Origin of the sequence: Paenarthrobacter sp. AMU7, from assembly GCF_041200195.1 — a bacterium.
Taxonomy (GTDB): domain Bacteria; phylum Actinomycetota; class Actinomycetes; order Actinomycetales; family Micrococcaceae; genus Arthrobacter.
In genome coordinates this window covers 1-57,671 of record NZ_CP165735.1, presented here as the reverse complement: position 1 = coordinate 57,671, position 57,671 = coordinate 1, and the positions used below count along the sequence as shown (strand labels likewise).

At 61.2% G+C, this 57,671-nt stretch carries 44 protein-coding genes, 3 tRNA genes and 1 pseudogene; 24 read left to right on the top strand and 24 right to left on the bottom strand.

All coding sequences use genetic code 11. The annotated features are described in order from the left end of the window. Nucleotides 1-275 precede the first annotated feature (275 nt). The 6 genes and pseudogenes from ABQM86_RS00240 to ABQM86_RS00215 all read right to left on the bottom strand — a co-directional run bounded on the left by ABQM86_RS00240 (nt 276) and on the right by ABQM86_RS00215 (nt 7,134). Nucleotides 276-854, bottom strand: a complete 579-nt coding sequence (locus tag ABQM86_RS00240; RefSeq protein ID WP_369745617.1) for a recombinase family protein — start codon at nt 852-854, stop codon at nt 276-278. A 356-nt stretch (nt 855-1,210) separates the two neighbouring features. Then, nucleotides 1,211-2,410, bottom strand: a complete 1,200-nt coding sequence (locus ABQM86_RS00235) for a hypothetical protein (protein ID WP_369745616.1) — start codon at nt 2,408-2,410, stop codon at nt 1,211-1,213. A gap of 73 nt (nt 2,411-2,483) precedes the next feature. After that, nucleotides 2,484-3,707: a hypothetical protein gene (locus tag ABQM86_RS00230; protein ID WP_369745615.1), complete on the bottom strand. Its 1,224-nt coding sequence runs from the start codon at nt 3,705-3,707 to the stop codon at nt 2,484-2,486. 43 nt (nt 3,708-3,750) lie between these two features. Beyond that, nucleotides 3,751-4,836 (bottom strand): annotated as a pseudogene (locus ABQM86_RS00225) (DDE-type integrase/transposase/recombinase); the annotation flags it as partial. Nucleotides 4,837-5,477: 641 nt separating this feature from the next. After that, the gene (locus tag ABQM86_RS00220) at nt 5,478-6,254 is read right to left on the bottom strand and encodes a DUF1883 domain-containing protein (protein ID WP_369745614.1); all 777 of its coding nucleotides are present in this window, start codon (nt 6,252-6,254) and stop codon (nt 5,478-5,480) included. A gap of 199 nt (nt 6,255-6,453) precedes the next feature. Beyond that, nucleotides 6,454-7,134, bottom strand: a complete 681-nt coding sequence (locus tag ABQM86_RS00215) for a hypothetical protein (RefSeq protein WP_369745613.1) — start codon at nt 7,132-7,134, stop codon at nt 6,454-6,456. A gap of 657 nt (nt 7,135-7,791) precedes the next feature. Between ABQM86_RS00215 and ABQM86_RS00210 the strand changes: the two genes are divergently transcribed. From ABQM86_RS00210 to ABQM86_RS00190, 5 genes are all read left to right on the top strand, one after another. Further along, nucleotides 7,792-10,617 (top strand): LamG-like jellyroll fold domain-containing protein, encoded by a 2,826-nt coding sequence (locus ABQM86_RS00210; RefSeq protein WP_369745612.1) that lies wholly within the window; start codon nt 7,792-7,794, stop codon nt 10,615-10,617. Then, nucleotides 10,614-16,790 (top strand): hypothetical protein, encoded by a 6,177-nt coding sequence (locus tag ABQM86_RS00205; RefSeq protein ID WP_369745611.1) that lies wholly within the window; start codon nt 10,614-10,616, stop codon nt 16,788-16,790. Before ABQM86_RS00210 ends, ABQM86_RS00205 begins: the two co-directional genes overlap by 4 nt. Next, entirely contained in the window at nt 16,787-17,143 is a 357-nt protein-coding gene (locus ABQM86_RS00200) for a hypothetical protein (protein ID WP_369745610.1), read from the top strand. The genes ABQM86_RS00205 and ABQM86_RS00200 overlap by 4 nt, the downstream gene beginning before the upstream one ends. A 221-nt stretch (nt 17,144-17,364) precedes the next feature. Then, a complete protein-coding gene (locus tag ABQM86_RS00195; protein WP_369745609.1) occupies nt 17,365-17,775 on the top strand; it encodes a colicin immunity domain-containing protein in 411 nt (136 codons plus the stop codon). A 2-nt stretch (nt 17,776-17,777) separates the two neighbouring features. Then, nucleotides 17,778-18,305 carry a hypothetical protein gene (locus tag ABQM86_RS00190; protein ID WP_369745608.1) on the top strand — a complete coding sequence of 176 codons (528 nt, stop codon included), beginning with the start codon at nt 17,778-17,780 and terminating at the stop codon, nt 18,303-18,305. 104 nt (nt 18,306-18,409) lie between these two features. On the opposite strand, the gene ABQM86_RS00185 is transcribed toward ABQM86_RS00190, so the two are convergent. Further along, entirely contained in the window at nt 18,410-18,997 is a 588-nt protein-coding gene (locus tag ABQM86_RS00185; protein WP_369745607.1) for a recombinase family protein, read from the bottom strand. 795 nt (nt 18,998-19,792) lie between these two features. Between ABQM86_RS00185 and ABQM86_RS00180 the strand changes: the two genes are divergently transcribed. Then, on the top strand, nt 19,793-20,920 hold the full coding sequence (locus ABQM86_RS00180) for a mandelate racemase/muconate lactonizing enzyme family protein (protein WP_369745606.1): 1,128 nt from the start codon (nt 19,793-19,795) through the stop codon (nt 20,918-20,920). A gap of 10 nt (nt 20,921-20,930) precedes the next feature. Next, nucleotides 20,931-21,629, top strand: a complete 699-nt coding sequence (locus ABQM86_RS00175; RefSeq protein WP_369745605.1) for a FadR/GntR family transcriptional regulator — start codon at nt 20,931-20,933, stop codon at nt 21,627-21,629. A 138-nt stretch (nt 21,630-21,767) separates the two neighbouring features. On the opposite strand, the gene ABQM86_RS00170 is transcribed toward ABQM86_RS00175, so the two are convergent. After that, nucleotides 21,768-21,850: transfer RNA gene (locus tag ABQM86_RS00170), tRNA-Leu, on the bottom strand. Nucleotides 21,851-22,220: 370 nt separating this feature from the next. On the opposite strand from ABQM86_RS00170, the gene ABQM86_RS00165 reads away from it, so the two are divergent. The 7 genes from ABQM86_RS00165 to pknB are packed head-to-tail and all read left to right on the top strand — an operon-like array spanning nt 22,221 to nt 31,801. Then, nucleotides 22,221-22,970: an FhaA domain-containing protein gene (locus tag ABQM86_RS00165; RefSeq protein ID WP_369745604.1), complete on the top strand. Its 750-nt coding sequence runs from the start codon at nt 22,221-22,223 to the stop codon at nt 22,968-22,970. Nucleotides 22,971-22,975: 5 nt separating this feature from the next. Further along, nucleotides 22,976-23,455 (top strand): FHA domain-containing protein, encoded by a 480-nt coding sequence (locus tag ABQM86_RS00160; protein WP_172322000.1) that lies wholly within the window; start codon nt 22,976-22,978, stop codon nt 23,453-23,455. 3 nt (nt 23,456-23,458) lie between these two features. Then, entirely contained in the window at nt 23,459-25,153 is a 1,695-nt protein-coding gene (locus ABQM86_RS00155; protein ID WP_369745603.1) for a protein phosphatase 2C domain-containing protein, read from the top strand. Continuing rightward, nucleotides 25,150-26,577 carry an FtsW/RodA/SpoVE family cell cycle protein gene (locus ABQM86_RS00150; RefSeq protein ID WP_089593071.1) on the top strand — a complete coding sequence of 476 codons (1,428 nt, stop codon included), beginning with the start codon at nt 25,150-25,152 and terminating at the stop codon, nt 26,575-26,577. Before ABQM86_RS00155 ends, ABQM86_RS00150 begins: the two co-directional genes overlap by 4 nt. Continuing rightward, entirely contained in the window at nt 26,574-28,031 is a 1,458-nt protein-coding gene (locus tag ABQM86_RS00145; protein ID WP_207595602.1) for a penicillin-binding protein 2, read from the top strand. Before ABQM86_RS00150 ends, ABQM86_RS00145 begins: the two co-directional genes overlap by 4 nt. Further along, nucleotides 28,028-29,872: a protein kinase gene (locus ABQM86_RS00140; RefSeq protein ID WP_280625280.1), complete on the top strand. Its 1,845-nt coding sequence runs from the start codon at nt 28,028-28,030 to the stop codon at nt 29,870-29,872. The genes ABQM86_RS00145 and ABQM86_RS00140 overlap by 4 nt, the downstream gene beginning before the upstream one ends. A gap of 9 nt (nt 29,873-29,881) precedes the next feature. Continuing rightward, complete coding sequence (gene pknB / locus ABQM86_RS00135; RefSeq protein WP_369745602.1) at nt 29,882-31,801, top strand: Stk1 family PASTA domain-containing Ser/Thr kinase; 1,920 nt, start codon at nt 29,882-29,884, stop codon at nt 31,799-31,801. Between the two features lie 105 nt (nt 31,802-31,906). On the opposite strand, the gene ABQM86_RS00130 is transcribed toward pknB, so the two are convergent. Both ABQM86_RS00130 and ABQM86_RS00125 read right to left on the bottom strand, forming a co-directional pair. Next, complete coding sequence (locus ABQM86_RS00130) at nt 31,907-32,548, bottom strand: aminodeoxychorismate/anthranilate synthase component II (protein WP_280625274.1); 642 nt, start codon at nt 32,546-32,548, stop codon at nt 31,907-31,909. A 170-nt stretch (nt 32,549-32,718) separates the two neighbouring features. Continuing rightward, nucleotides 32,719-33,531 (bottom strand): class E sortase, encoded by an 813-nt coding sequence (locus tag ABQM86_RS00125; protein ID WP_369745601.1) that lies wholly within the window; start codon nt 33,529-33,531, stop codon nt 32,719-32,721. Nucleotides 33,532-33,703: 172 nt separating this feature from the next. Between ABQM86_RS00125 and ABQM86_RS00120 the strand changes: the two genes are divergently transcribed. The 7 genes from ABQM86_RS00120 to ABQM86_RS00090 all read left to right on the top strand — a co-directional run bounded on the left by ABQM86_RS00120 (nt 33,704) and on the right by ABQM86_RS00090 (nt 38,515). Then, nucleotides 33,704-33,958 carry a cell division protein CrgA gene (locus ABQM86_RS00120; protein ID WP_089593065.1) on the top strand — a complete coding sequence of 85 codons (255 nt, stop codon included), beginning with the start codon at nt 33,704-33,706 and terminating at the stop codon, nt 33,956-33,958. 45 nt (nt 33,959-34,003) lie between these two features. After that, nucleotides 34,004-34,513, top strand: coding sequence for a methylated-DNA--[protein]-cysteine S-methyltransferase (locus ABQM86_RS00115; RefSeq protein ID WP_280625269.1), 510 nt, complete (start codon nt 34,004-34,006; stop codon nt 34,511-34,513). Then, nucleotides 34,513-35,043, top strand: coding sequence for an RNA polymerase sigma factor (locus ABQM86_RS00110; RefSeq protein ID WP_369745600.1), 531 nt, complete (start codon nt 34,513-34,515; stop codon nt 35,041-35,043). Before ABQM86_RS00115 ends, ABQM86_RS00110 begins: the two co-directional genes overlap by 1 nt. Then, complete coding sequence (locus ABQM86_RS00105; protein WP_207595596.1) at nt 35,040-35,669, top strand: methylated-DNA--[protein]-cysteine S-methyltransferase; 630 nt, start codon at nt 35,040-35,042, stop codon at nt 35,667-35,669. Before ABQM86_RS00110 ends, ABQM86_RS00105 begins: the two co-directional genes overlap by 4 nt. Further along, on the top strand, nt 35,666-36,382 hold the full coding sequence (locus tag ABQM86_RS00100) for an alpha-ketoglutarate-dependent dioxygenase AlkB (RefSeq protein ID WP_280625264.1): 717 nt from the start codon (nt 35,666-35,668) through the stop codon (nt 36,380-36,382). The genes ABQM86_RS00105 and ABQM86_RS00100 overlap by 4 nt, the downstream gene beginning before the upstream one ends. A gap of 93 nt (nt 36,383-36,475) precedes the next feature. Further along, on the top strand, nt 36,476-37,075 hold the full coding sequence (locus ABQM86_RS00095; protein ID WP_369745599.1) for a DNA-3-methyladenine glycosylase I: 600 nt from the start codon (nt 36,476-36,478) through the stop codon (nt 37,073-37,075). Nucleotides 37,076-37,894: 819 nt separating this feature from the next. Beyond that, nucleotides 37,895-38,515, top strand: a complete 621-nt coding sequence (locus ABQM86_RS00090) for a GyrI-like domain-containing protein (protein WP_369745598.1) — start codon at nt 37,895-37,897, stop codon at nt 38,513-38,515. A gap of 45 nt (nt 38,516-38,560) precedes the next feature. On the opposite strand, the gene ABQM86_RS00085 is transcribed toward ABQM86_RS00090, so the two are convergent. Beyond that, nucleotides 38,561-39,415: a rhomboid family intramembrane serine protease gene (locus ABQM86_RS00085; RefSeq protein WP_280625258.1), complete on the bottom strand. Its 855-nt coding sequence runs from the start codon at nt 39,413-39,415 to the stop codon at nt 38,561-38,563. A gap of 21 nt (nt 39,416-39,436) precedes the next feature. Then, nucleotides 39,437-39,979 (bottom strand): peptidylprolyl isomerase, encoded by a 543-nt coding sequence (locus tag ABQM86_RS00080; protein WP_090822161.1) that lies wholly within the window; start codon nt 39,977-39,979, stop codon nt 39,437-39,439. Nucleotides 39,980-40,132: 153 nt separating this feature from the next. On the opposite strand from ABQM86_RS00080, the gene ABQM86_RS00075 reads away from it, so the two are divergent. Together ABQM86_RS00075 and ABQM86_RS00070 are read left to right on the top strand one after the other, a co-directional pair. Next, nucleotides 40,133-41,101, top strand: a complete 969-nt coding sequence (locus ABQM86_RS00075; protein WP_280625253.1) for a hypothetical protein — start codon at nt 40,133-40,135, stop codon at nt 41,099-41,101. A gap of 143 nt (nt 41,102-41,244) precedes the next feature. Next, nucleotides 41,245-42,120 carry a glycosyltransferase family 2 protein gene (locus ABQM86_RS00070; protein ID WP_207595590.1) on the top strand — a complete coding sequence of 292 codons (876 nt, stop codon included), beginning with the start codon at nt 41,245-41,247 and terminating at the stop codon, nt 42,118-42,120. 38 nt (nt 42,121-42,158) lie between these two features. Here the strand turns inward: ABQM86_RS00070 and ABQM86_RS00065 are convergent, their stop codons facing one another. After that, a complete protein-coding gene (locus ABQM86_RS00065; protein WP_337340123.1) occupies nt 42,159-43,067 on the bottom strand; it encodes a DMT family transporter in 909 nt (302 codons plus the stop codon). A gap of 118 nt (nt 43,068-43,185) precedes the next feature. On the opposite strand from ABQM86_RS00065, the gene ABQM86_RS00060 reads away from it, so the two are divergent. Next, nucleotides 43,186-45,177: a beta-N-acetylglucosaminidase domain-containing protein gene (locus ABQM86_RS00060; protein WP_369745597.1), complete on the top strand. Its 1,992-nt coding sequence runs from the start codon at nt 43,186-43,188 to the stop codon at nt 45,175-45,177. Between the two features lie 187 nt (nt 45,178-45,364). Here ABQM86_RS00060 and ABQM86_RS00055 read toward each other — a convergent pair. From ABQM86_RS00055 to dnaA, 11 genes are all read right to left on the bottom strand, one after another. After that, nucleotides 45,365-45,440, bottom strand: a tRNA-Ala gene (locus ABQM86_RS00055). 70 nt (nt 45,441-45,510) lie between these two features. Then, a complete protein-coding gene (locus tag ABQM86_RS00050; RefSeq protein ID WP_232481486.1) occupies nt 45,511-45,630 on the bottom strand; it encodes a DLW-39 family protein in 120 nt (39 codons plus the stop codon). Nucleotides 45,631-45,677: 47 nt separating this feature from the next. Continuing rightward, nucleotides 45,678-45,751: transfer RNA gene (locus tag ABQM86_RS00045), tRNA-Ile, on the bottom strand. Between the two features lie 113 nt (nt 45,752-45,864). Further along, nucleotides 45,865-46,566: a DUF3566 domain-containing protein gene (locus ABQM86_RS00040; protein WP_207595587.1), complete on the bottom strand. Its 702-nt coding sequence runs from the start codon at nt 46,564-46,566 to the stop codon at nt 45,865-45,867. Next, a complete protein-coding gene (gyrA, locus tag ABQM86_RS00035; RefSeq protein ID WP_207595586.1) occupies nt 46,563-49,232 on the bottom strand; it encodes a DNA gyrase subunit A in 2,670 nt (889 codons plus the stop codon). The genes ABQM86_RS00040 and gyrA overlap by 4 nt, the downstream gene beginning before the upstream one ends. Nucleotides 49,233-49,295: 63 nt before the next feature. Then, complete coding sequence (gene gyrB, locus ABQM86_RS00030; protein ID WP_089593052.1) at nt 49,296-51,374, bottom strand: DNA topoisomerase (ATP-hydrolyzing) subunit B; 2,079 nt, start codon at nt 51,372-51,374, stop codon at nt 49,296-49,298. Between the two features lie 337 nt (nt 51,375-51,711). Then, nucleotides 51,712-52,266, bottom strand: a complete 555-nt coding sequence (locus ABQM86_RS00025; protein ID WP_207595585.1) for a DUF721 domain-containing protein — start codon at nt 52,264-52,266, stop codon at nt 51,712-51,714. Continuing rightward, the gene (gene recF, locus ABQM86_RS00020; protein ID WP_369745596.1) at nt 52,253-53,446 is read right to left on the bottom strand and encodes a DNA replication/repair protein RecF; all 1,194 of its coding nucleotides are present in this window, start codon (nt 53,444-53,446) and stop codon (nt 52,253-52,255) included. The genes ABQM86_RS00025 and recF overlap by 14 nt, the downstream gene beginning before the upstream one ends. Before the next feature lie 23 nt (nt 53,447-53,469). Next, nucleotides 53,470-54,354 (bottom strand): phosphogluconate dehydrogenase (NAD(+)-dependent, decarboxylating), encoded by an 885-nt coding sequence (gnd, locus tag ABQM86_RS00015; protein ID WP_369745595.1) that lies wholly within the window; start codon nt 54,352-54,354, stop codon nt 53,470-53,472. Between the two features lie 41 nt (nt 54,355-54,395). Further along, on the bottom strand, nt 54,396-55,520 hold the full coding sequence (gene dnaN / locus ABQM86_RS00010) for a DNA polymerase III subunit beta (protein WP_089593048.1): 1,125 nt from the start codon (nt 55,518-55,520) through the stop codon (nt 54,396-54,398). Nucleotides 55,521-56,095: 575 nt separating this feature from the next. Next, nucleotides 56,096-57,514, bottom strand: coding sequence for a chromosomal replication initiator protein DnaA (dnaA, locus tag ABQM86_RS00005; protein ID WP_026541014.1), 1,419 nt, complete (start codon nt 57,512-57,514; stop codon nt 56,096-56,098). Nucleotides 57,515-57,671: the final 157 nt, after the last annotated feature.

Genomic DNA, 57,671 nt, shown 5'->3' with positions numbered 1-57,671 from the left:
CCCGATAAGTACCCAATCAGGGATCCAAGGCTCGGGTACGGGAGATTTGTTCCTAGACGGCTAACCATTTAGCGAAGGCGCGTTCCTCCCTCCGAAGGGAGGAACACCGATGGTGATCCTTGGAACCGGAAGATCCGCCGGAACGACCGTGTGGCGACGATTTCTGTGTGCCATCAACTGGCCTCCGCGTAACATTTCCGTCCCGGATGTTGGCCCGGTTCTCCTGCCGTGGACAGCGTCACAGAGACGACTGCCGGGACAGCTACCTCCGTGGCTCAGGAGTCCATGGCCAGATAGCGGTAGACGGTGGCTCGGCTGGCTCCTATGAGCTTTCCGATGTCCGCCGGTTTGAGCCCGCGAGCCTTCAGTTCATGCGCCCTCTTGACCTTCTCGTGGTCTGCAGTGATCTCCCGGCGTCCAGCGCTCCTTCCGTTGGCAGCTGCGGCGGCCATGCCGGCCTTGGTGCGTTCGGAGAGTTGGTCTCGTTCGAGCTGGGCGAACGCGGAAATGATGGTGACCATGGCCTGGGCCATCGCTCCCCCGATTTCGCTGGCCGGGTCAGTGGCGATGCCATCCCTCAGGGAACGGAACTTGATGCCTCGCGCCTTGAATTCATCCAAGAGCTCGAGTAGGTGGCGGGTGTTGCGTCCCAGCCGGTCCAGCTTCCACACCACGACTTCATCCCCTAGACCGAGACGGTCCAGCATCCGGTCCAACTCTGGACGGCTCACCCTAGTCCCGCTGATCCCTTGGTCTTTATAGATTCGCTCGCACCCAGCTGCTTCCAGTTCGCGGATCTGCAAATCAGTGTTTTGGTCAGCCAGACTGACTCGGGCATATCCAAGGCGTGCCATCGCTTCTCCGGGTCTCATCAAAGGACAAATACGGGTGATATTGAGAATACCTTAGTGAGACACATTGTTGGGACAGGCGGCAGGCCGGAAGCCCGCGAACCAAAATCGTCGACGAAAACACAGCACGCAGTTCTTATCAAAGGATCCATTGATGAGATGAACTCAGGGAGCGACAGGTTGCTGTTATCCCCCCGTCATCGTGCATTTCTCCGTGCGGGTCTTGCTGTGGAGTTTAGCGATAAATGGCGGTGTTTTGGCAGCGCTGTCTGGCGCATACGCTGTCCGCAAGGGTTTAGCCGAGCGTGTGATTTCTGAGTTTCTGCAGCCGGTTAGCCTGCCCTATAGGGCCTCGTAGTTCAGGGTTTCCTCGGTGGGTTGTAGATGCCGGGTGGTAGGTCCAGTGGTTCGCGGTTGCGGAGGATCTCAGGGATCACGGACGCGACACCGAGTGGTGCCATCTGTTGGTCGGAGTAGGTTGCGGAGTATTCGGCAGGGATCCACGGTAGGTTCTGAACCCCGAGCTCTTCGGCAAGTTCACGGCGGTCGAGGGGTTGGTCGCTGAAAGCGCGGAAAAGGCCACCGGAGTGTTCGGAAGCCTCGGGCCCGAGGAATTGCCCTATCTCGGGCGCAAGCCGGGGGCCGGCCCAAATCCACCAGAGTGGGTAGGGCGGGAATCCTACCCACTGATCAGGTGGAAGCCGAAAGAACGGACGGCGCTGCATGTCTTGCCCGCGTACCATTTCGGCAGATGCATAGACCGCGCCGAGCTCGGTGGCCACCGCAAGGAAGAACCGGCGGAGTGCGCTCCTGAGCGCATCTTCGGCGAGAGCATGTCCGTCCACGACCAAAGTGATTCGGGTGAACGGGATACCCCAGCCAAGTTCCTGGGCCTCTATGCTGCCGTACCTGACCGGTGGTGGGTTCTTGTAGTAGATGTCCCAGCCATTGGATTCGTCGTTGTAAAACTCATCGATGAAGCCTTTTTCACCGCTCGAATCGAACCGAAACTGAAGGGGTTCGTACTTGCCGAAACGCACCGGGACGGCTTCGGGAAGAAGCTCCCGGGCTATCCGGAGATAGCCCTCCAGGTAGTCTGACGGGAGGTCGTCTTGGAGGAGCAACCAGCTCATCCAGACGTCCTTATATTCCTTTTGTGGTTCCGTCCGTGGTGGTTGTTCCTTTTTCTTCTTGGGTTGCGGCCATATCTCCGAGGTCTGTTCATCCATGACTACCCCGTGGCAGGCTTTGGCTAGCTTCCGTGCGAAGCGGACACAATGCGGGATCTCGGCTTCCTGGGTGCCTTCAACGAGGATCTGGAACATCGTGGCGGCCTCAGGCAGGACCGTGGTGATCTCGTCCGGGACGTCCTCGGCTTCGACCGGGAACGGCCCGTCCACGGTGAAGCTGTAGCCCCGCTTGACCCCGCGAAGGACCAGCACGCCACTGTCATCGGAATTCTCTGGATCGGCATGCAGTCCACGGGTATTTCCCACGAGCAACCACACCTGATCAACGGTGGGGGAACCAGGACAGTAGAGCGTCAGGTCATAAGACAAATGAGGTCCTCTGATCGGTAGGGTGGGCGGGCCGAAAGCGACCGATGCTGCTGGCAGCTACTTCTATATGTTCCTATGTCCGGTCGGGCTTTAGCGGGGGCGGGACAAGCATCTGGGTGAGCCGTTCGGGCATGACATCCGCGAACCGGCTCTCAGGCTGTCCGACCTCGCCCGTGAGCTCGGTAGGTACCCACTCGGCCGCCGTAGGCCAGCGCTCAATGATCTCTTCCCGGCCAAGCGGCTCATCCCCAAACCGATGCACGAAACCCTCCGGATACTCCTGAACCGCGCCTTGAAGGTGCGGGCGGACAAGGCCGGAGTACAAGGACGAGAACCAGGCCATCCAGACCGGGTGGGGGCTGAGTCCCAACCACCGTCCCCAAGCTTCCTTCTGGTAGTAGAGGCTTGGCTTGGAGGCGTAGCACCACAATGAGCGACCGTTCCATCCCCATCCCGAGTCGACTTCAGCGGCGGCATAGAAGCTGCGAAGCTCAATGGCCATGGCAACGAAGAAGCGCTCCAGAGCTTCCTGCCACCGAGGATCCTCCAACGCAACCCGGTGAATCTTGAGCGAGACGGCTTGGACATCGCCCTCCCTGATCGGTCGGTCTTGGTTCATGTGACCGCCGAAGATGCCGGTGAAGTAGATACCGGCGGTGGGGAAGGTCCCGACAGCGAAGACGTCCTTGTCCTCAGCGAAGAACTTCACGAACGCCTCGTCGCCGTCCCGTGCCAGGTTGCCTTGCAGCGGCTCGTAGCTGCCGAACCGCTTCGGCAGAGCCTCCGGTAGATACTGGCGGGCCAGGTCCAGATACCGCTGCGGGAGGTCGTCCCGGACCTCGTCCATGAGGTGGTACCAGCGGACTTCCACGATGTCGATCATGGTGTCGCGTTCAGGCCTGGCTGCCGCGCGGTTGCTGGTCTTGGGCCAGATCTCTTCGGTCTGCAGGTCCTGCGCTGCTCCGTTGGCTTCCTTGGCCAGGCGCTTGGCGAACCGGACAGCGTGCGGGATGGACGCTGCATTACTGCCTTCAACCATGATGCTGTACATGACGCGGGCACCCAGGACGGCGGCCGTGACCTCATGCGGCACGTCTTCGGGCTCGACCAGGTACGAGCCTTCCAGGGTAAAGCAATACGCAGCTTTCTTGCCCCGCAAGATGTGCCAATTCTGGGGGCCAGCAGCGCTTCCGCCGGCGCTTTCCTCCAGCTGCAAACCTGGCGAAGCATCCACGAGAGCGGTCAGGGTTTCGACGTCCAAGGCCTTGGGCAGGTACACGGCAAGGTCATATGACATGACCACAGGCTAGATGTGTTCGCTCCTCCATCAAAACGTGACCCAAGGTGCCGTGCACGCTGCCGTGATACGCGGCGACCGCAAGCACCAACCACTTTTCCAACTCCGGCAGCGTCAGCGCAGCCATCTTCTCAGAGTCATAGCGGCCGCGCTCCGCTGGGTTCGAGAAAGTAGTTCCGGGAAGTTCGTGAATCCGGCGCATCGCCGTGCCGATCACGCGCTCAACAATGCCGCCATAGTGAGGTCGCCCCGGTGGCCGATAGGACAAACGGATCCCGTGCTGCTCACACCCGCGCCGCAACGCCTCGCTTTTGAACTCCGCGGCGTTATCCAGGTACAGCGACCTCGGCTTGCCGCTCATCGGCCAATCCGCCTCCACACCGAGCCGTTCGAGCCACGGTCGTTTGTCACCGGCAGCATGGGCAAGGCACAACCCCGCGGACACCGCCGACGGCGGTTCCAACGTCACGACCATGCCCAAAATCGTTCGGCTGTGAACATCGATCGCAACCGTCAAATACGGGCGGCCAATCGATAGACGCTCGCGCTCATCCACCACGATCACATCAATAACCGTGTGATCAATCTGCACCTGCTCCAAGATCGAGCCGATCACCGGCACGTCACCACCGGCAGACTGCAGCGGCCTCACAGCCTCCGCGCCTTCCCTGCGCCGGCCGACGACAACCGGGTTGAGCATCGAGATGCGCCTGGCCACTGTGTTTCTGGTCGGGGCCTTCAATCCCCGCGCTGCACAGGCGCGGGTAATCTCTCGGTGGAGCGCAGCCACGCTTCGTCTCTGTCTTGTCAAAAACCGTCTGCGGATCAGATCACGAATGATTTCCTCAACCGGCTCAGGCAGCCCGTTCCCGCCCTTTCCGCCGGTTGAACGGCGAACCGCAAGGTCGGTGACAAGACCAGAACCGTGGCGGTACCTGTTCAGGAGCGCGTAAACCTGCCTGCGGGAAATACCAAGCTCCACCGCGGCCCTGTCTGCGGCGGCAATCCCGATTGCGCCCCGCGCCGCCAATGACCCAATCACTGCAGTCCGACTCTTAGCCTGTTCCCACGCCGCATCCGACATGGTCAGCTGCCCTCGGGCAGCAATGCGAAGTGGATCTGCGTCCATGTCTGCCTCCTTTGGGAACAGGAGTATCGAACAAAAGCGACCTTAGTGCAGAGGAGTACCGGTCAGCCAGTGCTCACAAGTCAACTGCACAACTCCCTGACCACAGGAGTGTTTGCGCAGTCAGCTTCTGAACATGACACTAATGTCTTTTGCTCGGAAACCGCCGTTTTCATACCCAGCCAGGCCCAAGCAGAGTCTGGTTAGAAAATTGGAACTTCCTCGGAGAATTCATGGCCGGCGGGACAGCGGTATAGCCCGATGCGGCTGGCGTGGGAGGGCTGATCTGCCGGCAGCTCGCCATGATCACCGCCAGCACCAAATGACCTCATTCGAGGACGATAGCCGTGCGGTGGTGTTTCGACTGCGCAAATGGGGCAGAGGCGAAGATCACTCACAGGCTTTCCCGTCTGTTGAACTGTTCTTAGCAACTCTAGATTTCAGCAGCACTTTGACGAAGGAACCTTCCCACCTACGGACATGTAAGAAGTCTGATGAGTACTACAGCAGCCACGATGTAAAGCCTTGCCGTCTAACGGGCCATGGTCCGACTGCTTGTTACCATGCTCGAGCCTATTCAGGGAGAAGTCTCATGACGTCAGGGGTTTTGCTCTATTGAGCCAGCGCACAAATGTAGAAGAGAGTCATCCCTCTTTTACGACCTCAGCTATCTCACCTGAAATTTCGGCGATCGTATGGATGGCTGTGTTCCTAGCGATTTTGTCAACCAGTGATGGGGAGACCTTGGCTATGTCGTCCCGGGAAATTTCATGCCAGATCGGAAGCATCCGCTGATCACCGTTCACGTTCATCCCAATGATTCCATCCAGTTCATACTGAGGCCATCCCTTGGCAAAGAATGATTTTGATAGCACTACCACGCCAAAAGAGCTATGAGCCAGTCCATAGTCAATTTTCCGGCGAAGACTGTCCCCTATCCGAAGTTCCGTTTTATCCAGCCATACCCGGAGCCCGTGCTCGCGAAGAGCGTTCGCGAGAGGCTCCGCCACAGCCTCCTTATCCTCAGAAGCATGGGAAACAAAGACATCCCATGTCTCGCCTACATCGTCGGGAACAACAGGAGGACGCTCATGACGGATGTTGGAGAGCGACTGGGGCGCAGAAGTCCTGGCTACCGGCAGCGCAGGGGGCTCCACACTAACTGAAGAACGCAGAGTGCCGCCCTTTAATCCCATTTGGTCAATAGTGAGGTACCAGCTTCCTGACCGGGGAACCAAGATACGGAACGGTGACCTATTTACCAGACCGCCAACATATCGATGGTTTCGCCCGGCTTTGTAGGCATTGAAGTTAGAGCTATCCATGAGTCGAACATTGGCGCCCCTGCTTAGGGTGACAACAACCGTTGCTCCCTTGTCCAGCCGCGTGAAATGGTACTTAGTGAAAGGTAGACCAGCCATGCCTGTTCCTTAGATTGAAGGCCGTGCCCAGCTGGCAGACCGTCCGATGAGCAAATCACATCCCTCCGACATTTCTCGTCCACGCACTCACCCTCCTAAATGTGGTTACGGAGTCTGGGATGGGCTCGGTCCCGTGAATCATAGGTGCGACGCTGGAGCTCGGGACAAGCAAACCCACAGGACCGCGGCTCGGGGCCATCTATTCGGCAAGAACGGTGAAGCTGCTGCTACCTACCGCCCCACTGTCTTTGTCCTCAACCTTCACTTCGTACGTCCCCGGGGTCGTGATTCTAAGTAGGTTCTCGCTGGCTCTAGCCCAGCGGGTTTCAAGGTTGGTGCACTGGCCGTATAGCTCTGTCGGAATCGATTGTGGGCCTGATATGGTCACGGCAATCTGACAATCGTTGCTCCTAATTTCTGTGCCGTCCGCGCGTCGGCCTGACCACCCATACGCAACCTGGATCTGGCCGAATCCGCCGACCATCTGATATAGGTTTTCCTTTTGTCCTATGACCTTCCAATAGGTAGTTAGGCCCAGCTCAGACTTCACGACTATTGACGACAGGATGTCCGCTGGAATGGCGGCCGGTGGCGTCGATGGAGGTGAAGTTGGTCGGGAGGGCGTCGTGCTGGGCGTACCCGTCCCAGCCGGAGAAGGGGACGTGCCATCAGACGCCTGTTGGGACGGGCCTTGACTCGCAGAAGCTACAGTCGGCGGATTCTTCGGCAAGAGATCATCAAGGGTGAAGTCTGTGAATGCCTGAAGGAGGGTAATCGTCGCGATAACCACAGCTAAGAAACTCAGGCCCCCCAGAGCCTTCCAGTGCCTCTTCCACCCCGTGAGCTTCTTGCCGTCAGTTGAATCAGGTGCAATCGTCATGGGAGCCCCTCACACACTTTCGACGCAACGATTCAGAGCCCCAGCCGTGATTGTTGATCGTCTGTTTTTCTTGCTCACTTTACGATGCGCCGGGTCAGAAGTCTCGAATCCAGCTGCAACGTTCCAGGGAATCGGTTTCCAGAGGACGCCCACTGAGCCGAGGCGTCCGAGCAGTGCTTCCGGTTTTACAAAGCTCCTAATCTCATGCCAGGTTCCTGGATGCCCGCCCCTGGGTTGTCGCGTCTTGCGATGATGGGCTTCTGTCCGGTGAGCCTCGGCTCAGCCCTAATAGCGTGGCCTGGCGGACAGGATCTGCAGATTGCACGGTCGAAGGGCTGGCAGGGTAGGCAAGCGAGCCGGCCTGTTCCCCGGCGGGATTTGGCGAGGTCAATGGGGCACCCGCAGGAGAGCCGTTCGGCTTGGCGACCCCTGTGCGATCACCTAAGCGAGCCGCCTTTGTCGCACGATCACAGACCAGGGACTTTCTATCCATGAATGGCCTTCGTCACAAATCACACTTTTCTGTGTGTTGACTGGACATTTCTTGGATTTTCCCTCAACTCCAGGATAGTCTGCTCTCGCTAGTCGAAATTGGGGGTTCGAGACTGCGTCTACTGCATCCCTTTGTCGAGTGTTCTTACTCCAAGGAGTCATGCAGTGCGATTCTCTTCTGCCCTTTTCCGCCGTGCCTGCGTACCGGTGCTGAGCCTGGGCCTGTTGTCCATTGGCCTTGCCGTGCCGGCCGCTAATGCGGACACCGAACCTTCCACACCCGCTGTTGATGCTCCTAAGTCGGAGGCATCGGCTGTTGCAGAAGCAACTGCGACAGCCCAGGACGTAGTAGTTGATGCGGCGACGAGCCCAACGTCAAAGACCACGGCGCACCCGGACGGCACGTTGTCCACGACGATCAGCAACGAGCCGGTGCGGATGAAGACCGGCGAGGGCTGGACTGATATCTCGACGGATTTGGTGCATGCAACCGTTGACGGCGTCTCGGTCCTGAAGCCCGAAAACGTCCCGGTCGACATCACTGTCGGCAAGGGCGGTACAAGTGAGATCGCGAGCCTGGATGACAAGAAGGGCCACTCGATCACGCAGTCATGGCCTTTCGGCACTCTTCCCGTACCGGTGGTGGAGGGTAACTCAGCGACGTACCGTCAGGTGCTGCCGGGTGTGGATTTGATCCAGCTCGTACACAAGGCCGGTATCTCCCAGGTTCTGAAGATTGAAACGGCTGAAGCGGCCAGGGATCCCCGTGTGGCTGAGATGCGGATCTTCCTGGATTCGGAGAACCTTGTCGTGGCCCAAGGGGCTGATGGGGAACTGACCGGCAAGGGCACCGATTCCGGTGATGTGGAGCTGCACAACACCGGTGGGCTGTGGTGGGATTCCTCCGCGCAGGGCGCCACGGCCACTGATCCTGGCGGACAAGGCGTCTCCCGTCCTTTTGAACTGAGTCTCCGTTCAGAGGCCGGCAAGCAGGCCCAAGTCTTCGGCATGGACGAGATCCTGGACACCGCCGGGCTGACGTTCCCTGTGTATGTCGACCCTGACTGGACTTTCAAGCAGCCTTCCTACGTATTCGTTGATACTGCCTACCCGGGCACGTCCTATTGGAACGGGAACCTCACCGACGGCCGGATGCATGTGGGGTATCTGCCGACCTATTGGGCCCCTGATGGCCGGACTCACTTGGCCCGATCCTATTTCCAGTTCGACACTTCCTACATTGTGGGCAAAGACATCCTGGCTGCCCGGTTGAACACCGTGGAAACCTGGTCATCATCGTGCACCCCGGCGAACGTCGCCTCCTGGGTGACCGGAGACATCGGGCCTGGCACAACGTGGAACGTCCAGCCTGGCCTGATCATGCAGACCGACATGGGCGCCGTTGCCAAGGGTTACAGCACCGCGTGCCCTGCCGGTTCGGTCGGCTTCGACCTGATGGCTGCCAAGTCCATTTTGCTGAACAAAACGAAGTGGAACGTCATGCTCGCCGCCGGGAACGAATCCGACCCGCTGGGATGGAAGAAATTCCAAAACACCGCAGACATCACCGTCACCCACAACGTGGCACCGAACATCCCGGTGTTCCAATCCATCTCCGACGGCCGCTGGTTCGGCACTCCTTGGACCGATGGGTCAAGAATCTACACCCGGGACAAAACCCCGAGCTTCACGGTCCAGGCCAGTGACCCCGACAGCTATGACGGCGGGACCCTCACCGTTCAGATGTCGGTGTGGAAGAACGGTGTATGGCAGGGAGCCGACGGAAACTTTTCCGGCGTCAGCCCAGGTGGTGCCAACGTGACGTGGCAGGACTCCCCTGCGCTAGCCGATGGCTCCTACACACTACGGGCGATTGCAAAGGATAAGTGGGGGTTAACGTCGCCACTCATGGCTGTCGATTTCACGGTCGACACCACGGCCCCTTCGACGCCCAAAATTACGCCGATTACCGCGCCTCAAGCTACCGTTCCCAGCTACCCGAATGGTGTGATCGGCGAGACACTGTTCAGTTTCAAGCTCTCCAGCACCGACGCGGCCAACAAAGCGGACGGGTACATCTTCGCGATCCAGGAAGGGACAGCCGCGGCCATCTATCCGGCCGATCTGCTGAACTGCTCCCACACCCGAGTACGCGAGTTTGTCGTAGTGTGCCCTGGCTATGGGCAAGACACCACGATCACCATTACAGCCCTGGATGAGTACACCTCGTTGACAGTGTGGGCCTTCGATGATGCCGGCAACATCGCCATGCCTATCAAGGGCGCCCCGGCGCATGTGAAATTCTCCGTCCCGGCCCTGCAGACATTGCCGAACACTCAGACTGATTTCCTGGAACTGGAACTCAGCGGGGCGGAATGGATCCCCGCAAAGGACATCACCACCAGTCAGTGCGCTGACGGTAAGCCGATCAACGCGGGAACGACCGCTGATGTCCTAAACTTCCCCACCACCGGCACCTACGCGGACACCAAGGCCAAAGCGGGATCCACCGTGCGGCGGGCAATCGACCCCGGCGATGGCTTCAGTGTTGCAGCATGGGTCTGCCCAAAAACCACCACCGGACTTCAACCGCTGATCAGCCAGTTGGCCAACTCATCCACGATCGCAGCTGCACTGCGGTTCGACGGGGGAACCTATCACCTGGGATCACGGCTAAGCACCGGGATCGAAGAAAGGGTGAGCACCGCACAGCTTGCCGCCGGTCAATGGACGTACGTCACGGCCGTTTATGACAACATCAACGCCCAGCTGCGGATCACCACAGCCAACGCGAACCAGGTCGGCGACTGGACCATCGCCGCGTCCCCGAATGCGACCCATGTCGGCACGGACGCCACCCAGCCCGTCCGGTTGGGCCAAGGGTTCGCCGGGCAAATCTATCGGCCTGTCATGACCCAACGCGTGCTTAGCGAAGCCTCCTTCGGGACGATCCAGACCCAGTACGGGACCACGAGAGGACTGCTCAAATGAGCCGCCACAAAAAGATGACCCGGAAGTCCCAAGCCGGGCTGACCGGACTGCTCGCTGCAGCTGTCATCGCCTCCGGTGCCGGGTTCATTTATATCGTCGCGCCTTGGAACTCGTCCGACAGCGCCCAGGAAATCAAGCCCGTGCCCGCCGCTGACTTTCAGCCCACGACCGAGTCTGGCACCAGCGAGCCTGCGTCCGTCGTGGTCGGAGAGTCCGCCGACGGGGTCAAGACCATGCGTTTCGGTAGCGGAACCCCGGCCTCGGTTCCCACGGAACCAAGCACTACCAACACCACCAGCAGCACCCCCGAAGGAACATTCAGCGATACGGGATCCTCCCCTGTGCGTCTGGGGCCTGCACCGATGGCACCCGCTCCGGCGAACGACAAAGGCGCCGGAGACTTCGCGAAAATCCCCGGCACGGCCTCAGGTTCCTGGGGCGTAAAGGGCCAGACCGGCGGGTTCACCTACAGCTACCCGTTCTCGCTGCGGCAGGCACCGGCCGGACCGACACCGGAACTGGGAATCTCCTACGACTCCTCCCGGGTCGATGGCCTCACCAGCGCCACCAACAACCAGGCCTCGGTAGTAGGCGACGGCTGGGCACTCTCCGGGACCGGGACCATTCGGCAAAAATTTGGTTCCTGCAACGACCAAGGCGTCACGACTTCCTACGACCTCTGCGGAAACAAAGAGGGACAGTCCTTCTCGATTTCCTTCGGCGGCCGGTCCGGGGAAATCATCATGGACCCCACCCAGCCCGCGGAGAAACGCTTCAAGCTCCAAAACGATGACAACACCAAACTTGAGTACCTCACCGGAGCGGCCAATGGCACCTTCGATGGCGGCTACTGGAAAATCACCGACACCAGCGGCACCCAGTACTGGTTCGGCGTGAACCGCATTCCGGGCTGGTCGCCCGGCAAGGAAAACAACTCCGCCGACATTGTCCCGGTCTATGGGCGCCCGGGCCAGCCTTGCTACAACAGTGCCGGGTTTGGCAGTTCGTCCTGTATGCAGGCCTATGCCTGGAATCTTGACTACGTCGTGGACCCGAACGGCAACTCCCAGGGCTACTTCTATAAGCAGGACACGAACTTCTACAAGTCTCAGGGCGGGTCTGGCACGCTGAAGGCCTACCATCGTGCCAGCCGTCTGGAACGGGTGGATTACGGCATGCGTGCCGGCACCGAACTCTCCACCCAAGCCCCCTTGCACGTGACCTTCGGCTATACCGGCCGCTGCACCAGCGTGGACTGCACTTACGGCACCGACGTCCCTGACCTGAGCAAGTACGCATGTACCTCGACGTCAACGGCCTGCGCCATGCAGTCACCGACGTTCTTCACCGACCAGCGCCTGGTCACGGTCATCAGCCAGGCCCTGTCAGTGAACCCTGCAGGATACGGCGATCTGGACTACTGGACCTTCTTCCAGTCCATGCCCGACCCCGGGGACGGCACCAAACCGGCCCTGTGGCTCCAGCAAGTCATCCACCAGGGAACGAACAGGACCAGCACAGCCCCCGGCACCTCGTGGATCACGGATCCACCCATCATGTTTGTCGGCGACACCCTGCAAAACCGGGTCTGGACCGTCGACGGACTTGCCCCGTTGAACCGTGGCCGCCTTATGTTCATCAAAGCCTCCACCGGTGCCACCACGACGGTGACCTACGAGGACCAGCAGTGCACCATTGAAGAAGCCGACAAGGATGGCGTCGGCGACATCGTCCCGGAAAACAACACCAAGCGCTGCTTCCCGCAGTGGTGGACACCCACCACCCCGATCGTCCAAGATCCCCGACAGGACTTCTTCCATATCTACCCCGTGAAGACAGTCGTCACCAACGCCGGCCCCGGGACCAATGGCACCTCCGACACCGTCACCAACTACATCTACGAAGGCAACCCGGCATGGAAGTACGCCGGCCCCAAATACGTCGCCGGCACCGGAGCATCCCAGCTGACCTGGTCCGTGCTGGCGGGTTGGTCCAAGGTGAAGGTCAGTGTCGGCAACGCCGCGCCCAAACCCACCACCGTCACCACCTACCTACGCGGGTTGAACGGAACACCGTCCAACACCACCGGCGGGGTCCACGCGGTCTCCGTGACAGCCTCGGACGGAACCGTCTACACGGACTCACATTGGTTTGCCGGACAGGAAATCGAGAAGGAGACCTTCGTCGGTGACGGCGGCACGCGGCTGGGTACAACCATCACTGCGCCGTGGGCTTCCGATCCAACCGCGACCTCTACCGCAGCCCTGGGCAGTATCCAAGCCAGGCACATCGGCACCGCATGGGTGAAAACCCTTCAGGCCACCAGCACGTCGGCGACGCCGCGCAAGAACCTGGTCACCACCACGAACGACGCTCTGGGACGGCCGATTTCGGTCAGCGACCAAGGCGAGGACCTGGTCGCAGGTGATGAAACCTGCGTCACGACCACCTATGCGGATAACACTGCAGCGAACCTGCTCTCCCTGACCGCGACGGTGAAAACCTTCGCCGGCAGCTGCTCCACCACCGGGAACCTGCTGACCGCCACCCGTGCCCTCTATGACGGTTCCACCTCAGCGGACCCCGGAACCACCGGGTACGTAGCCCCGACCAAGGGCAACATCGCCCGCAATGACGCTGCTACGACCACCAGCGGCACGGCTGTCAGCGTGTGGAAACTGGGACCGACCATCGGATACGACGCCCACGGCCGACCCACCACGTCCACCGACAACTCCACCGGGACACCCCGGACCACGACAACCGCCTACACACCGGCGGCCGGCCTGCCGACCACGGTGACCATCACCAACACCACCAGGAACTGGGTCAAGACAACCACCCTGGATTCGATGCGCGGCCAGGTTCTGGTTGAGAGCGACATAAACCAGAACCTGACCAGCTACCGCTACGACGCCTCGGGACGAGTCACCGGGGAATGGAGTCCGCTGCGCCCCCAGGCCAGCAACCCCACCCCCGGCATTGAAACCAGCTACTCGATCTCCCAAAACGCGCCGTCGTGGGTGAAAGTCACCAAACTCTCCAGCGACGAAGCACCCACCTCCACCTACACCCTCTACGACGGGCTCGGACGCGTCCGCCAAACACAAAAAATGTCCCCCGGCGGCGGTACCATCGCCACCGACACCTGGTACAACTCCCGCGGAGACAAATCCAAGACGAACAATGATTACTACCTCTCCCCGAACCCCGACGGTGTTCTGAAAATCCCGTCCCTGGCCGTGCCCTCCAGCACCACGTACTTCTACGACGGGGCCAAGCGTCCTACAGCAGTCAAGGCCATGGCCAACGACAATGTGCTGCTGTGGTCCACGCAGATGAGCTACGCCGGCGCCGACACGACCACCATCACCGGACCCGGCAGCGAAGCTGCCACCACCACCGTGAACAACATGAGCGGCAAGGTGCTCACCCGGAAGCTGTTCCACGGTCCCACCGCGACGGGAACAGCAGACACTTCCACCTACAGCTACGACGCGCTCGACCGGCTGACCGGCATGACGGACACGGTCGGCAATGACTGGTCCTGGACCTTCGACGCCGCCGGACGAGAAATCTCTGCTGTCGATCCGGACTCCGGAGCCCGCAGCACGACGTACGACGCGGCAGGCCGTCAATCCAGCACAACGGACGCTGCCAACACGGTCTTCGGCTATGTCTACGATGATCTGGACCGGGTTCTGAAGAAGACCCTCGGAACCGGAACCGCTGCCCAGACGCTTGAGGCCTATACGTATGACGGGAACAAGAAGGGCCAGCTCAGCACCAGCAAGCGCTACAACGGTGCAGCCCTGAACCAGATCGTCACCACGACAGTGACCGGCTACAACGCCGCCTATCAGCCCGGCACGGTTTCGGTGCAACTGCCCGCCGCGTTGGATGCCACAGCACCGACGTACACCACCACCCGCAGCTACACCTCAACGGGTCAGATCGAACAGGAAAGCCGACCTGCCATCGGGCAGATGCCGGCCGAAAACCTGACCTACGTCTACAACACCTTTGATATTCAGACCTCGGTGTTCAACGACAACTGGGACACCTTCGTCGGGGACACCCAGTTCAACCACCTGGGCCAAATGTCCCAGTACGCCCAATACGACAACAACAACACCGTCGGCGGCACAGCCAACACCACAGGCCGGAACCAGGTCAATTTCACATGGGATGCCACCACCGGACGGCTCACTGACCAGTGGTCCACGAACAACACCCGCAACGTCGCTTCCGACTTGGGGAAAGTGGAGTACACCTACACCCCGTCCGGGAAGATAGCCTCAAGGGAGCTAGCCTTCAGCAGTCGCCCGACCAACCCGTCGGACTACCAGTGCTACAGCTACGACCACGCATCACGCCTGGCCGCAGTGTGGACACCCGCCCCCACAACAACCACGAACTGCTCAACCGTCCCAGCCGTTGACGCCGCCAGCGTCACCGGCCTCGGCGGGCCAGCCGCGTACGCGCAAACCTACAAGTACACCGCAGCCGGTGACCGCGCCGAAGTCAGACGCTTCAACAACACCGGCGCCCTGGCCGTCAAGGAGACCTACACCTACCCCGCTGCCGGTGCAGTCGGGCCGCACAGGGTCCAGAAAATCGACACGGCCCCCACGGGCGGGACCGCCTCGACCCAGAACTTCACCTGGGACGCAACCGGAAAAATGACCAACAGGTCAGCCCAGACCCTGACCTACACGCCAGACGGGCGCCTGGCCACCAGCGCAGGGGCCAGCACCATCCCCGCGAACCCCAACCCCAACGCCGGCACAGGTACACCGCCATCGGTCACTCCAGCCGTCGCCGCTGTCACCGGGGAAAGATTCTACGACGCAGCCGGCGCTCTCGTGGGAATCAAAGACGGGACCGGAACCACCATCTCCATCGGTTCGGTCACCGCACACACCAGCACCACCAACGTGAAGACCGCGACCTGCACCTACACCTTCGCAGGCAAAACGGTTGCACAACGGACCGCCACAACATCCGGGACGAAACTGATCTTCGTCATCGGGGATACGGTCAACACCGCGCAAACCTTGACGCTGCCCACAGCAGGTGCAGGACCGATCACCACCCTCACCCGCTACACCGATCCCCTCGGGCTAACCCGACGTGCCAACGCAACAGCCACAGCCAACAACACCTATGCCGCAGCCGCGGCCGGCACTTCCGGTGTCGGGTCCAACGCAGCGAACCCCGCAGGGTTCGGTGCCACCAACGGCTACATCTCCGGACTCGACGACACAGCCAGTGCCCTCACACACCTCGGTGCACGAGAAATGGATCCCGTCACAGGCATCTTCATCACACCAGATCCGATCCTTAACACCGAAGATCAACGCGGGTTCACCCCCTACACCTACTCCTTCGGCAACGTCATCAACACCTCGGACCCCAGTGGCCTCAAACCCACCTGTGACTGCGATGATGACCGCAAGGGCACCTATTCCTACAAAGGCAACGGCCAATACAACGACGGAACGCAGGTCGTCCAAGAACCCTGGTACATGAGGCAACAGCCCCAACGCCCCTGGTGGGAACAGTGGTTGTCAACGCTCGCGCCCAAGGTCACGCATAAATCTGGTGGGTCTGTACAGCACATCGGCGGCGGCTTGAACGGTACGTCCAAGTTTATCTACGTGCCCTCCGCTGGGGATGACTATGAGGGCCAGCTACAGGAGGCCCTCAGGTTCGAAAAAAGCATGAAGAACCTAGATGACTTCCTCACCTCCCAACCGTTCGGAATGATCGGGAAGCTAGGTTCGGTACCCGCGAAAGCCGCTGCGAAGGGTGCGGTTAAAGAGGCGACCGAAGCTGCGGCAATTGCCGCAGCGAAATCTGCAAAGACCGTCGGTCCCGTTAGAAGCACCGAGCAAGTATTGGATTCGTTCCGATCGCTCGCTCCAGGGAAAAATTCTCACGTTCGCGTGGTCGGTTCGGTGGACGAGTTAAAGGAAGCGTTCAAGTCGTGGACAGTGGGCGCTGAACGTCTGGATATGCGGGGTCCAAAGATCCCAGATGCCTATCGCTTACCAGATGGCGGGAGGATCCAGTATAGGACCAGTTCCGACACTGGCGGCCCGACAATCGATATCTTCCCAGTGACTGGAAAGCCACGTACTGTGCATCTTGGGGAAGGTGTGCCGTATTGAGCGAGCGTGAAATGATCGACGAGCTACTTGACGATGGACTCGTGGACTGGGTGTCACTGCAAAACGTGGTGTGGGTGTGCACGAGCGGCACGATTACCCCTGACACGAAACGCGTGGCCCTGAATGTCCTTCACCGCCTCTACTCTGAGGAGCTTATGGTGCCCGGAGACCTGGGAGAGACGGGTTTTGAGGATTGGGCACCTCCATCGGAAACGTGGGTTATTCGGTCGGAGATGGAGCTAGATGCTCTGGACTGGCAACCGATGGGAGATGGTTTTTGGTTGAGGCTAACGCCCCACGGCAGGATGATCGCTCGTGAGCATGCGGCCGCGAAGGACGATGATTCGGCGTAGCGATCGCTCGCTCGAACTCTATGCGGGAATGAGGCACCGTCCACAGACGCTATGAAGCTGCATTGCCTGGGCTCCGTGAACACGGGGCTCAGGCAAGACCGTGGCAACAGGTGGAGCTGAATTGGTGGATGGACGATGCCACTAGGCCACTCCGAGAATGTGGTTGACCGTAGCAGTTGGGTGAAAGTGACGTCCGGAAAAACTGGAGGACTTGGTCAATCGTGACAGCCTTTGAATCGGACACACCGTGGTGGTGGACTTGGGACAGCAGCGTCGCCCAATATGCGGTGTTGCTGCGGTTGCTGGTCGATGGCCGCGTAACTGCAGACGAATTTGAAGCTCTGTTTCTCCCTCTGTACAAGGGCGACCGCACTAAGTGGTCCGAGGAAATCTATGAGATTCTCGATCAGTTGTTCTATACGGTCGATGGCTACAACCGTGATCCGGCGCTACGTGACAACGACGTCGATGAGAAAGAGCTGACAAGCAGGGCCACATTGGCACTTGGAGAACTCGGAAAAGTTATGCCGGCGTCTGACACATCCGACCACGAAACCATCCCCGGGGAAAGAGACACAATCCCAAATGCCACCTCTTGCCTACATTCCAGCCCAAGGGTGAGTGACCTCTAGACATGGGGAAGATCAACGAACTTTTGCTGACCGGCCCCTTCCTGCATCGTGAGGCTTCACGCCCGGAGATGGACCCTTTGACCGAGGCTAACGCGCTCCAAGAAGCTCAGCTACTGGACATTCGATTTGACGCCCTGTCGCAAACTGTAGGGCTGCTGTTCGAGCTTCGTGTAGCCCTGCAACTTCGCGATACCAACACTGGGGTCCTCGTCGCCCACGGAGTCACTGAACTATCCTGGTCAGGCCGGAGCATCACGGACCTAACAGCCTGGACTGTAGATGGATCCCATCCGCACCTAGAGCGAGGGCTCTTCAGCCTGGAACTCGGTATGTGGCCAGCACCCGGAGCTCAACTCAAACTCGAAGCCGAGAGTGCAGCTTTCTTCGCAATAGATGTCCCGGGCCTTTCGGAAGCACCGCCCGACTATACCGAGACGGATCGAACAAAGATCGGCGCAGAAATTGCTGGATGGGAATCTCCATTCCGAACAGTTCATGCCAGCTTCCTTCGCGGCTTCGCCTCACTGTAGACGAGGAATCCCCAGGCTTTGCTGCCGCCCCCCAACACCGGTCACTACCCGTTTACGAATTTGATCTAAGACGTCGCCTCGGAGTGGCTGTCCTCAAACTTCCTTTACCTTTCAGTGGCCACTAGCGCTTTTTGGTGTCGGTACAAAGTTGCCCGGCTCCACCCCACCAGCCCGGCTGCCTCCGCAGCTGTCTTACCTTTGGCCCGAGCATCCCGGACGATGGCAAGCTTGTCGGCGATGACTGCAGGGTCGACAAAGGGCCGCCCGAATCTGGTCCCCGAAGCTTTAGCAGCGGCGATGCCTGCATTTACTCGTTCTGTGATGAGTTCACGTTCGTACTCAGCCAAGGTGGCGAGCATGTTCAGCATCAGCCGACCACTGGTGGTCGCCGGATCAATACCATCAGAGATGGAACGGAGCTCCACTCCCCTACCCCGTAAAAGATTTACGGTGTTCAGCACATCAATCAGTGACCGGCCCAACCGGTCCACCCGCCATACCACCACCGTGTCCCCTGCCTCGGCATACTCGAGCAGCTTCTTCATTCCGGGTCGTTCGACCGCGGCCCTGCTGCCGGAGGTAACGTCCGAGAAGATGTCACGTCGCTGCACACCTGCGGAAGCGAGCGAATCCAGCTGCAGCTGTGCATCTTGGGCCCTGGTGCTGACCCTGGTGTAACCAAGTAACCTCATGCGTCTCATTCTGTCTTGGAAACTCCCTCATTCCGCGCATATAGGACACTTTGTGCTGAGGCGACTTTACGAGACAAAGGAAACCCTGGATTCAAAGGTGCTTCCCGAGTATTTTCCGGACTGAGGCTTCCGTCTTGGAAACCTTTAGATTTATGAGACATACGCTCGGGGTGGCGGTTCTGCACCCCAAGATCCGATGCTCGACTGAAACGGCTGCCTTTAATTATTTGGCCTCAAACAACTCCAGCGAGACCCTCTGACCCCTGCCCCCGTCGACTTCAAAAACGTTTGCCAAACCCTCTGACCAACTGGATGGCTTCGTCAGCACCCGGCACCTGGTAGATACTCTTCCCTGGGCGCGCGGACCCCTCGCGACTACTACCTAACAAAGATGCCGCGTAGTGCAGGTCTACTCATTCACGCTACGCGGCTCACGATGAGGGCTTCTTCGGCCGCGGGGTCACCAAGGATCGACGCAGGGCATCATTCCAAAGCACTGACCGTCCCGCCCTCAGCCCCTCAGCCCCTCAGCCCCTCACCAAAACAGCACACCAACCACATCTTGCGCAGGATCACCTTCTCGGCACCCGTGGTGTACGCCTCCACAACCAAGGCGGGCTGTCCGCCGTCGTAGACTATTTCTCCAGTGGCCGCAGCGCCATCCGGTGAACATCCGAGCCGCCCTGGCACATAAATAGCGGCGCCCAGCCAGAAGAGTCAATCAACTCTTGTAGCACAAGTACATAACTTGTATCCTAAGTGGCAGGCAAGGATGCCGCACCCACTAGGAGAACCATGAGCACCGTAGATCTCATTCGCCACGTCAAGCTGTCCACGGCTCGTTTGCCCCTCACCGTACCGATCAGCGACGCGAAAGTCTTCACCGGCAGGCAGAAGCCCATGACCGAAGTAGTGTTCCTGTTCGCCGAGATCACCACGGAGCAGGGCCACAGCGGCATCGGCTTCAGCTACTCCAAGCGTGCAGGCGGACCCGCACAGTACGCCCACGCCAAGGAAGTCGCCGAAGGCATTATCGGCGAGGACCCGAACGACATCGGCAAGATCTACACCAAGCTCCTCTGGGCCGGCGCATCGGTGGGCCGCTCGGGCGTGGCAACGCAGGCACTTGCCGCGATCGACATCGCACTCTATGACCTCAAAGCCAAGCGTGCCGGACTCCCCCTGGCCAAACTGCTCGGCTCCTACCGCGACTCCGTCCAGACCTACAACACCTCAGGCGGCTTCCTCAACGCCACACTGGACGAGGTCAAGGAACGCGCCACCCGGTCCATCGATGAGGGCATCGGCGGCATCAAGATCAAGGTCGGCCTGCCTGATTCCAAAGAAGACCTGCGCCGCGTGGCCGGAGTCCGCGAGCACATCGGCTGGGACGTCCCGCTCATGGTGGACGCCAACCAGCAGTGGGACCGTGCCACGGCGCTGCGCATGGGCCGTCAGTTGGAGGAATTCAACCTCATCTGGATCGAAGAACCACTGGATGCCTACGACTTCGAGGGCCACGCACACTTGGCCCAGATCCTGGATACGCCCATCGCAACGGGCGAGATGCTCGCATCCGTTGCTGAACACAAGGGCCTCATCAACGCCAACAGCTGCGACATCATCCAGCCCGACGCCCCCCGCGTCGGCGGCATCACCCAGTTCCTGCGCCTCGCCGCCCTTGCGGACGAACGCGGACTCGGCCTGGCACCGCACTTCGCCATGGAGATCCACCTGCACCTGGCCGCCGCGTACCCACGCGAGCCGTGGGTGGAGCACTTCGACTGGCTCGACCCCCTGTTCGAGGAACGCCTGGAGACCAAAAACGGCCGCATGATCGTCCCGGACCGTCCCGGTTTGGGCGTCACGCTCAGCGATCAAGCCCGCGCGTGGACCTCGGAATCAGTGGAGTTCGGCGCGTAATCTTGAACCCATGAGCCGAAACCTGACCGCGGATCTCGCCGCCGACCTCCGCAACCGCATCGTCGACGGCGCCATCCAACCAGGTGAGAAGCTCCCCAGCGAAAACACCCTCATCAGCGAGTTCGGGGTGAGCCGGACGGTCGTCCGCTCGGCCCTGACCCGACTGCAAGCCGAGGGATTGGTGGAAACCGAACGCGGGCGCGGCAGCTTCGCGCTGACCCCGCCCGCGGAAGGTCCAGCAGCAGCGCCAGGAACACGCTCGGTATCCAGCATGGAAGACCGGCTGCAGATGCTCGATTTCAGGATCGGCGTCGAGACCGAAGCTGCCGCATTGGCAGCGAAAAACCACACCGAACACCAACTCAAGGCCGTGCACGGCGCCTTGGAACAGTTCACCGCGAGTTCAGGCCACCCGGCGCACTCCATGAAAGCGGATTTCGAGTTCCACCGCGCCGTGGCTGCAGCTACAGGCAACCCCTTTTATACGGATTGCATCTCCGCCCTGGGCCAAACCATGATCACCATGCCCCGCCCGCGCCTCGTCGCCAGCGTAGACCAGGACTCCCCCGAACGCTTCGCCCAGGTCGTCCACGAGCACTCCTCTATATACGCAGCAATCGCAGAGGGTGATCAAGTGGCTGCCGCGGCAGCCATGCGCCTGCACCTGAGCAACTCACGACGCCGGTTCACGGGTTCTGCGCGCAGCTGACGGTTCCGCGCGCCTCGCCCAACTAGGTAACAGCAACTGCTCCTACGAAGCGCCAACAGAACGTTATCTGTCACCCAGTTGGGATCCTCTGGAAAACAAAAGAGCCCCGGTCCTAAGACCGGGGCTCTTTCAAATGCGTGCGCGAGGGGGGATTTGAACCCCCACACCCTTTCGGATACTGGCACCTGAAGCCAGCGCGTCTGCCGTTCCGCCACTCGCGCGCAACTTCTTTTTCCAGATTCAGCGGGTTTCCCAGCTTCGTTTCCTTCAAAAGCAGCGAGATCAAGCATAACGGACATTCCCGGCAAAACACCAATCGGGAGATGGCACCCCCTCCGCGAGACCCCGGAGCCCGGAAAAATCCCGTCCCAGCGGCGGAACTCCACGGAAATTTCATGGGCCGCCTCCCGCACCAGCGAGGGCCGGGAGCGAACTTTTCCGGGTCGCAAGGCGTTGTGGATTAAGGCCATTCCCAGTCAGTCCCAGTAGTATCGGGAAGTGGAAGGGCCGTCAGGCGCGTACTTCGCCGTGTGCGCAGACGGACTATCGGACCAGGCACAACGGGTGCCGCGGCAAGGAAAGGAGAAGGACATGGGTTTGCTGGACAAAGTCGAGCGCGGCATTGAAAAAGCCGTTCGCAACGTCTTCTCCACAGGGTCGCGGGCACGTGTTGAGCCGGTGGAGATTGCGAGCAAGTTGAGGCGCGAGTTGGACAACAAGTCCATCACCATCGCTGCCGGCCGCACCCTCGCTCCCAATGTCTTCGATGTCCTGCTCAGTGACGAAGATTTTGCCAGGGCCCAGGAATGGGGAACTCCCTTGGCAGAGGAACTCTGCGACGTCGTCATCCAGCACGTCCGCAGCCAGGGCTACACGCTCCAAGGCGCAGTCAGGATTTCGTTCCGCCGCAATGACGAAGAACGTGCCGGGCACTTTGAGATCACTTCCCGGACCGAAAAATCCTCCGATGACGCCGCTTCCGCCCCCCAGGCCCCACGGGCCAACGTTCCGGCCGCACCGGCCCGGCGTCCCACCCGTCTCCAGCCAGTTCTGGACATTGGTGGCCAGCGGTACTCCCTCAATGCCCAGTCCGTGGTGCTGGGACGCTCCTCGGAGGCCGACATCCTGGTGGATGACACCGGCGTCTCCCGGAAACACCTTGAGGTCCGCACACAGAACGGCAGCACGTGGGCCGTTGACCTTGGCTCCACCAACGGCAGCTACGTCAACGGGCATAAGGTAAACGGCAGCGTGGAACTTACAGACGGCTCAACCATCACGATGGGACGTACCAAGATCATTTTCCGCCTTCTCCCCCAAACCCCGGGTGGCAACGCGTGAACGACATCAGCGAACTGACCATCACAGCGCTTCGCTTCGGGTTCCTCCTGCTGCTGTGGGTCTTGATCTTCAGCATTGTCTCCACCATGCGCCGCGACTTCCAGATCGGCCGTAAAGCCGTCACCGGAGTTCCCACAGCCCGCGAAGTCCGCAAGCATCCGGAACTGGCTGCTTCCCCGCCGCCAGCCATCCAGCATGCCCGCAATCTGGTGGTGACAGAGGGTCCACTCAAGGGCACCACTGTCCCCTTGGCCGCCAGCCCCATTCTTTTGGGCCGCGCGCAGGAAGCCACCCTGGTCCTGGAAGACGACTACGCTTCGGGCCGGCACGCACGCTTGTTCCCGCAAGGCAGCCGCTGGTTCATTGAGGACCTGGGCTCCACCAACGGCACCTACTTGGCCGATCAACAGCTCACCCGTGCATTGCCGGTTGAGCTTGGCGTCCCCGTGAGAATCGGCAAGACGGTCATTGAATTGAGGCCGTAGTCCATGGCCTCCCCCGAGACCACCGAAGGCAAGGAAAAGCCCGCGGAGCGCCCGCTTATCATGCGCTACGCGGCGCGTTCCGACGTCGGACGGATCCGCTCCAAGAATGACGACTCCGCGTACGTGGGCCGCCATCTTGCAGTCGTGGCCGACGGTATGGGTGGTCACGCCGGCGGCGATGTTGCCTCGGCGTCAACGGTGCTGGACATGATCCACCTCGATCATGACGACTATCCTGACGGCGCAGAGACTGTCCTCGCGGATGAGATCCAGACGGCCAATTCGCTGCTTTCGGAGCTTGTTCACCAGAATCCCAAGCTTTCCGGCATGGGAACTACTGTGACTGCCCTCCTCCTGGAAGACCGCAAGCTCCACTTCGCGCACATTGGTGACTCCCGCGCATATCGGCTGCGTAACAAGAAGTTTGAGCAAATCAGCATCGACCACACGTTCGTGCAGCGGCTCATTGACGAGGGACGCCTGCGTCCCGAAGAAGCCGAAACCCATCCCCACAAGAACGTCCTGATGCGCGTCCTTGGCGACGTCGATGCCAGCCCGGAACTGGACCTGGACGTCCTCGACGTCGAACCCGGCGAACGCTGGCTGCTCTGCTCCGATGGCCTCAACTACGTGGCCGGGCACGTGGTGGAGCGCATAGTTCGTGAGACCAAGGACCTTCGCGAATGCGCTGAGATCCTGGTTGATCTCACGCTGGAAGCCGGCGCCCCGGACAACGTCACCGTAGTGATGTTGGAGATCGTGGAAGAGACCGACGACGACGTCAACACGGCCGCCGTCGACGTCGTTCCGGCTGCGGCGCTTGCCGCGGTGGACGAGCCCGGGGCGGTCACCGCCTCCAAGCCCTCTGTGGGTCCTTCCGCCACCAAGTCGGCCGAGGACACGCAGGCCGAGCCCAAGGAGAAGGCCGCGAGGGAGGCCGAAGCTGGATCGTCATTCAGTGCCACCGACCCCAGCGCCACAGACGACGAATCCGACGAGGCGTCCACATCCTCGGATGAGTCCAAAGAACCTCCCATCACCACGGATCCGCACCTGGGCGAGCACCTGTCCGCTGAGGTCCTGCGCGAAGAATTGGCCAGCCGCCCCCATGAGCTGGTCGGCGCTGCGGCAACAGCTGCGGAGACCGGCTCCATCCCTACTGTGGCAGGCCGGACGGTTGCCCGCAGGGCTGCCACCGTCCTCACCCACAAGGCCGAACAGGATCGACTGGACGTCGAGGAACCTGCACGGCGCCGCGTCCGCTGGTTGATGCCCGCCGTCGCAGCGGTTGTTGTAGTGGGAGTCGTAGTTGGCCTATGGCTTGGCTACGCGTGGACCCAAACCCGTTATTACGTGGGCGAATACGATCAGCGCGTCGCCATCTTCAATGGCATCTCGCAGCGACTCGGCCCCATCCAGCTCTCCCGGCTCGAAGCCGTAACCGATATCAAGGTGGATTCATTGCCGGAATACGGTCAGCAGAGCGTACGCCAGACGGTTCCCGCAGGTGACCTCGACGACGCACAGGCCATTGTGGAGAACCTGAAGAACACCGGCAGCGCCTCAGCCAACTGCCCCACCACTGCTCCGGCGACAGCGACAGCCACGCCGTCGCCCACCAGCACCGTGCCCGTACCGAGTACTGCAGCCGTTGCTACACCTTCGCCCGTCCCGACTCCCTGTGAGGCGGCCAAGTGATTCAGACTGAAACTGCTCCCAAACCACGCCGGAACGTTGAGCTTGTCCTCATCGTGCTGGCCCTTGCCGTAGGCGTTGGCGCGAGTGCCTTGGTGAGCATCAACTCCGACGTCGGCCTGGACCGGGACTTCTGGTTCCAGTCGAGCTTGCTGGCCGTGGCGGCTTTTGCCTTCCACATGGTCCTCAGGCTCCGCGCGAAGTATGCCGATCCGGTAATACTTCCCATTGTCGTGGCCTTGAACGGTCTGGGGCTTGCCCTGATCCACCGCATGGACGGTCCAGGTGACGATACGGGCAACAACCAGCTCCGCTGGACCCTGATTGCCATGGCAGTATCCATCGCCGTGATCTGGTTCCTCAAGGACCACCGGATTTTGCGCCGCTTCACGTACATCTCACTGGCAGCCAGTGCGTTCCTGCTGATCCTTCCCTTGATACCGGGCATTTCCGCCGGTGAAATCCTCGGTGCCCGCGTCTGGATCCGAGTGGGACCCATGACGTTCCAACCAGGTGAGATCGCCAAGATCACGCTGGCCATATTCTTTGCCGGGTACCTTTCCTCCAACCGGGATCTCATCCTCCTGGCCGGCCGGAAGATCGGCCCCATGCAGTTCCCGCGGTTCAAGGACCTCGGGCCCATGATCACCGCTTGGCTGGTGAGCATTGGGGTCTTGGTCTTCCAACGTGACCTCGGTTCTTCCATCCTCTTCTTCGGCCTGTTCATCGTGATGATTTACGTGGCCACCAGCCGTATCTCCTGGGTTGTCATTGGCCTGCTGCTGATCCTTGGCGGCGGATTCATTGCCTCGCAGATCTTCTCGCACGTGGCTTTCCGCATCGACAGCTGGATCAACGCCTTCACCCCGGAGGTCTTCGGCAGGTCGCCCGGTGGCAGTGGGCAGATTGTGCAGGGCTTGTTCGGCATGGCCGACGGCGGGCTGGTTGGTACGGGCCTTGGCCAAGGCCGCCCGGACCTGGTTCCGTTCGCCAACAGCGACATGATTGTGGCCCTCATCGGCGAGGAACTTGGCCTGATCGGCCTCTTCGCCGTCGTCATGCTGTACCTGCTGCTCTTCACGCGCGGCTTCCGCGCCGCCCTCGGTACCCGCGATGCCTTCGGGAAACTCCTGGCGTGCGGCCTGTCCTTCGCGATCGCCCTGCAGTGCTTCGTCGTCATCGGCGGTGTCACCCGGCTCATTCCGTTGACGGGCCTGACCACACCCTTCCTGGCAGCCGGTGGTTCCTCGCTCTTGGCCAACTGGATCATCGTCGGCTTGCTGCTCATGATCTCCAACACGGCCCGCGGGCCGGTGGACACCACTCCCATGGTGGGCAAGCCCCCTGCCAGCAGCAGCGCGCCCGCACGTAAACCCACCACAGGACAGACACCCAGCGCACCAACAGAGGCGGTGAAGCACCAATGAACCAGGCTATTCGCAGCTCCTGGATGGCGGCCGTCGCCATGTTCGCGTTGATCTTCGGCGCCATCAGCTATGTCCAGGTGATTGGCGCTGACGACCTCAACGCCAATCCCTGGAACCAGCGCGCCATCCTCGCCTCGTTCTGCAACGACCGCGGCGCCATCATCGTCGGCGGCAAGCCGGTGGCTGAGTCTGTTGCCGGCACAGAGTCCTGCGCGTTCCAGCGCAAGTACAACCAGCCTGAGCTCTACGCCGGCATTACCGGTTACTTCTCCAAGGGCTTCGGTTCAACCGGCTTGGAACTCTCCATGGAGGACACCCTCGCCGGCAACTCGGACCAGCTCTTCCTGGACCGCATCAGCCAGATGTTCCTAGGCAACGAGCCGAAGGGCGCATCGGTAGAACTGACCCTGGATCCTGAAATCCAAAAGTTGGCCTATGACCTCATACCCGATGGCCAGCGTGGATCCATCGTGGTTACCAACCCGAGGACCGGTGCCGTTCTGGCCATGGTGTCCAAACCGTCCTACGACCCCAATCTGATTGCGACCCATGACACGGCCGCCGCAGAAGCAAGCTACGCAGAGCTGAACCAGGTCCCGGGCATCAACCTGAACCAAAACGTCAGCGGCCCCACGGGCAACCTGCTCTCGCCGGGTTCGGTCTTCAAGCTCATCGACACAGCTGCTGCTCTGAACTCAGGCAAGTACAACAAGGACAGCGAGCTGCCGAACCCCAGCAGCCTGCCGTTGCCCGGTTCCAGTGCCAGCCTGCCCAACTACGCCGGTGGCAACTGCAACGTCCGGGAGACGGCGTCGTTCGCCTTTGCCCTGGAGCAGTCCTGCAATACTCCGTTTGCCAGCATTGCGCTGGACCTGGGCCAGGATGCCATCCGCGAACAGGCACAGAAGTTTGGCTTCGGCGAGACCTTCGGCGATCAGCTCAAGCTCCAGCAGGCGCCCAGTATTTTCCCCGAGGACCTCGACCAGGCCCAGCTCGCACAGTCCTCCGTGGGCCAGCGCGACGTCAAGGCCACCCCGCTGCAGATCAACATGATGACGGCCGCGATCGCCAATGGCGGTGTGCAGATGAAGCCGAACCTGATCAAGACGGTCCGAGCTCCTGACCTCCGGGTCATCAGCGAACTCAGGCCCGAGGCGCTCCGTACCAGCACCACCCAGCCCATCGCGGCCCAAATCACCGAGTGGATGACCAGTGCCGTGGACAACGGCATTGCCAAGGGAGCAGCCGTGTCCGGGGTCAAGGTAGCCGGCAAAACCGGTACTGCGGAGCTCGGCGATTCAGGTTTGAACAACTCATGGTTTACCGGGTTCGCCCCGGCAAACGACCCGCAAGTAGCCGTCACCATCGTCATGGAAGGTGTGGATGTGCTCAGCGGTGCCCAGCTAACCAGTCCGAACGCAAAGAAGATTTTTGAGGCGGTGTTGAATAAGTGAGGCCTACTTCGGGAATCACACTCGGCGGCAGGTTCCAACTGACCAGTCGTATTGCGATTGGCGGCATGGGCGAGGTCTGGAAGGCCAAGGACCAGATCCTCGGCCGGATCGTTGCCATCAAGGTGCTCAAAGAGGAATACACGGGTGACCCCGGGTTCCTCCAGAGGTTCCGTGCCGAGGCACGGCACACCGCCCTCCTCAACCACGTGGGCATCGCCAACGTCTTTGATTACGGCGAAGAAGCCGGCTCGGCCTATTTGGTCATGGAGCTCGTTCCGGGTCATCCCTTGAGCGGAATCCTCGAGCGGGAGCAGGTGCTGTCTCCGGACATGACGCTCTCCATCATCGCGCAGACTGCCCGCGCCCTTGCCGTGGCACACGCGCAGGGCCTGGTCCACCGCGACATCAAGCCCGGCAACCTGCTGATCACGCCGGACAACCGCGTCAAGGTCACCGACTTCGGCATTGCCCGTTTGGCGGACCAAGTTCCGCTGACACAGACCGGCCAGGTCATGGGCACCGCCCAGTATTTGGCTCCTGAGCAGGCAACCGGCCAGACCGCCACGGGTTCCTCGGACATCTACTCACTGGGTGTCATCGGCTACGAGTGCCTCACCGGCCACCGTCCGTTCTCCGGCGAATCGCAGATCGCCATTGCCCTGGCGCAGGTCAACGACGCGCCGCCGCCCCTGCCGGAGACCTTGCCGACACCCGTCCGCGCCCTCCTGATGTCCATGCTGGCCAAGGATCCCAAGAACCGTCCTGCCAACGCGATCAAGCTGGCCGAAGCCGCCGAGGCCATCCGCAACGGCGACATCGCCACGGCCCATGCCGCCGTACCCGGCATGCTGCTGTTCGAATCCACTACCGGACCCATCACAGCGCCTGTAGACACCGCGACGGCCCCCACCGGCGTCGTCACCTCGCCTTACGGAAAAGAGCAGTCGTCGACGGCGACCTCCGCACTTCCGGTGCTGGGCGCCGGTGCAGCCGGAGCTGCTGTGGGAGCGGCCGCGGCCTCGTCCGACAATCCGCTGTCACGCGCCAACGCCCTGGAGGCAGAGCGTCAGCTGAACGACGACGAGGAAGTCGTCTACACCGATGACGAGAACTTCGACGATGGCGAGCCGGAACGCAAGAAGCGCAGCCCCTGGACTTGGCCGATGGTTGCCTTGATCCTGCTGGTGCTGTTCGCGCTGGTCGGTTTCCTGATCACCCAGTCCGGGTTCTTCTCGCCGACCCCCAGCCCGAGCCAGTCCACCACTGCCAGCACCAGCCGGTCGGCGAGCCCGACGTCGACCTCGGCTACGCCAACAGCGACGACACCTCCTCCTACGTCCGAGGCACCCTCGCCGACGCAGTCAACGCCGCAGAAGATCAACGTGATCCCCGAGCAGTATCTGGGTCAGCCCTTCCAAACCGTCAGCGCGGAACTCCGCAATCTGGGCCTCGGCGTCGACGGTGTGGAGGTCTTCAACCCGGCTGCTCCAGGGACAGTGGTAGACATCAACCCCACAGGGCCTGTTGATCCGGGACAAACCATCACGGTTCAGTACTCCAAGGGACCTGAAGCGGTCGCCGTCCCCACCATCAGCGTGGGAGCCAGCGAGTCACAGGTTCGCGCGGCCATTGAGGGCGCCGGACTGCGGTGGGTAGCCGGGGATCCGGTGAACGGAGCCGTAGGCCAACAGGCCGGTACGTTCGTAAGGTCTTCGCCGGCGGCTGGAGCTGAGGTTCCCGCAGGTTCTACAGTGACCTACTTCCTGTCCAAGGCCGTTGTACCCACCAACCCCGGTTCCTCAAGCGCCAGCCCCAGCGGCACTGGCAGCCCGAGCAACTAACTGAGTCCCATGTCTACGCCACGCCAAGGTCCCGCGCATCGAGAGGAGAGCACACCTGTGTCTTCACAGCGCATCCTCAATGAACGCTACGAACTCGGTGATTTGATCGGTCGTGGTGGCATGGCGGACGTATACCGCGGAACGGATACTTTGCTGGGGAGGACCATCGCGGTCAAGATCCTGCGTGCAGATCTGGCCCGCGATCCGCAGTTCCAAGCCCGGTTCAAACGTGAGGCACAAGCCGTTGCGGCGCTGAACCATCCGTCCATCGTGGCCATTTTCGATACCGGCGAATATTCCGTCCCGGGTGGCCCCGGCGAGGACGTTCGTGTTCCGTACATCGTCATGGAATACGTCGCAGGGCGCACCCTGCGGGACATGATCAAGGCGAACGAACTGGGCGTTGAGAATTCCATCGGCTACACCCTGGGTGTCCTGGCCGCCCTGGAATACAGCCACCGTGCGGGAATCGTCCATCGCGACATCAAGCCAGCCAATGTCATGGTTTGTGCTGACACCGGAGACGTCAAAGTCATGGACTTTGGCATTGCACGCGCCATGGCAGATTCCGCTGCCACCATGACCCAAACCCAGGCCGTCGTAGGCACGGCACAGTACCTTTCACCGGAGCAGGCCCGCGGCGAAACCGTGGACGCCCGCAGCGACCTCTATTCGGCGGGTTGCCTCCTCTATGAACTGCTGACCAGCCGGCCGCCGTTTGTCGGCGACAGCCCGGTCTCGGTGGCCTACCAGCACGTCCGCGAAATCCCGGATATGCCCAGCTCGCACAATCCCGACGTTTCCGAAGCCCTCGACTCGGTCCTTGCCAAGGCCCTGCAGAAGAGCCGGACAGACCGTTTCCAGGACGCTGCTTCCTTCCGCCGCGCCCTGCGCGCGGCAAGCAACGGCATTCCCGTCCCGGCTGTCCCGGCAAGCGAGGCACCCACTGATCCGAACGACCTTGTGGACCAAGAGGACCCGGATACCCAACTCCTGAGCTCCACCGCAGTGGGCTTTCTTGCCGCTGACCAGTTCAAGGAAGCGGAGTATAAGGACGAGCCCGCTGAACAACAGCCGGAGGAGGTCCTTCCTTTGGGCCTCCCACCGGAACGCGAGCGTACAGCGGGCCAGAAGAGCCGCCGTCGTGCGTGGGCTGCAACTCTGGTGATCTTCACTCTTATCGTGCTGGCAGGCGGCGGTTTCTGGCTTTACAACCTCATGAACGCGCAACCGCCGGTCCCGGCCAAGATCGCTGTGCCCGTGGTGGCCAACATGACAGAGTCCCAAGCCATCCAGGAACTCTATTCGGCCAAGCTGGTGCCTAAAACGGTGCGCGAAGCCAGTGACACGGTGGCCAAGGACATGACCATTGGCACATCGCCCACTGCAGGTTCAATGCTCGACCAGGACGCCGAAGTTGTCCTCAAGATTTCCAGCGGACCCAGCTCGGTAACCATTCCGGCCGACATCGTGGGCCGTACGGAGCCCGACGCCCGTGACGCCCTGCGCAGGCTGGGTATCACCGGCGATATCGTGACTGTCCGGACGCACAGCGCTACTGTGCCTGTGGGCTTAGTGATCAACACCGGCCCGGCCCCCGGCGGAGCCATCGCCATCAGCTCCAAGGTGGAACTCCAGGTCTCCTCGGGCAAGGTACTCATGCCCCAGCTGATTGGCTTGCCGGTGGCTGAAGCGGAAGCCTCGCTCAAGACCAACGGCTTGCCCATGGTGGTGGTGGAGCAGGAGAACTCCGAGGTAGCGCCCGGCACCGTAACGGCCCAGAGCGAGACGTTCAACACCGAAGTGGATCAGGGTAAGTCCGTCACCATCACGGTGGCCAAGGCCCCCGTCACCCCGACGCCCACTCCCACTCCAACGCCCACGGAGACGGACAAGCCGACCCCCAAACCGACGGCCACCAAGAAATAGCCGGACCGAAGGCAGCGGGCCGGCGCCCGGAAGCGTGCATCAAAGCGAGGAACGAGCTAGCACGCGGAGGGCGGCGGTCGCTGCCGACCGCCGCAGCCCCGCCACTTACTGCTTGATCAGCGGGCTCAGTTTGGCCGCGCGTTCGGCCGCTCCGGCCATCCCCAAGGACTCCAACCAGTTGCCGAGCATCTGGTACCCGCCTTCTGTGAGGACCGATTCCGGGTGGAACTGGACACCGCAAAGAGGTGCGGTCTTGTGCTGCAAGCCCATCACTACGCCGTTGGTGGTTTCGGCAGTGATCTCCAGGACATCCGGGATGGAATCGCGAACCGCAGCGAGTGAGTGGTAGCGCGTTGCCGTCACGGGCGAGGGGAGCCCGGCGAAAACGCTCTTACCTTCATGACTGACGGGGGACGTCTTGCCGTGCATGAGTTCAGGGGCATGGGTCACCACCCCGCCGTACGCCTCGGCCAGGGCCTGGTGTCCCAGGCAGACGCCGAACATCGGTTTGCTGTTGTCGCCGCACCACTTGATGAGCTCGATGCAGACGCCGGCTTCGGCCGGGGTTCCGGGACCCGGCGAGACGAGGACGCCGTCCCGCGTTGCTGCGAGCTCAGTGGCCTCGGCGAGTGTCACGTCGTCGTTGCGGACCACGGTGGTCTCCGCGCCGAGCTCCTGGAGGTATCCCACCAAGGTGTAGACGAAGCTGTCGTAGTTATCTACTACAAGAATTTTTGTTGTGCTCATGGCTGCTGCACTAAACCAATCGTTGAGTCAGTCAAAGTGGTGAATTGGGAGAACCAGGGGAAGAGGAACTGGACCATCAGTACCAGGGCTGCTGCCACCAATACCAAACAGGTCAGGATCCGCACCCAGACGGGTCCCGGTAGATTACGGAAAATCCACGCGTACATCCGCTACCCCTTTCCTTGGGCCTGGGCTACTTGGGCGGCAATGTCCGACGGCGGTCCTGCTGAGGCCGGTTGCCAGCTTTCCATGACGGAGTAGGCGATGATGCGTTCCTGCGAACCGAAACGCGGGTTGCAACTGGTCATGGTAAGGATTCTCTCCTCAGGCGCGACGCCCTTCTGGGTAGGCACGGGCAGCAATACATCAGTGCGGTTGGGAAGCACGATCTGGTTGTTGCGGAAGACGTAGGTGTAGTACCCGTCAGCGGTCTGAACGTAGATCTTGTCCCCGGGAACCAGGGTGTGGATGCTGTCCAGGACCGCTCCGTGTGTCTGCCGATGGCCGGCCACCGCAAAGTTCCCGATTGCGCCGGGCATGCTGGTGATTCCGTAGTGTCCCAAGCCCAGCGTGTCCAGAACGTCCGCGCCGGTTCCTTCGATGATGGGACGGGTGTAGTCGGCACCGAAACGCGGAATGTACATGATCCCGATCGTTTCCCCGTTGGCAGGGGCTGTTCCCACGACTGGATCCCCGTAGTCCGCCGGGGTCGCGGACTCCGATGGAGTAACGGGCCCTGTGAGTTGCTGGGCGAAGTTCTGGATGGCTTCCGCCTGTTTGGCGTCTGCCTCAACGTTGGTCCACCACAGTTGCCAGCCCACAAACAGCAGCAGGACGACACCGGCCGTGATGAGGAGTTCACCCAGGATCTGGCTGAGTTTTCGGATGACGTCCGAAGCGCGGAGGCGCGTCCGGGGAGTTTCTTCCTGCCCGCGGCGCCCGGACGGCACGGCAGAAGTTGCCGTCGTCTGCTGATGCGTCACAGCGTCTCCTCGGATAGGGCGCGGGCGCGGCGGGCGGACCCCGAGTTGCGGCTAGACTTGACAGCTAGAACCAACCCGGAACGCCGCGTGGCCGTTAACCGCTGGAATTTTCCTTCCTGCAGGATATCAAGGCTGGCTGGAACGGGTACCAACGTACAGCCAAGGAGGATCCGTGCCCGAGTCCAAGCCCCGCAAGCGGCCTGCCCGTCAGGACCAGCAGGCTTCCGCAGCGCAGCAGTACAAGCCGAACCCGGTTTGGTACAAAGCCGTCATGTTCGGGCTCATGATCCTCGGCCTCCTCTGGATCATCACCTTTTACATCACCGAGGGACAATTCCCGGTCCGGGACTGGGCCTCATGGAACATCGTGGCCGGCTTCGGAATTGCCATTGTGGGCTTCCTGATGACCACGCGCTGGCGCTCCTAGGAAAGCCGCACCTCACATTTCCGTGCCCGTAGACGTCTACAAGGTATGAGCATCCGGCACACCACCATGGATTCCCCGTTGGGGCAGTTGACGCTGACTGCCCGCGGGGAATTTTTGACGGGCATCTTCTACGAGGGCCACTGGCATATGCCTCCGCCCGACTACTTCGGGGTTCCTGTTGGGCTCGAGGATCCTGTGTTCACCCGGGTCCGGCACGAACTGGACGAATACCTGAGTGGCCACCGCACCGTTTTTGACGTAGCGCATGAGGCACGCGGGAACCCCTTCCAGGAAAAGGTATGGACACGCCTAAAAGACATTCCTTTCGGAGAGACCGTCAGTTACGGCGAGTTGGCGGCTGAGTTGGGCGATCCTCATCTGGCCCAGGCCGTGGGCTCCGCCGTCGGCCGGAATCCCATCAGCATCATCATTCCGTGCCACCGCGTGGTGGGACGCAAGGGCCAACTGACCGGGTATGCCGGTGGCCTCCGGAACAAACGCTTCCTTCTTGAACTGGAAGAACCGGCGGCTGTGAAAGAAGGAAAACTTTTCTGATGGGGCTTCGGCAAGCGATCGGCAAAAAACCCTTCGAATCGGTAGTGCACGAACAGGGGGCCACCGTCCTCCGGGTGTGCCGTGCGGTCCTGGGCGTGCACGACGCCGACGACGCCTGGTCAGATACCTTCCTCGCTGCCCTCCAGGCCTATCCTGACCTCCCGCACGACGCCAACGTGCAGGCCTGGCTTGTCACCATAGCGCACCGAAAATGCATCGATCACCTGCGCGCCGGCAACCGTCGGGCCGTCCCGGTGGATTCCCCGCCCGAGCATGCGTCGCACCTTGGTATTCCCGGTGGGGACCACATCGAGTTACTGGACGCGGTGGCCCATCTTCCACCCAAACAACGGCAAGCCGTGGCGTATCACTACCTGGCTGGACTTCCCTATAAGGACGTAGCCGCACTCCTGGGAGGTACTCCTGAGGCTGCAAGACGCGCAGGGACTGACGGCGTCAAAGCCCTCCGCAGCGTGCTGGTTGACCTTCCGGCGCTGGCACATTCACTTTCGAAGGGAGAAATCCGATGACCCTTGAATCAAGCCCCGACCACGCGGACGTGTTGTCGCTCCTGGAACCCCTCGACGCCGGCCTGGAACCCGCCCTTACGAGCCTGCGCGCCCGGCTTGCCCGCGATGCCCAACTGACCCACACCCTGGACGTGGCTTACAGAGTGGTGGATTCCCCTGTGGGGAAACTCCTCTTGGCTGCCACCGACCGGGGAATCGTACGGGTGGCCTTTGAGGTGGAAAACCACACCGAAGTCCTGCAGCGCTTGTCCGACACCATCAGTCCCCGCATTCTTCAGGCACCGGCACGGTTGGACAGTGCTGCGCGGCAACTCGAGGAGTATTTTGGCGGCACCCGGACAGAGTTCGATCTCACCGTGGACTTCCGACTGTCCCGCGGGTTCCGGCTGAATGTGCTGCAGCACCTGCCCCGGATTGCCTATGGTCGGACCGAAAGCTACGCGGACGTTGCTTTGGCTGCGGGCAGCCCCAATGCGGTCCGGGCTGTTGGAACTGCCTGTGCCACCAACCCGATTCCCGTCATCATCCCCTGCCATCGTGTAGTGAAGTCGGATGGCAGCTTCGGCGGCTACCTCGGGGGACCGGAGGCAAAACGCGCGCTGCTGACTTTGGAGGCAGCAGCGTGAGCGATGACGCCTTGTTTCCGTTGGAGCTGGTGCAGCCTGAAACGCACGACGCCGGACCCCGGCTGATTGCCCCGGGTGCGGTCCATATCCCCGGCTGGCTCAACGCCGAGCAGCAGCGGTGGATTGTGGGGCGCTTTGTCGAATGGACCCAAGGTCCGGTGCCTTTGCGGGCTGCAACACTTCCGGGCGGCCGCCGGATGTCGGTCCGTACCGTGTGCCTTGGGTGGCATTGGCAACCGTACAAGTACACGCGGGAAGCCACCGACGTCAACGGCCGTCCCGTGCTCGATTTCCCGGACTGGATGGTTCGTTTGGGACGGAAGGCTGTAGCGGATGCCTACGCGTCCGGAGCCGACCCGGAAGGGTCAGTGACCGATCTTGCCTCGAACTACACGCCCGACGCCGCACTGGTGAACTTCTACGACGACGGCGCAGCCATGGGTATGCATCAGGACAAAGACGAACGCTCGGGGGCACCCGTAGTGTCCCTCAGCATCGGCGAGGCCTGCCTCTTCCGCTTTGGCAATACCAAGACCCGAACCAAGCCGTATACGGATGTGAAACTCCACTCCGGAGACCTGTTTGTCTTCGGTGGGCCATCCAGGTTTGCCTATCACGGCATTCCCAAAGTCTTTCCCGGAACTGCTCCCGCGGACTGCGGCCTGTCGCACGGACGGATCAACATCACCATGAGGGTAACTGGAATGTCTTGAGGCGATGAATGTCAGGGCCACCCGGCAGAATGTCCCCAGACGCCACAACAACTGGCCGCGGGTTCCAGGAGCCCCGGCAGCGGAGGAGCATGAATGAGCCCGGACAACGGCACAGTCGTCGGTGAGGACGGCCTTGCCCGCCCCCTGTGGGCTGCATCGGACCCGCTCATGCAGGCTTACTACGATCACGAGTGGGGAATGCCTGTCCGCGATGAGCAAGGCATGTACGAACGCATCAGTCTGGAGGCCTTCCAAGCGGGCCTGTCATGGGCCACCATTCTCCGGAAACGGGAAGCATTCCGGACTGCGTTCCTGGACTTCCACCCGGACAGCGTCGCCGCCTTCACAGATGAGGACGTCGAACGGCTGATGCTGGATGCCGGGATTGTCCGCAACCGCCTCAAGATCCGTGCAGCCATCACCAATGCCAAGGCCACTATTGCCCTGCGCGAAGAGGGAGGGCTGGTGGACTTTGTATGGTCTTTCCAGCCACCCACCACCCCGGCTCCCCGTACCTATGCGGACATTCCCACAACATCTCCTGAGTCAGTCGCACTCTCCAAAGCACTCCGGAAGAAGGGCTTCGCCTTCGTTGGGCCCACCACCATGTATGCCCTCATGGAAGCAATCGGCATCATTGACACCCATCTAATGGACAGTCATCGCCGTGGGTCGTCGGGAGTATGGGCCTGATCCATCGGCTCAGCGTGGGTGTGATTCCCGTGAGGCAACCCCCGCAACCCCCAGCCCTTGTCCACAGAAGTGCGCAACTTTATCCACAGGCGTGGATAAACTCTGTGGACATCCATGGAAATCGGCCATGGATCGCTGGGCTGGCGCCAATTTTGGCCACATTCCGGGTAAGAACAGTTTTACCCACTGTGTACTGGGCTGTGGATAGTGCCCCAAGTTTCACCGAATGTTCAACATCGTAGGATTGCCGGCTTTGCCCTGGGTTGCTTTGGGGGGCACATCGGCGGCACATCGGCTCCGGCCTTCCACAGCCACACTGCCCCGTTGATCACACGGCCGGCAGCAGGGGCCCAAAAAGTTACCCACTTAATAACAGCCACCTACGCACAAGTTATCCACAGGTGGGGAAAACTTGTGGGTTTCTCAGTGGAAATCCCCACGATGACGGGGCTCAGAGCCCTTGGAATGCCCTGAACTACACGAGTGTAAGTTATTAACAATGTTGATAAGCCTGTTGATACACGCAGCTGTGCGACGTAATTAACAGGGTTGTCCACACTGGGCCCATAATCACTCTGTTTGTCCACAGATCCGGGGCCAACGGGGACAAAGTTATCCACAGGTGTGGAGAAATTCATGCCTTTCGGGGGATATCTACCGATCTCACGGCCCCAACAACCGGAAGCGGGTCTAACTACACGCATGTAAGTTACACACAGTGTGGATAACGGTTGTGGATAACATCGCGGACAGCCGCCACTGCCGCTGGGCGTAACGGAGTACACCGACGCGGTGTGGGCTTGGGCGTACCGTGGTGGCATGAAGAGCGACTTCAAGAAACTGATCCCCAGCTACAGCGCCAAGCACGGCGAGTTCTCGGTAGTAACAGTTCCACCGCTGCAGTTCCTGATGATCGACGGCCACGGAGACCCCAACAGCGCCCAGGCCTACAAGGACGCTCTGACCACCCTGTATCCGGTGGCCTACAAGCTGAAGTTCTTCAGTAAGAACGAGCTGAACAAGGATTACGGTGTGATGCCTTTGGAGGCCCTCTGGTGGGCCGATGACATGGAGTCCTTCACCAGCGCCAGGGACAAGTCACAGTGGGACTGGACGTTGATGAACCTGGTTCCGGATTGGATCACGCATGAGCATTTTGATGCAGCACGCGAAGTGGTGGCCAAAAGGGGGGAGGCCCCGGCCTTGGATGAACTCCGATTGGGGCCGTTGGAGGAAGGCATGAGCGTGCAGACGCTCCACATTGGGTCCTACGATGATGAGGCACCCGTGCTTGAGGAGATGCACAACAGGTTCATTCCCGGTCAATCACTGGTTATGACCGGCAAGCACCATGAAATCTATCTTGGCGATCCGCGCCGCACCGCACCGGAGAAACTCAAGACCATCCTGCGGCAGCCGGTGATGCCGGTTGCAGGCTGACGAAGGCTAAACCGGCCGCGGACGGGGAAACCAGCTGACGAGCGGCTATCCGGCAGTGACGCGGAACCACGTGACCACGGCCAACAGGCCAGCCACCAGGATCAGCCCGCCGGCCTGCAGCAGGGCTTGGTTCTTGCCCTTTGGTGCGTAGGCGATAACGGCAGCAGCCAGGCCACCCGTGATCAAGCCACCCAGGTGCGCTTGCCACGCGATGCTGGGAACGAAGAAACCGATGGCTCCATTGATGGCGATCAGGACCCAGAGTTGTTTGGTTTCACCGCCACGGTGGCGTTGCACCACCAGCATGGCTCCGAAGAGGCCGAAGATGGCCCCGGAAGCACCCACAACGGCAACGGGCGGAAACATCGGGGTCAGGGCCAGGTAGCCTACCGATCCGCCGACGGCAGAGATCAGGTACAGAGCGAGGAACCGGATACGCCCGAGCAAAGGCTCAAGGGCTTGTCCGAAGATCCACAGCGTGTACATGTTCAGCACGATATGAAGCAGGAAACCCTGCGAATGCAGGAAGGCCGCGGTGAGCATGCGCCACGGTTGGCTGTCGGCGAAGATATTCGCGAAGGCAAAATTCTGGAAGACCGCATCCCGGGGCACGATCCACTGAAGGACAAAGATCAACAGGCACAAGCCAATGATCACGTACGTCACCAAGGGCTTGCCCACAGCCAGGGCGCCGCCGTACGGCGACCGGTAGACCGGCGTCGTACGTTTTTGTTCGTTGACGCAGTCAACGCATTGGAACCCGACGGCGGCCGCCCGCTGGCACTCGGGGCACGCAGGGCGCCCGCAGCGCTGGCACCGCACATACGAGGGCCTGTCCGGGTGCCTCGGGCACACCGGAATATCAGCGGACGGCTCTGCCGACGGGATTCCGTAACTCATGAGCTCAGGTTCAGAGTCTGGCTAGAGCTGTTCGATGTCGATGCTGTTGATGACGACGTCCTCAACGGGGCGGTCGCCCATGCCGGTGCGGACGGCCTCAATGGCATCCACAACCTTGCGGGATTCCTCGTCCGTGACCTCGCCGAAGATGCTGTGCTTGCCGAAGAGCCAGTCGGTGTTCACGGTGGTGATGAAGAACTGTGATCCGTTGGTGCCCTTGCCCATCTGGATACCAGCGTTGGCCATGGCCAGCTTGTAGGGAGCGTTGAAGGTCAGTTCAGGGTGGATTTCGTCGTCGAACTGGTAGCCCGGTCCGCCAACGCCGCGGCCCAGGGGATCTCCGCCCTGGATCATGAAGTCCTTGATGATGCGGTGGAAGATGGTGCCGTCGTACAGCGGCGTCCCGGTCTTGTCTTCGCCCGTTTCAGGGTGGTTCCAGGACTTTTCGCCCGTGGCCAAGCCAATGAAGTTGGCGACCGTCTTGGGCGCGTGGTTGCCGAAGAGGTCAACCTTGATGTCGCCGAGGGTCGTGTGGATCGTTGCTTTTGCGGTTGCGATGGTCATGGCCCCATTCTTCCATGCAGGGTCAACGCCGTTGCAGTTGTAAAGCCGGTTCCGCGCTCGGTGAAATCCGGGACGAATCGGGCAGATGAATAGCCGGTGTTCCACAAGCGACGTAGGCTAGCAACAAACGAGCATGTGTATCGGGAGGTAGTTGTGAAGAAATCAGACCGTATTGCCCGCGACCTCGAACAATCCGTTGTGGCAGGTGTGGACAACGCCCGCGACTGGGCAGCACCCCGCGTGGAAGCCGCCGTCAACTGGGCTGTTCCGCGTATCCAGCACGGCATTGATACCGCTTCCCCCAAGATCCAAGAGGGGCTGAAGTCCGCTGCGCACAACCTTGCCGACGGCGTTGCTGTTGTTACGCCGCGGATTCAGGATGGATTGGCGCACCTTGCGCCGAAGATCCATGACGTAGTGGAGGACGCAACGCCCAGGATCCAGGAGACGCTCAACAAGGCCACTCCGGCTCTCGGCCACGCGCGGGACAAAGTGGTGGATGAGTACCTGCCCAAGCTGTCCGAGCAATTGGGCCAGGCTTCGGTAGCCGTTCACCACGCGTTGGAGAACGCGCCGGCCCAGGTTGACGCCGTAGCGCAGAAGCTGGTTGATTCCGGCGTTGTGCACAGCGTCCAAGAGCAGGCGCAGGCCACTGGCAAGCAGATCAAGGCAGTGACCGATCAGGCCACCAAGGCCGTTTCCACCGCTTTGGTGAAGGAACAGCCAAAGCCTAAGAAGCGCGGCTGGCTGATCGTGACTGTTATCGCCGCGGCCGCTGCCGCCGGCGTTGCCGCATGGAAAGCTTCCAAGCCGGTGGAGGATCCGTGGAAGACACCTTCCCCGGTTACTCCGACGCCCGCTCCGGTTCCAGCTGCCCCGGCTTCGGCTGATGCCTCAGCCTCAGCAACGGCTGCCGCAGTGACTGAATCCGGCACCAAGGACATCACGCCGGAGGAAGCCGCAGCAGAGGCAGAGCAGGCCACCGAGGATGCTTTCAAGAACGTTGAAGACTCCTCTGCGAAGGTGGCAACCGACGCCAAGACTGCCGTCAAGAACATCGCGGCCAGCTTGCACAAGGACACTGAGGGCTCGGACTCCGACGCCAAGGGTGTACAGAACTAAGCACTGACAAGTGGCCCCTGTCAGGGGCCGGCACGTCAAGCTACTGAAGGGATCCCGGCCGTCGCCGGGATCCCTTCAGTGTTTGCCGGCTTGTAACCCAAGGCTCCGTCCGACGCACTGCCTCGAGTGTTAGATTTGGAGTGATGTCAGCCGATAGACCCTCTGCGGGTGCCCTTCAGGATGGTCCGGTGCCCCCGGGCGTGTCCATCGTCATCCCGGCGTATAACGAGGAAAGCGTCATTCGCCAGTGCCTCATCGCGGCCATCTACCAGTCCGTTCCTGCTGACGAAATCATTGTGGTGGACAACCTTTCCACGGACCGCACAGCCAGGATCGTGCGCCAGATGCAGCAGGAATACCCGGAAAGCCCCATCATTCTCCTGCGCCAGGAAGCCTTCCAGGGCCTGATTCCCACCCGCAATCATGGCCTGAACAGTGCCACGGGCGAGGTAGTGGGACGCATCGATGCAGATTCCGTCCTGGAACCGGACTGGGTTGAACAAGTCCAAAAGGCGTTCACAGACCCGTCGATCGCTGCGGCCACGGGTCCTGTGGTCTATTACGACATGCCCATGCGCCGCTTCGGCCTCAAGGCGGACGACAAAATGCGCCAGCTCATGTTGCGCTTGGCCAAGCACCAATACCATTTCCTCTTTGGCTCCAACATGGCCCTTCGCCGCACCGCCTGGGAGACCATCCGCGACGAAGCGTGCCTGGATCCCAAGGACGAAATGCACGAGGACATTGATCTGTCCCTGCACCTCTTCGAGCACGACCTCAAAGTGCAGTACGTGCCGCAGATGGTGTCCGGGATGTCTGCCCGCCGGCTGGAGGATTCACCCCGCGATTACCGCTACTACGTGCAGCGCTTTGACCGGACGTACAAGGCCCACAACGTCAAAAAGATGGCCCTGAAAGCACCCATGGTGGTGTTCTTCTCGGTGTACTTCCCGGCCAAGATCCTCCGGGCCATCCACACGGCAAACGCCGCACAGGGCGCCCGCCGCGGTGGTGTCTAGGCGCGCAGCGCCGATGACAAGCACCCGACGGCGGATCCTCAGTCCGTGCCCAACTCAGCTTCGCGTCGATCTGCTGCTGGGCGTCCCCGCCGCTGCCCGGCAACAACCACGGCCAGGCCAGCCAGGATCAGTGCCAAGCCCGCATAGGTCCCGGCCGGCAAGGTCTCAGACAGGAAGACGGCAGCCAGGATGGCAGCGCCCGGAATCTCCAGCAGGATGATCATGGACACCAGCAGCGGACTCATCGTGGCCAGCAAGTGGTTGAACGCCGTGTGCCCTACCAGCTGCGCGCAAACGGTGATGGCAATAATGCCAAGCCAGCCGCCGGCGTCGAACCCTGTCAATGGCTGGGCGCTGAACAGTGCCAGCACCGCCACGATCGCTGCGCACATGCCGTAGCAGAGCGTGGTGTAGGTACCCGTTCCCATGGATTGGCGGGCCTTCCCGCCCGCAAGTGTATAGAGACCCGCCAGAGCGCCGCCGGCAATAGCCAACAAGTCTCCGAGCAGGGCCTCCGGCGAGGAACCCATATCGAACCCGGTAATGGCCACCACGCCGCCGAAAGCGATCCCCAGGCCCACCAGCACCGGCCAGCGATGCCGTGTGCCCCGGAACAACTGGAAGACCGCGATCCACGCGGATTGCAGGCACACCAAGGCAGTGGCGGCCGCCACCGAGGTCAGTTCAAGGGCCGTGATGAAGCAAGCGAAGTGGAACGCCAGTGCAACGGCGGCAACAGTGGACCAACCGAAATCCCGACGGGTGATCCTGCCGAATGCTCTCGGCTCGCGGATGGCCACCGGAGCTGCCATCACCACCGCACCGATCGCATTCCGCCAGAAAGCGATAGCCAGTGCCGTCACTGAGGTGGCTCCGAGGGTGCCCGCAATGAGCGGACCGGAGGAGGCAACACCCAGAACACCCAGGGCGGCAATGAGAAAGGTCACGGATCAACACTAGTGGGGCGGGGGAGCGTTCCAGCCCCTATCTGATGCTCCAACAGTGTGGTTGTCTTGACTCAGCATTCCCGTCAGCCGGTGACGGCATACCCAAGGGGTTATCTGATTGAGCGAAGCACCCGTCAAGCGTCGGCGGTCAGTCCTGCTGCTGGTGGCGGCCGGAGTGCTCACAGCCGCCCTGATTATCGCTGGATGGGCCGCTGTTTCACGTGAACGTCCTGACGGAACCCAGGGAAACGGGGGAAACGGGACAGGTGTTCCAAGCATCTTCCCGGTACCGCAGCATGCCCGGACCGCAACCGGCGACCCTGTTCCGTTGACCGGTCATGTGTACGTGGTGGCACCCGCCGGAACCGATCAGGCCTCCACCGCCGCCGTGCAGGACCTCGTGACCGGTGCTGGAGGCACGGCTGAAGTTGTGACGCAGCTTTCCAACCCCCGCGACGGATCATCTGCCATCCACCTTGGCACCGGGTCCGCCATGGGTCCGGCACTCAAGGCTTTGAGCGTGGACGGCGACTCCTCCCTTCGTGATGCCCTTGGACGCGCTGAAGGCTATGCCATTGCTACCGGACAGCCTGACGGGGTTCCGACGGCGGTCCTCGCCGGACGTGATAACGACGGCGTCTTCCACGCCGTGCAGACCCTCCGGCAGTTGCTCAAGGCCGGCTCTGTGGCCCCGGTCCTGGTCAGTGACTGGCCGCTGATGCAAACCCGCGGCGTTATTGAGGGCTTCTATGGCACGCCGTGGTCCCACCAGGCCCGTCTGGATGTCATTGAATTTGCGGGCAGTCAGAAGATGAACACCTACATCTACTCGCCCAAGGACGATCCTTTGCTGCGCGACAAGTGGCGCGAGCTGTACACCGACCAGGAGCTCGAGGAGCTGAAGGAACTGATCGACGCTGCTGCCGCCAATCACGTCCGCTTCAGTTATGCCCTTTCGCCAGGGATCGACATTTGTTATTCGCGCGAGGCCGATCTTGAGGACGCAGTGGCGAAGCTTGAATCCCTGTATGCGCTGGGAGTGCGTTCGTACGTGATTCCCTTGGACGACATCGCCACAAAAGTGCAATGCGCGGAAGACCTCCGGGAATTCGGCGCGGGGCAAGCAAACCTGGCGAAGGCACAGGCGTCCTTCCTTAACGACGTGAATGAAAAGTTCATCTCGGCCAAGGACGGGGTCCTCCCGTTGGAAACGGTCCCCACCTTCTATAACGGCTCACCGAGCACTCCGTACAAGCGCGAACTCGGTCAGGCGCTAAACCCCGGAATTGTGGTGCAGTGGACGGGTGAAGAAGTCGTCTCCCACCGGATTACCCGGAAGTCAGCTGAGACAGCGGGCCAGACCTACGGGACACCCGGCGCCTCCCGCAGCATAGTCATCTGGGATAACTATCCGGTCAACGACTTCTCCCAGGACCATCTCTTCCTGGCACCCGTCATCGGCAGGGACGCAGATCTGCACCGGTCCATCCAGGGCATCGTCACCAACCCAATGATCCAGCCCTATCTCTCCCTGCCCGCCATTTTCAACTACGCTGACCTCTCCTGGAACGGCCCCGCCTATGACGCCTCCCAGTCCATGAATGCCGCGTTGGATTTGCTCGCAGGGCCCGATCCTGAGGTCCAAGCTGCCGTACGGGCCTTCGTGGACCTGAATCAGGATTGGCAGGACGACGAACTCACCCCTTCCGCTCCAGAGTTGCGGCACGATATTGACCAGTTCTGGGCGGAGTACGACGCCGGCAGACAACTCTCGGGGGCGTTGAAGGACCGCGCTGGGTTGCTTCAGCGGCTTCCCGGGCTCCTGCCACGGATGGCGGAGCCCGGTTTCGCACAGGACGGCTCTACGTGGGTTGCAGCGGCTGCTGAGTACGGACGAGGCGTGGAGGAGGCCATCACCATGCTGGAGGCGGACAAGCGAGGCGATACAGAGGCCGCAACCGCAGCACGGCTCAAAGTGCAGGGTGCCCTGAAGACCGCTGGGGCCAAGACACAGCCCACCCTGGAGCTGGGTGTGGTGACTCCCGTCTTGGGGAACAGCGAGCTGGCAGCGTTCCTTGAGCGAGCCTTGCAGCAGGTTCCGGCTGGCTGAGTTCCCCCTTGGTGCCGCGGGCATTCGTTGATGACACGCACATTCGCTGGTGCCGCCCGGAAATGCGTGGCAATGGTGGAAGCGCGCGGCGTGGGCGCGGCAAGGTGGCACCGGCCTTGTTGGGTGTTGGCGGGGTTACGGAGTTAAAAGCAAAAGTCCCGGTCATTTCTGACCGGGACTTTTCTTATGGTGGAGGCACGGGGACTCGAACCCCGAACCCCCTGCTTGCAAAGCAGGTGCGCTACCAATTGCGCCATGCCCCCATAAGAAGCAACCCGTCAATCATACCCCATGTCCAGGCTGGTATTTACCAGCTCGGACCGGGCTCCTCGGCTAGTCGACCGTGTCGGTTGACTTGCTCCAGACATCCTTCCGGGCTTCGGATTCCTGCGCCTTTTTATAGACCAGGAGACCTGCGACTGCCGCTGCTACAACTACCAGCAACTTCTTCACAAGTACCTCATTCCGGTTCAGTTTTACCTGAACCTCTTTCGGTTCCGTGGGCGTACCAGGACTTGAACCTGGGACCTCTTCGTTATCAGCGAAGCGCTCTAACCGCCTGAGCTATACGCCCCGATGCCTCATCGGGCCGAGATATGACTGTACAGCACATCCCGGCCCGATCTCAAATCGAGGCATTTCCGCGCGGAAATTCTGCCAATTTCGGCGTATTTCCGCGGGTTTTTCTTAGTCGTCGGTCAAAGTGACGCCGACGCCACCAACCAACGTTGCGGAAATGTTATACAGCACTGCGGAAAGCATGGAGAGTGCGGTCAGCAGGACCACGTTCACCACGGCAATGATGGTGGCGAAGGATGCCACCTGGCCGAGGGACGCAATCTTCTTCAGTTCAAAACCGCTGCCTTCGGATCCTGCCAGGGTCCCCAGGAGGCTATCAACCTGGTTGAAGATCCCTGTGAGATCCAACACAGTCCACAGCACGATGGCAGCCACCACTGTGACGATGCCCAACGCAACGGACAAGAGGAACGCCATCTTCAGGACAGACCAGGGATCCACCTTGCTGACCAGCAAACGAGCGCGGCGGACCTTGGCCTTGGGAGCAGGCTTCACCAAGCCGGGGGCACCCTGGGCGGGGCGCTGACCTGACTGGGCAGGGCGCTGTCCGGGCTGTGCCGGGCGTTGTCCCGGAGCGCCTGCAGGACGCTGGGTTGCCTGGGCCGGCCGTTGTCCGGGAGCCCCGGAGGGCCGCTGCGCGGAGTTGGTGCCAGTTGCTGGGCGTGCGCCGGCGGCGCCGGTTCCAGCAGCCCCGGTTCCTGGACGCTGTTGGGGCCGCGCAGGCGTTCCTGCTTGGGCGCTGCCCGAGGGCTGCCGGAGTCCGCCGGGGACACCTGTGCTCGGCTTGGGATATGAGTCGGAATTACTCACTCGTTACCTCCGGTGTTGTCTTCGTTCAGCTCCGCGCCCGTTTCGGTTTCCGGGTCTGCGTCGTTTTCCGTTTCGGCCGTCACGGTCGCCTCAGGGGCGCCGTCGTTTGCAGCCAACGTTACGTCATCGTCGAGTCCGTCTTCTGACTCTTCGACTTCCAAGCCGCGTTCGCTGTTGCGCGCAACCTCAATAATGCGGTCATTCTTGTCCGGTTTGGCGAAGATGACACCCATGGTGTCACGGCCCTTGGCCGGCACGCCGGTGACAGCCGAGCGGACCACCTTGCCGCCCTCCATGACCACCAGGACTTCGTCCTCTTCCTGCACGATCAAGGCACCCACAAGGTCACCGCGGTCTTCGGCAAGCTTGGCAACCTTGATGCCCAGGCCGCCACGGCCCTGCAAGCGGTATTCGTCCACGGCGGTCCGCTTGGCGTAGCCGCCCTCGGTCACGATGAAGACGAAGGAACCGTCCTGGACGACGTCTGCAGCAAGCAATTCGTCGTCTTCACGGAACTTCATACCGGTCACACCGGACGTAGCGCGGCCCATGGGACGCAGTGCGTCATCGGTGGCCGTGAACCGGATGGACTGGCCCTTGCGCGACACCAGGAGGAGGTCGTCGGTCTCGCTGACCAGCTGGGCGGAAACCAGCTCGTCCTCGTCGCGCAGGTTGATGGCGATGACGCCGGCCGTGCGGTTGGTGTCGTAGTCTTCGAGCCTCGTCTTCTTAACCAGGCCGTTCTTGGTGGCGAGCACCAAGTAGGGGGCCTGCTGGTAGTCCCGGAGGTCCAGGACCTGGGCGATGTGCTCATCAGGCTGGAAAGCCAGCAGGTTGGCCACGTGCTGGCCCTTGGCGTCACGTCCAGCTTCTGCGAGCTCGTAGGCCTTGGCACGGTAGACGCGGCCCAGGTTGGTGAAGAACAGCAGCCAGTGGTGGGTGGTGGTGACGAAGAAGTGTTCCACGACGTCGTCGCCACGCAGTTGTGCACCCTTGATGCCCTTGCCACCGCGCTGCTGGGAACGGTAGTTGTCGCTGCGGGTGCGCTTGACGTAGCCGCCGCGCGTAATGGTGACAACCATTTCCTCTTCGGGGATCAAGTCCTCCATGGACATGTCGCCGTCGAAGCCCATCAGGATGTGCGTGCGGCGGTCATCGCCATGCTTGGCCACGATCTCCGCGAGTTCTTCGCTGATGATTTGGCGCTGCCGCTCCTCCGAAGCGAGGATCGAGTTGTATTCCTCGATCATCGACTCGAGCTCGGAGTGGCGGTCCTGGATCTTCTGTCGTTCCAGGGCGGCCAGTCGCCGGAGCTGCATGTCCAGGATGGCACGCGCCTGGAGTTCGTCGATCTCGAGGAGCTCCATGAGGCCTTCACGGGCAGCCTCTGTGGTGTTGGACGCGCGGATGAGGGCAATGACCTCATCCAGCATGTCCAGTGCCTTGAGGAGCGCGCGCAGGATGTGCGCTTCTTCCTCGGCCTTGCGCAGGCGGTAACGGGTGCGGCGTGCAATGACGTCCATCTGGTGCGCAACCCAGTGACGGATGAAGGCGTCAAGGCTCAAGGTGCGCGGAACGCCGTCGACAATTGCCAGCATGTTCGCCGAGAAGTTGTCCTGCAACTGCGTGTGCTTGTAAAGGTTGTTCAGGACCACCTTGGCCACCGCATCGCGCTTGAGCACGATCACCAGGCGCTGGCCGGTACGGCCGGAGGTTTCATCGCGGAGGTCCGCAATGCCTGAAATCTTGCCGTCCTTGACCAGTTCGGCAATCTTGATGGCCAGGTTGTCCGGGTTGGCCTGGTACGGCAGCTCGGTCACCACCAGGCAGGTACGGCCCTGGAGTTCCTCGACGTTGACCACGGCGCGCATCGTGATGGAGCCGCGGCCGGTACGGTAGGCGTCTTCGATGCCCTTGTGGCCCAGGATGGTGGCACCCGTGGGGAAGTCGGGGCCCTTGATGCGCAGCAACAGAGCCTCAAGAAGCTCTTCCCGCGTGGCTGTGGGGTTCTCGAGAGCCCACTGCACGCCGTCGGCAACCTCTCGCAGGTTGTGCGGCGGAATGTTGGTGGCCATGCCGACGGCGATGCCGGAAGAGCCGTTGACCAGCAAGTTGGGGAAGCGCGCCGGCAGGATGGTGGGTTCCTGGTTCTTGCCGTCGTAGTTGTCCTGGAAGTCGACGGTTTCCTCGTCAATGTCCCGGACCATTTCCATGGCTAGCTGTGCCATCTTGGTTTCGGTGTACCGCGGTGCAGCAGCGCCATCGTTGCCCGGTGAACCGAAGTTGCCCTGGCCAAGTGCCAGCGGGTACCGCATGGTCCAGTCCTGGATCAGGCGCACCAAGGCATCGTAGATCGCCATGTCACCGTGCGGGTGATAGGTACCCATGACGTCGCCAACCACGCGGGCGCACTTGTTGAACGAGCGGTCGGGGCGGTAACCGCCGTCGAACATTGCGTACAGAACGCGGCGGTGCACCGGCTTCAGGCCATCGCGGACGTCCGGGAGGGCGCGGCCGACGATAACGGCCATGGCGTAATCGAGGTAGGACCGCTGCATCTCTGTCTGCAGGTCCACCTGCTCCACGCGGTCTGTCAGCACATCGCCCTCAAGAACTACGTCGTCGGCAGTGGATTCCGCCGGGACTTCGGGAGTTTCGTCACTCATAATCTAAGGTTTCCGTTTCAGGTATATGTCAGTTCAAGAATATTCAGGTGCCCTTGTGGAGCCCTAGATATCGAGGAACCTGACGTCCTTGGCGTTCTGCTGGATGAAGTTACGGCGCGATTCAACGTCCTCGCCCATCAGGACGGAGAAGGTCTGGTCGGCAGCCAGGGCATCATCCATGGTGACCTGCAGCAGCGTGCGGCGATCCGGATCCATGGTGGTGTCCCACAGCTCGGTATAGTCCATTTCGCCGAGACCCTTGTAGCGCTGGATGCCGTTGTCCTTGGGGAGCCTCTTGTTCATGGAAGCACCCTTGCGGATGGTCTCATCACGTTCGCGGTCACTGTAAACGTAGTCGTGAGCTGCGTTGGACCACTTGATCCTGTACAGCGGCGGCTGGGCCAGGTAGACATAGCCGTTTTCGATCAGCGGGCGCATATAGCGGAACAACAGCGTCATCAGAAGGGTGGTGATGTGCTGGCCATCAACGTCAGCATCGGCCATCAAAACAATCTTGTGATAGCGCAGCTTGGAAATATCGAAGTCTTCGCCAATGCCCGTTCCGAAGGCGGTGATCATGGACTGGACTTCAGCGTTGCCGAGGGCCTTGTCCAAGCGGGCACGCTCGACATTCAGGATCTTGCCGCGCAATGGCAGGATGGCCTGGGTTTCCGGGTTGCGGCCGCGCTTGGCCGAACCACCTGCGGAGTCACCCTCCACCAGGTACACCTCGCAACGTGAAGGATCCTTGGAGGAGCAGTCGGAAAGCTTTCCGGGCATGCCGAACGATTCCAGCGGGCTCTTCCGGCGGGCGTTATCACGGGCTTTGCGTGCTGCCATGCGTGCCTGGGCAGCCGAGATAGCCTTGCGGATCACGTCGCGGGCGGGACCGGGGTTGCGCTCCAGCCAGTCACCCAGCTGATCCGTGACAACGCGCTGGACAAAGCCCTTGACCTCAGAGTTGCCCAGCTTGGTCTTGGTCTGGCCTTCGAACTGTGGCTCGGAAAGCTTGACGGAAATAACGGCAGTCAGGCCTTCACGGATGTCATCACCTGTGAGGTTGTCTTCCTTCTCCTTGATGATGCTCTTTTCCCGCGCGTACCGGTTGATGAGCGACGTCATCGCGGCGCGGAAACCCTCTTCGTGCGTTCCGCCCTCATGGGTATTGATGGTGTTCGCGTAGGTGTGGACGCTCTCGGAATACGCGGTGGTCCACTGCATGGCTACCTCCACGGCGATATGCCGTTCGGTGTCCTCGGTTTCGAAAGCGATGACGTCCTCGTGGACAATCTCGACCTTCTTGTTCGAGTTCAAGTGCTTGACGTAGTCCAGCAGGCCGTCCGGGTACTGGTACACCACAGTGCGGTGCTCGGCGGCGACTTCGCCTTCGGTGGCAACGGCGTCGAGATCCAGATCATCATCGCCGTCACGGGACACCGGACGCTCATCGGTCAGCGTGATGCGCAGGCCCTTGTTGAGGAAGGCCATCTGCTGGAAACGGGCCCGGAGTGTTTCAAAATCGAACTCGGTGGACTCGAAGATGGTGCCATCCGGGTAAAACGTCTGGGACGTTCCGGTAACGTCAGTGGCCTCACCCTTGACGAGTTCGCCTTGGGGCTTGCCTCCGTCAGCGAAGGTCATGCGCCATACGTGGCCCTGGCGGCGGACTTCCGTGTCCACACGGCGGGACAAAGCGTTCACCACGGAGATACCCACACCATGGAGGCCGCCGGAAACAGCGTAGCCGCCGCCTCCGAACTTACCGCCGGCGTGAAGGATTGTCATGACCACTTCAACCGTCGGCTTGCCTTCGGTCGGGTGAATGTCCACGGGGATACCACGGCCGTCATCTACGACGCGAACGCCGCCGTCGGCGCGTAGGGTGATCTCGATGTGGCTGCAATACCCGGCCAGTGCCTCGTCAACAGAGTTGTCCACCACTTCATAGACCAGGTGGTGCAGGCCGCGGGGACCAGTGGATCCGATATACATACCGGGGCGTTTGCGCACCGCTTCGAGGCCCTCCAGCACGGTGATGTCGCTGGCACCGTACTCCCTGGGCGCCTCTGCGGGCGTATCAGGCTTGGGAACAGTCTCCTCTTCGGGCTCTACTGCCAAGGTCTCTGCATTGTCGTTAGCCACAGGCGCTTTCGACTCCTCTGTACTCGATGTCGGCCGTTCCCGGTGGTGTCCGCGGCGAACCGCAGCCGTCAACGGGCACGTGACTGATTGCGCCGATTACTCCGACGAAAGGGGTCCCCATGCCACAAGAGTGGATCCAGGACCCCGACGACGTTTCACCGGCGCTCAGTGATCTACGCCAATTCTATCGTGGAAACCCGCGAATCCTTGCAAATACGGGGGCAACCGAGAGCTGAATATGGCCATAGGAGGCCGCTGGCCCTATCTGCAATGGCCCTACGGTGGTCCCGATGGGGGCCTATACGACTCCGGGGCGTTGAATCGCCCTGCACGCCGTTTAGCCGTAAGTATCGCGCGGGCCGCGACCATTGACGCTGCGCCCGCCTTTACGCCAACTTGGAGCCGAAGGACCCAGGACCTGGATGCTGGTCACCACTCCTTCACCCAGTTCATTGCGGAACATCTCCAGGAGGCTCGTGCTGAGCAGGCGGAGTTGCGTCGCCCACGCCGTGGAATCGCAGCGAACGTGGAGCGTAGTGTCAGTGAAACTCTCCGGCGTGCAGTGGGCGGAAATATCCGTCCCAACAAGTGTCTCCCACTCCGCCATTACGGATCCAACAGCCACAGGGGACGTCCATCCGCGCTCAGCCACCAAGCGGCCCACCACATTGCCGAGTCCCAAAGGATCCCGGCCGCTGCCGTGGAATTTCGCAAAACCCCTGGTATCCCGGATTCCCTTGCGCTGGGGGGCAGACCCTGGCCGGGGTGCGCGCTGCCGTACTTCGCCGCGTGCAGCCGCGGCCTCGCGCATTCGGTTCAACGCCGCCTGGGCAGCATCAATCTCATCCGGATCGCGACCGGGTTGAAGACCGTCGCGGCTATCCTTCGCCATCGATGCCTCCCGGAACAACGGTTACGCGCCGTCCGGCCAGCTCCTCGGGGATATCGGCATCGACGGCGGCAGTCACCAGCACTTGCTCGGCACCGGCCACTATTGCAGCCAGTTTACGCCGCCGCTGGACGTCAAGCTCAGCGAAAACATCGTCCAGAATGAGGATCGGAGCGGTTCCACCCGTACGGGCGTCATCCAACATCACGTAGTAGGAAGCAAGGCGCAGGGACAAGCACATGGACCAGGTTTCACCATGGGACGCATAACCCTTGGCTGGAGCCTGGCCCAACACCAGTTCCAGTTCATCGCGGTGCGGACCCACCAGGGAGATGCCGCGTTCCAGTTCCTTTTTCCGCGATGCTGCGAAAGCCTGGATGTAGCGTTCGGTGAGTTCATCCACGGACAGCAGCCGGAGGTCGTCAACCGACGCCGAAGGTTCCGTACCGTGGTCGGCTGGACCGCCGTCGTCGTCCAGGACGCCCTGGATGGTTGAGCGGTAGACCGCCCCCGCCTCTTTGGATCCATCGGTAAGCTGCGCATAGGCGCTGTTCAGGTGGGGCCGCAAACGTTCCACCAGTTCCAGACGGGCGTGGAGCAGTTCGGCGCCGGCCCGGGCCATATGCTGGTCCCAAACATCCAGGGTTGCTTCATGACCCCCCGAGAATTTTCCCGCCCGGGCGGATTTCAGCAGGGCGTTGCGCTGCTTCAGGACGCGGTCATAGTCGCTTCGCGTGGCAGCATGCCGTGGCACGAGGCTGACCAGCAGCTCATCCAGGAAACGGCGGCGATTCGAGGGATCGCCCTTGACCAGAGCCAAGTCCTCCGGCGCAAACAACACCGTATGGCAGATCCCCAGAATGTCCCTGGCCCGCACCGGGTTTCCGCGGTTGATACGGCCCCGGTTGGCCCGCCCGGCGTTGATTTCCAGTTCGAGAACCGTGGATTGTTCCCCGCGGACCAGCTTGGCGCGGATCATGGCGCGTTCCGCACCGAACCGGAGCAAAGGCGCGTCCGTGCTGACGCGGTGGGAGCTCAGCGTCGCCAAATATCCAATGGCTTCCATGAGGTTGGTCTTGCCGATTCCATTGGATCCCACAAGGACAGTCACGCCAGGGCCGAGTTTCAGGTCAACCTGGGCATAGCTGCGGAAATCAGTCAGCGAAAGATGTTCGAGGTACACGCCGTTTGCAGGACTCCTGCGGCCTAGTTGGCCGGACGGGTGGCGTGTCCGCCGAACTGGTGACGCAGGGCAGAAACCATCTTCATGGCCGGTGAATTGTCCTCGCGGGAAGCGAACCTCGCGAAAAGCGCCGCAGTAATGGCCGGTGCCGGCACTGCATTGGCGATCGCTTCCTCCACGGTCCAGCGGCCCTCGCCGGAATCCTCGACGTAATCGTCAATCGAAGCCAGGCCTGGATCTTCGTCCAGCGCCTTGACCATGAGGTCCAGGAGCCAGGAGCGGACCACCGTTCCCTTTTGCCAAGCCCGGAAAGTACCAGGGAGGTCCTTCACGATGTCCTTGGCTGCCAGCAGTTCGTAGCCTTCGGCATAGGCCTGCATGAGGCCATACTCGATCCCGTTGTGGACCATTTTTGCGTAGTGGCCGGCGCCAACACCGCCGACGTGGACAAAGCTGTCGGCACGTTCGCCTTCAGGACGCAAGGCGTCGAAAACCGGCATGGCGAGTTCGATGTCTTCATCGGCGCCGCCTGCCATCAGGCCGTAACCGTTCTCGAGGCCCCACACACCTCCGGAAACACCGCAATCGGCAAAACGGATGCCCTTTTCGGCAAGGGCGGCAGCGTGCTTTTGGTCTTCGGTGAAACGTGAATTGCCGCCGTCGATCACCAAGTCACCTGGGCTGAGCTTCTCACCCAGTTCGATCACCACTGCATCGGTGATCGCGCCTGAAGGCACCATGACCCACACCAGACGCGGGCTGGGAAGTGCTGCGATGAGTTCATCCACGGAAGCAACATCAGTGACGTCCGGGTTGCGGTCGAAACCAGTGACCTCGATGCCGCCGTTCCGCATGCGCTGGCGCATGTTGAAACCCATTTTGCCGAGGCCGATCAGACCGATGTGCACAGTGTGAACTCTTTTCTGCGAAGGTGGCGGGTACGTTCCGGTTAGTTGGGAAGGCGAACCGGCATCACGAGGTAGCGGTAGTCGTCCTGGTCGTCGCCATCCGCCTCTGCCTGGGCCGTGATCATAGCCGGCTTGGGGGCGGTGGTGAAGGAGAAGCGAACGTACTTGGTCTCGATAACGCTCAGACCTTCAACGAGGTAATGCGGGTTGAAGGCCACGGTGATGTCTTCGCCGGAAAGCTGTGCCTCGAGCTCCTCGGAAGCCTGGGCGTCCTCGCCGGTACCGGCGTCGAGGTTCAGGAGTCCTTGGGTGAAGGCGAGTCGGACCGGAGTGTTCCGCTCGGCTACCAGGGAAACACGCCGAACGGCTTCAACCAGTTCCTGGGTCTGAACCGTGGCGTGGATGGGTGTGGAATCCGGGAACAGCGAACGGATCTTGGGGTAGTCGCCATCCACCAGGAGTGACGTTGTGGTGCGTCCACCGCTTTCGAAGCCAATGAGCCGGCTGTCGTCGTCTGCAAGGGCGAGGTTGATATCGCCACTGCCGCCGAGGGTCTTGGCTACCTCGTTCAGGGTCTTGGATTTGACCAAGGCGCTGGTGGAAATCCCGGGAGTAACAGGCTTCCAAGGGACTTCGCGCATGGCGAGGCGGTAACGGTCGGTGGCAAGGAGCGTGATGAGGTCGTCCTCGATCTCCATGCGCACGCCGGTCAGGATCGGGAGGGTGTCGTCCTTGCTGGCCGCAATAATCACCTGGGAAACAGCCTGGGCGAAAGCATCGCCGGGCAACGTGCCGCTGATGGTGGGAAGTGCCGGGAGTGCCGGGTACTCAGCCTCGGGCATGGTTGCGAGATGGAAGCTGCTTCGACGGCAAGTGAGAGTCACTTTGCTGCCATCGGTTTCGACTTCCACGGGAGCTGACGGAAGGCTGCGGCAGATATCGGCCAGCAAGCGTCCCGAGACCAAAATGGTGCCCTCAACAGCAATATCTGCCGGAATTTCCAGGCGTGCCGAAGTCTCGTAGTCAAAGCTCGAGAGGCTGACCGTTCCTGCCTCAGCTTTGAGGAGGAGGCCGGAGAGCACGGGTACTGGCGGCCGCGGAGACAACGACCGCGCGGTCCACGTAACGGCTTCTGCCAGGACGTCGCGGTCGACTCTGAACTTCACGGAGGGGTGCCGCCTTTCATTGCTGCTGCCAAGTAGTAGCTGCGGATTCCTGCGTGGAAGCCGCTAAATCTCTGCATTCCGGCACCGGAACCTGCATGGTCCGCACTCAGCGAACTACAAACAGACCCAAGGATGGGAGCGCTGCTGACAGCTTAGCCGGAAGATCCGCGATTAACCCATCCCCGTCGGGCCGGACCCTTCGTATGTGGACAGCCGCAGGCGGCCTTTGGGGTCCGTCTGTGGTCCGCCCCTGGCAGGGCGGGACGGTGGCAGAACGAGATTGTTATTTGAGGGATTTCAATTTTTTGGGATTCGTAGTGTTAATAACTGCTGTGGAAACTGTGGATAACCCGATCCTGCCGCGTCGTTCAGCGGTTAAGCCCTGTTCACTCATTGTGCGTTAACTGGGTTTTAAACAGGGTGTGGATGGGGACAACTCCCAAGCCGGTTTTTAACGATCCACAGGCGGCTTAAGGGTTTTAAGCCCATTAACCGAGCTTGTCCCCTTAAGTATCCACAGGCTTATCCACATGCACCTGTTAATAAGGTATGTAGTAGCGGCCGCGGTGTGGATTTCAGGAGTCGCGCTGCTGCTGTTTGATGCGGTTGGTGAGCTCAGTGACCTGGTTGTAGATCACACGACGTTCCGCCATCAGTTCGCGGATCTTGCGATCAGCGTGGATGACGGTGGTGTGGTCACGGCCGCCGAGCTCCTGCCCGATCTTCGGCAGGGACATGTCCGTCAGTTCACGGCACAGGTACATGGCGATTTGGCGGGCGGTCACCAACGTACGGGTGCGGGACTTGCTGCAGAGCTCTTCCATGCTGAGCTTGAAGTAGTCCGCCGTTTGGTCCAGGATCTGCTTCGCCGTGATCTCCTGGGCGCCGTCGTCAGTGATCAGGTCCTTGAGCACCATCTCAGCCAGGGCTACATCCACCGGTTGGCGGTTGAGGCTGGCGAACGCCGTGACGCGGATCAAAGCCCCCTCGAGTTCCCGGATGTTGCTGGAGATCTTCGAGGCGATGTACTCCAGGGCGTCGTCCGGTGCCGACAAGCCTTCGCTGAGGCCCTTCTTGCGGAGGATGGCAATGCGGGTTTCGAGTTCCGGCGGCTGGATGTCGGTCAGCAGGCCCCACTCGAAGCGGGACGTCATGCGGTCCTCGAAGCCGGCGAGCATCTTTGGCGGCTGGTCCGAGGTGATGACAACCTGCTTGTTGGCATTGTGCAGGGCGTTGAACGTGTGGAAGAACTCCTCCTGCGTCCGGTCCTTGCCCGCCAGGAACTGGATGTCATCGATCAACAGGACATCCACGTTCCGGTACGTGGTCTTGAAGCTGGTGCCTTCGTCGTCCCGGATGGAGTTGATGAAATCGTTGGTGAATTCCTCGGAGTTCACGTAGCGGACCCGGATGCCGCTGTAGAGCCGGCGGGCGTAATGACCAATGGCGTGCAGCAGGTGGGTCTTGCCCAAGCCAGAGTCGCCGTAGATGAACAGCGGGTTGTACGCCTTGGCCGGCGCTTCGGCGACGGCGACGGCGGCCGCGTGCGCAAAGCGGTTCGAGGAACCGATCACGAAAGTATCGAAGATGTACTTCGGGTTCAGGCGGCCGAACTCATGCGAGGTACTGGGCGGAGTGGGCTGGGGCTTCGGCTCGGCGAAGTCGGATACGGCGGAAAGCTCGACGACGGGTTCCGGCTCTGCATGGACCGGCACCAGATCGGTGTCGACGTCGATGGCGCAGCGGATGTCGTCAGAGAAAACGCTGCGAAGGGCATCGTCCAGGGCATCCTTGACCTGGGTCTGCAGGACTTCGCGGGTGAGTTCGTTGGGAACGGCCACCAAGAGTGTGGAACCTATGAGGCCCTGTGCCTGGGCGAGGATGACGAAACCGCGCTGACGGGGTGATACCCGGTCGTCCTGTTCCATGAGGCTCAGCACCCTGCGCCAGGAACTTCCGACAGTGTTGGCGTGGTTGGCTTCGTCTACTGTCATCAATCAGTTCCTAAATACTTGCTTGCCGGCGTTGCTGGCAGCCGAAGTGTCTCCGGCGGCGCTGTTCTGGGCGATAATCCACAGAGTTATACACAGCGGGTGGACATTGGGCTACTGAGCCACTCTAGGGGATGAAATCGCTAGAAGATAGCTGGGA

What these genes read in the sequence shown, in the direction of transcription:
- ABQM86_RS00095 (WP_369745599.1), top strand. Translation starts at nt 36,476, where the DNA reads ATGAGCCCGGACAACGGCACAGTCGTCGGTGAGGACGGCCTTGCCCGC.
- ABQM86_RS00110 (WP_369745600.1), top strand. Translation starts at nt 34,513, where the DNA reads ATGGGGCTTCGGCAAGCGATCGGCAAAAAACCCTTCGAATCGGTAGTG.
- ABQM86_RS00230 (WP_369745615.1), bottom strand. Translation starts at nt 3,707, where the DNA reads ATGTCATATGACCTTGCCGTGTACCTGCCCAAGGCCTTGGACGTCGAA.
- ABQM86_RS00085 (WP_280625258.1), bottom strand. Translation starts at nt 39,415, where the DNA reads ATGAGTTACGGAATCCCGTCGGCAGAGCCGTCCGCTGATATTCCGGTG.
- ABQM86_RS00025 (WP_207595585.1), bottom strand. Translation starts at nt 52,266, where the DNA reads ATGGCGAAGGATAGCCGCGACGGTCTTCAACCCGGTCGCGATCCGGAT.
- gyrA (WP_207595586.1), bottom strand. Translation starts at nt 49,232, where the DNA reads ATGAGTGACGAAACTCCCGAAGTCCCGGCGGAATCCACTGCCGACGAC.
- dnaA (WP_026541014.1), bottom strand. Translation starts at nt 57,514, where the DNA reads ATGACAGTAGACGAAGCCAACCACGCCAACACTGTCGGAAGTTCCTGG.
- ABQM86_RS00105 (WP_207595596.1), top strand. Translation starts at nt 35,040, where the DNA reads ATGACCCTTGAATCAAGCCCCGACCACGCGGACGTGTTGTCGCTCCTG.
- ABQM86_RS00215 (WP_369745613.1), bottom strand. Translation starts at nt 7,134, where the DNA reads ATGACGATTGCACCTGATTCAACTGACGGCAAGAAGCTCACGGGGTGG.
- ABQM86_RS00155 (WP_369745603.1), top strand. Translation starts at nt 23,459, where the DNA reads ATGGCCTCCCCCGAGACCACCGAAGGCAAGGAAAAGCCCGCGGAGCGC.
- ABQM86_RS00175 (WP_369745605.1), top strand. Translation starts at nt 20,931, where the DNA reads ATGAGCCGAAACCTGACCGCGGATCTCGCCGCCGACCTCCGCAACCGC.
- ABQM86_RS00090 (WP_369745598.1), top strand. Translation starts at nt 37,895, where the DNA reads ATGAAGAGCGACTTCAAGAAACTGATCCCCAGCTACAGCGCCAAGCAC.
- ABQM86_RS00190 (WP_369745608.1), top strand. Translation starts at nt 17,778, where the DNA reads ATGGGGAAGATCAACGAACTTTTGCTGACCGGCCCCTTCCTGCATCGT.
- ABQM86_RS00115 (WP_280625269.1), top strand. Translation starts at nt 34,004, where the DNA reads ATGAGCATCCGGCACACCACCATGGATTCCCCGTTGGGGCAGTTGACG.
- ABQM86_RS00070 (WP_207595590.1), top strand. Translation starts at nt 41,245, where the DNA reads ATGTCAGCCGATAGACCCTCTGCGGGTGCCCTTCAGGATGGTCCGGTG.
- ABQM86_RS00220 (WP_369745614.1), bottom strand. Translation starts at nt 6,254, where the DNA reads ATGGCTGGTCTACCTTTCACTAAGTACCATTTCACGCGGCTGGACAAG.
- ABQM86_RS00165 (WP_369745604.1), top strand. Translation starts at nt 22,221, where the DNA reads ATGGGTTTGCTGGACAAAGTCGAGCGCGGCATTGAAAAAGCCGTTCGC.
- pknB (WP_369745602.1), top strand. Translation starts at nt 29,882, where the DNA reads ATGTCTACGCCACGCCAAGGTCCCGCGCATCGAGAGGAGAGCACACCT.
- ABQM86_RS00240 (WP_369745617.1), bottom strand. Translation starts at nt 854, where the DNA reads ATGGCACGCCTTGGATATGCCCGAGTCAGTCTGGCTGACCAAAACACT.
- ABQM86_RS00145 (WP_207595602.1), top strand. Translation starts at nt 26,574, where the DNA reads ATGAACCAGGCTATTCGCAGCTCCTGGATGGCGGCCGTCGCCATGTTC.
- ABQM86_RS00185 (WP_369745607.1), bottom strand. Translation starts at nt 18,997, where the DNA reads ATGAGGTTACTTGGTTACACCAGGGTCAGCACCAGGGCCCAAGATGCA.
- ABQM86_RS00080 (WP_090822161.1), bottom strand. Translation starts at nt 39,979, where the DNA reads ATGACCATCGCAACCGCAAAAGCAACGATCCACACGACCCTCGGCGAC.
- ABQM86_RS00180 (WP_369745606.1), top strand. Translation starts at nt 19,793, where the DNA reads ATGAGCACCGTAGATCTCATTCGCCACGTCAAGCTGTCCACGGCTCGT.
- ABQM86_RS00130 (WP_280625274.1), bottom strand. Translation starts at nt 32,548, where the DNA reads ATGAGCACAACAAAAATTCTTGTAGTAGATAACTACGACAGCTTCGTC.
- ABQM86_RS00205 (WP_369745611.1), top strand. Translation starts at nt 10,614, where the DNA reads ATGAGCCGCCACAAAAAGATGACCCGGAAGTCCCAAGCCGGGCTGACC.